This is a genomic window from Meishania litoralis (genome assembly GCF_042611095.1).
Classification (GTDB): domain Bacteria; phylum Bacteroidota; class Bacteroidia; order Flavobacteriales; family Flavobacteriaceae; genus Meishania; species Meishania litoralis.
In genome coordinates this window covers 802,105-859,775 of sequence record NZ_JBHFPV010000002.1, presented here as the reverse complement: position 1 = coordinate 859,775, position 57,671 = coordinate 802,105, and the positions used below count along the sequence as shown (strand labels likewise).

The following is a 57,671-nucleotide window of genomic DNA, read 5'->3' as shown; positions in this document are numbered from 1 at the left end:
GGCCTTCGAAGAACCTTTGGATACTTTCCTGAAATTGCGTAATGCGGGTATAAAAATCGGCAAGATCCAAGTGAGCGCCGCATTAAAAATTATAAATGACGAAACCGACGAAGAAGCCGTATGGGAGTCACTTTCTCGTTTTGACGAACCCACGTATTTACATCAGGTAACCGAAAAAATCAATGGAAAGGTCAAGACTTATAATGACCTGCCAATCGTTTTGAAAGAACGAAAGGCATTTTCAGAACTTCGTGCCCATTTTCATGTTCCTATTTTTTTGGAGCATTTTGGTAAGTTATATTCCACCCAGGACCATATTCTCAAAGTGGTCGATTATCTCAAAGAAAATCAAGTTTCGGAACATCTTGAAATAGAAACGTATACTTGGGATGTTCTTCCGCAAGAATTGAAGAAAAACCTGTCCGGATCCATTGTACGTGAAATCGAGTGGTTCAAAGAAAGGCTCTGACCTATGCAAAAAACCGTTGTAATAAATGTAGTGGGCCTGACCAAAAGACTTATTGGCGAGCACACCCCATTTATAAAATCATTTTTTGAGAAGGGCAAATCGACGACGATTACCCCTGTACTTCCTGCCGTAACCTGTACGGCCCAGTCTACCTACCTCACCGGAAAGTATCCATCGGAACACGGTATTGTGGGTAACGGTTGGTATTTTGAAGATGAGTGCGAGGTGAAATTCTGGCGACAATCCAACAAACTCGTGAAAAGCGAAAAAATTTGGGACAGGCTCAAAAGCCAAAATCCGGGATTCACCTGTGCAAATATGTTCTGGTGGTACAATATGTACGCCAATACCGATTACAATGTTACGCCCCGCCCGAATTACTTGGCCGATGGCAGAAAGATTCCCGATTGTTATTCGCATCCGGCAGATCTACGTGACAAGCTTCAGGATAAATTGGGTACTTTCCCCTTGTTCCATTTTTGGGGGCCGAAAACCTCGATCAAATCGAGCCAATGGATAGCGGATGCCACTCTGGAAACCGATCGTTTATATGATCCGACGCTGACACTGGTGTATCTTCCCCATCTGGATTATAACCTTCAAAGGCACGGACTCGATTTTAAGGTCATTTCGAAAGACTTGAATGAAATAGATCGTGTTGTACGGCAGTTGGTCGAATACTATCAAGAAAAAAATGCCAATATCATTCTGCTTTCCGAATATGGTATTACGAATGTTGACAATCCCATTCATCTGAATCGGGTCTTAAGGGAAGAAGGACTGCTCAACGTTCGGATCGAGCGAGGATTGGAACTTTTAGATGCCGGTGCGAGCAAGGCGTTTGCCGTGGCTGACCATCAAATCGCACATATCTATTTAAATGACAAATCGATAGCGTCGGAAGTCAAAAAACTACTTGAAAAAGTTGAGGGCGTTGAAAAGGTATATTTCGGTGAAGCGCGAAAAGCGATCAATCTGGATCATGAACGTTGTGGTGATCTGGTCGTTTTGGCGGACTCCCGATCATGGTTTACCTATTATTTTTGGATGGATGATAAAAAAGCGCCCGACTATGCCAGAATGGTGGATATTCATAAAAAACCGGGGTATGATCCCGTCGAAATGCTGACCGATCCAAAGGACAAATTCGTGATGCCCAAGGTAATCGGCAAACTGATCAAGAAGAAGTTGGGTTTTAGAACGGTAATGGATATCATTCCCCTGAATGCAAAACTGGTAAAGGGTTCACATGGCCGGATTCCCGATGATGTTGATGACCATCCCATTTTGATTACCAATAATCAAACTTGTAGTCTTGAGAAAAACATAGCACCGACCGAAGTCTTTGAAGTGATCAGAACCCACGTACAGTAACCCATTAGAAACCAAAAGGTTTTGAAAGGTTGAAATTGTGACCAATTGTGTTTATTCAAATAGAGAAGATTGCTTTTTCTGTACAGGTGCAACAAATTCTCTTAAATAGATTGTTGACTTCGATTTTTTACCCGATGTTTCCCTCCATTTGAGCATTTCAGGCGAAACTTGGCTCTTATGGCATTTCAACGATTCTAAGGCTCTTGCGGCATCTTTTTCAGCGTATTTGATACCAACGTTGAGATACGTCGAATCGATTCCGGCCAATTTTTTTCGTTCTGGTTCATCAATGAGATAAGAAGGGGTGCCGACGTAAAATAACTTTTTTGGTTTCTCCCAAATTTTACTGAGAAATACCTGTGTAACCGATGCGCCTACCAAACGGTGGTCCATATGGGTGCTCCCTCCGTCGGGTCCCCAAGTAATCAGAACGTCGGGTTTCTTGTCGGCAACGATACCTTCTAATTCTAAAATCAACTCCCTGGCGTGCGGTACATGGCCATCGTAACCCTCGGCGGCCCTAAGCTGGTCATGATAATCTAAATGTATCAGTTCTACACCAAGTTTTTCGGCGGCACACTGCATCTCTTCTTTACGCAGGGCGGCCAAACCATCCCCGGCCTCATGATCGGTAAAATCATTGGTGCCCAATCGGCCATCAGTGCAAATAACGAGATACACCTTGATACCCTCATCGACATATTTTGAAAGAATGGGTGATACGGTCATTTCGTCGTCGGGATGGGCAAAAATTGCCATAAGTACTTTACCTTCCCCATTATCTTGGGCAGTTAATGGGATAACATTTAAAAGCAATAGCATGGCGAATGTAACCATGTAAGGGATTCCGGTAAATTTTCGTTTCTCGTTCATTTTAAAAAGTTTTGATTGAACCCTTCAGGCACCAAGACCAAGCGAATCACTGCGCGAGGCTTTCGACCGAAAGCTTCTTGTTTATCCAGTATTCATCATCTTTAAATCCGTATGCAGAGGGATTGTACTTTCCGACCAAATCGACATTCGCATTTTCGGGAACGGTTTCATCCATTGTCCAAAAAATACCATTTATCAATAGCCGTCGCACCCCTTCGTTCAATAAATCCGAGGCCGCACCTATGGTCGAGGTAAATGCCTTTCCCCTTTTACCACCGGGCAATTGATAGCTTTTGGTCCACGCAATGGGCATCAGAACGTCATTCACTTTTTCTCCCGCATTGTTTTCGGTAGCCAGTTCATCATCGGTGGGCTTCATGCCGAAAAAGAGGTCGTTTTCGTCATAGTCACCTTTTCTATTGACGACCTGTCCTAGAATTATCGGTTGACCGTCTTCCGGTAACGGTAGCCGAATGCCGTAAACGTCGGTGGGTCCCCAAATTTCGCCATCCTCAATACCGTTTGCTATGGAATGTGATTTGGCATCTTCTGCAATGGTTCCCCGGGTACTTTGATGTTTGTGGTGCCCGTGATGATTCACCCAGTTTTCGCCAAGTACCGACCGCCCGAAGCCATCTTCCCATTCGGTTTTATCGCCTTTGTAATAATTACCGTAATGTTTGAAATTCGAGGTTGAATCTTTTGAAAAATTGAAAGCGTGGGTCGCCGTTCTGATACCGACCACGGGTTTCCCCGCCCTTAGGTAGTCGTCGATATGTTGCATCTGGTCATCGGGCAATGCACGGAACCGTGTAAATATGACCATCATATCAGCCGAATCCAAGGCTTCGAGGCCGGGAATATTATTGACGTAGTTGGCATTTACGATTCCAGGTTTTGAGGGGTCTTGCGCAAACAAGACCGTACAATTATATCCGTGATGTTCAGAAAGTATTTTTGCCAATTGAGGAAGTGCCTCTTCGGAACGGTATTCTTCATCGCCTGAAATCAAAACGATATGTTTTGCATTTTCATCGTCTCCCTCGAAACTCAACCATTGCTTTGGGGTCTCTTCGACTTTCTCAACTACGGTTTCTTTCTTTTTTTCTACACAGGAACCGATTAGAAGACCGAAAACCAATAAAAGGATTGTTTTTTTCACAAATTTTATTTTTAAATGTTTACACACTGCGTTGAACATCTTTCCTTATCCAACTTCCAACTTCCAACTTCCAACTTCCAACTTCCAATTTCAAACTTCAAACTTCCGACTTCAGATACCCATACCTTCTTTTATGAGCTTCAAACCTTTGGTATATATCTCTTCGGAAGGCGAATAATCTCGCCATACGTTGATCGCATTGGCAAATTCGGGAATGATCGTGCTAAAAGCTTCTATGGTCAGCCATCCATCGTAGCCTATTTCCTTTATGGCCGGAAAAACATCGTTCCAATCGACTTGTCCGCTTCCCGGCGTACCACGGTCGTTTTCACTGATATGTATATGTTTTAAAACGGGTGCAATGGTCTTTAAAGCGCTGGACTGACTTTTTTCCTCGATGTTACTATGGTGCGTATCGTACATCGCGCCCAAATTCGGATGATCCACCGCCTCTACCATGGTTTTCAGATCGGCCATGGTATTGTACAAGTAGCATTCGAAACGATTTACGGCCTCGGGGGCTAGCATGATATTCGATCGTTCTGCATATTCGGCCGCTTTTCGCAACATTTCGATGCTCCATTGTTTTTCTTCAAGGGTCGGAGGTTGACGGGTAAAATAAGCGAATGTTGAATGAAACGGTCCGCAAATGACCTCGACATGGGCCGCAGCACTCATATCGATCGACCATTTGAGTTTATCCAAGCCGGCGGCCCTATAATTTTTATTAGGACTCGCAATATTCTCATCAGGTGCCAAGGCGGCCACAGCGGTTACGCCCATTTCCGCATCTGAAAAATATCGGCCCAGTTTGGCATAATGAGCTTCATCGCCTTCCCCTAAAAATAGTTCCACACCATCAAAGCCGGTTTTCTTCAGAGTATCCACAAGGGGGAAATGTGCTTCCGTCACATGGTTGGTCCAGAGGAGCATGTTCATTCCTATCTTCATAACTAAATTGTTTTATTTGATTCCCACATACACAAAAGTAAATGCTGGATTCTCAATAAAAAAATGACCCCCTCCTTAAAAACAGGCAGGGGGTCATTTTAAGTTTCTTTCATTTTTAGTTAGTGTGCGGTTGCCACAGGAGTATCGTCTTGCTTACGGTTCTTCACCCAAAAATATAGTATGGTAAATAGTACGATCAATATAATTGGAAAAATGGTAATGGTCTGCATGGTATCTTGCCCGGCTACAAGTTCCAATTCATCACCTGTAAGTCCGGCTGCCGCAGCCTCAGCTTTGTCAGAATCGATCCATCGCCCGGTTAGGGGTTGAAAAATGGTCTGGGAAAACATTCCCACGGCACCCAGTATTGACATCCCCAAAGCACCACTTTTTGGAATTTTGTCCGCAATGAACCCGATCATGTTCGGCCAGAAATAGGCAACACCGAGCGCGAAAAATATTGCCGCTACATAGGCCATTGTGCCCGTTTGAGTACTGAACAGATAAATACCGACCGTAGCCAAGACCGCGGATCCGAGCAATACGCCGGTCTGGTCGAATTTTGCTACCATTTCGCCACCAAAATAGCGGGCCACTGCCATAATACCCGTTACCAAGGCTAGAATCAACATGGGCTGGGCACCACTTTTAGAAAGGATAACGCTCGTCCATTGTTGCGGTATGAATTCAGTAGCGGCGGTCAGTGCCATACAAACCACCATGAACAGGAACAACGGAGATGCCATGGCCTTTAAATTTCCCATAAGCGTGGCGCCTTCCTGAACTTTTGCCTTGGGCCAACTTTGCCCGAAGAATAAATAAGCGTAAATCAATGTAGGAATCATAATGACCCAAATTTGCGACTCCCAGCTCATACCGGCATCCGTCATGAATTTCGAGACCAAGCTTCCTATTACGATGCCCCCTGGAAACCACATGTGAAAACGGTTCATCATCTTGCTCATTCGGGTTCCTTGATAGGCATCGGCTATCATCGGGTTACAAGCGGCCTCGGTACACCCGTTACCTAGACCGATGAGCAAGGTCGATATCAAAAGGCCTGTATAGCTCCCGGCATAGATGGTCATTATGATACCGATGGCATGGGCAAAAAACGCGAATTGCATAATGGCCTTTCCGCCAACCTTATGATATATCAATCCTCCGATTACCATTGATATGGGAAAGCCCAAGAACCACATTGAATTGATATAACCCAATTGCTCGGCGTTCAAACTCAATTCCTCGCCCAGCTGTGGCAAAATTCCAGCTCTTATGCTGAATGAAAGAGCTGTGGTAATCAATGCAAAACAACTACCATAAAACAGCCTATTGGCATTGGTAGTCGAAGCAGATGCAGTATTTTCCATAATATATTGTTTAAGTAATTAGTTGGTTACACAAGTTTCGAACTTATAAAAAGCGGAATTAAATATCGTCAAAAGTTCGACTTTTTTTTGAACTTTTCATAATTAATTTGTTAAACCGATGTGCCATTGTCATTTATGTTAGGATATTAATCTTGCAAAAATTTTCGATAATCCTATTTTTAGTTAATTTTAGAACAGTGAAAAATAGCCTTTAAACTGTAAAATCCCTATAAAAATGCAAGAGAACAACTTTCCTAAGCTTCATAATGCGTCATGGCCCGGGGTGGTGGGCAAAGGCCCGGATTCTGAACCGCCTATCGATTTGGATACGATGCTGAAATTGACCGCCGATGCCGAGGTAGATGGACAAAAATTCGATGGTGTCGACCTATTCTTGGCCGATCCCCATGTGAGTATCGATTCCTCCGATGATGATTTGAAGCGATTGGCCGACAAGGTCGGTTCGTACAACTTGGAAATAGGAAGTTTTGTGGCTCCGGTCTGGGGGGTTACGGGCGGTGGTTCGGCAATGGGTTCGGCCGAAGAACGTAAAAATTTTGTTACCCAAGTTCAAAAGGCCTGTGCCATAGGGAAAAAATTACGTGATATGGGAATCAGGCCCCATGGCATTGTCAGGATCGACTCTTCGGTCGATCCAGAAAGTTGGGCCAAAGACGCGGCAGGTAATACGAAGCTCATCGCCCAAACCTTTCGCGAGGCATGTGATGTCGCGGCCGACTATGGTGAATCACTTGCCGCTGAAGGCGAAATTTGCTGGGGCGGTATGCATGGCTGGAAAACGATGATCAACACTTTGGAGGCCGTTGATAGGCCCAATATCGGTTTTCAGGCGGATATGGCGCATACCTTATTGTACCTTCTGGGTTATAATAAAGAGGATGAACGCATTCTTCCCAAAGATTTCGATTGGAATGATCGGGAAACTTTAACCGAGGGACTAAAAACTTTGACAGCAGCCCTGCGACCGTGGACGATCGATTTTCACGTAGCACAAAATGATGGTACCGTTTTCGGTTCGGGCTCCCATGATAAGACGGGAAGGCATTGCCAGGCCTCCGATCCCAACGGTAAATTGGATATTGCCGTGGATGCCGGCCACTGGCTACGCGATGAAAATGGAAACCTGACCAAGAAATTAAAGCACATTTGTTGGGACGGATGTATGTTCCCCAACGATGTGATGATGCAACCCAAAACATGGAACGATATTTTAGGGGCGATGTTGAAGGTTCGCGAACTACACGGCTGGAAAGAATAAATCCAAATATTCAAAAGTGGCAATGTGCGCCGTTGGAACGTTGAAATCTATCCCTTTCCTTTTGGGAATGGGAAATCTCAACAGTGGGTTTCCCAAAACGTAAATAGAACGACTACTAAGATTATCAAGATATGGACATGAGTGACAAAAAAGAATTTCGAGTAGGATTGATCGGCTACGGATTTATGGGGCGTACCCATTCCAATGCCTATAAAAGAGTCGGCGATTTTTTCCCCGATTTAAAATACAGACCGGTCTTGAAAGCGGTGTGTGCGCGTAACGAAGAGCGCGTAACCGCCTTTGCCGAACAGTGGGGCTACGAATCGGTAGAGACCGATTGGCGCAAAGTGGTCGCCCGCGACGATATCGATGCCATAGATATTTGTACGCCCAATAATATGCATGCCGAAATTGCCATTGCCGCTGCCGAAGCGGGTAAAATGGTACTTTGCGAAAAACCATTGGCACGAACGGTGGCCGAGGCACAACCTATGGTAGATGCCATCGAAAAGGCCGGGGTCGCTAATACCGTGTATTACAATTATAGAAGAATACCGGCCGTTACCTTGGCCAAACAACTCATAGATGCCGGAAAATTGGGTAAGATTTTCCACTATCGGGCCAACTTTTTACAAGATTGGACGATAAGCCCCGAACTGCCCCAAGGTGGCGAAGGCCTGTGGCGATTAGACAATGATGCCGCGGGTTCTGGGGTTACGGGCGATTTATTGGCACACTGTATCGATACGGCAATGTGGCTCAATGGGGGTATCAAGGACGTTTCGGCCATGACCGAGACTTTCATCAAAGAAAGGGTACACTCCTTGACAGGCGAAAAGCAAAAAGTAGGTATCGACGATGCCTGTATCTTTCATTGTCATTTCGATAATGGTTCGTTGGGATTGTTCGAATCCACACGCTATGCCAGGGGCCACAAGGCCCTGTATACTTTTGAGATCAATGGCGAGCACGCTTCCATAAAATGGAACCTGCACGACCTTACCCGTCTCGAATATTTTGACCATAGGGACGAGTCGATTGAAAGAGGATGGCGTTCCATTCATGTAACCGACGGCGACCAACCCTATATGGACAAATGGTGGGTACCCGGATTATCCATCGGTTATGAGCACAGTTTCGTTCACCAAGTGGCCGATTTTCTGCAATGTTTGGAGGAAGGCAAACCGTGTTCCCCGACATTCAAGGAAGCCCAAGAGACACAGAAAGTCTGCGAAGCCGTTCTTGAATCCGCAAAATCAAAAAGCTGGAAAGATACCGGGGTAAGTTGGTAGGCCGGCAAGACTCCAATAGAAAAATAAGGTAATTATTAAGGAAAGAGGATGTCTAAAAATTTGACTAAATGTCATATTGAGCCTGTCGAAATATTTTAACTTGCTTATTATCAAAAATCGGTTTCGACAAGCTCAACCTGACAATGTAACTAAACTTGCTTTTAAGACATCCTCGAAAAAATATACAATGACCAAAATAAAAGGCTTTTGTCTTCACGGCAAGGAAAAAATTTATCCGAATTCCGATAACGTAACCAAGAATACCTCGGTTGTGGATATGGAAATCCCTGAATTAAAAGAAGGGGAAATTCTGGCCAAAACGTTATATACCGGAATATGCGGCTCCGATAATAGTGCCTCCATCGGAAAGGCCAATTTTGACTGGGTACAACGACCGCGGATCATCGGCCACGAATTCAGCGCCGAGGTTTTGCAATTGGGACCGGGCGACCACGGTGACCTAAAAGTGGGGGATATCTTTACGCCATTGGCCATGTTGGGTTGCCGTGATGAGGACTGTCCGGCTTGCAGTGTTTCCAAATGGAATCTTTGCCCATCGAAGCAAATCATTGGTTTTCATAGAAATGGAGGTTTCGGCCAACAAGTCGTATTGGAGTCCGATAGGGTTGTGCATTTGATCGAGGGCATGACCCCCGAGCAAGGGGCTTTGGTCGAACCCTTATCGATTATCACCAATGCCCTCTATAATAAATGCAACATCAAACCGGGACAAGATGTAATCGTCACCGGCTGCGGAATCATAGGTTTGATGTCCGCCGAAGTGGCACGGGCCGCCGGCGCTAGGGTAGCCGTCACGGGCATCGCCCATGATCGTGATATCCGTTTGAAAAAGGCAAGGGAAAGAGGGTTCATCACTTTAGAGGTTTCTCCAGAAAACAGCTTGGCCGTTCAATTACAAAATGGGTTGACCGATGACCAAGGAATTCCTTTTGGCACGAACGGAAAGGTTGATTTGCTCATCGAATGTTCGGGCGTGCCGGCCGTATTGACCGAGGCTATAGAGGTAGTGCGCCCAGAAGGTGATATCTGTGTGATTGCCACTTATGGGCAAGAAGTGCCTATTAACGCAACGCATTTGACGCGTACATCTTTGAACATGAGAGGGTCTATGGGTTCGTGTAGGGATGACTATATGGCGGCGATGAAGTTGATGGTAACCGGAGTCTTTCCTGCCGAACATTATACCGATTTCTATGATTTTGATGATGTGACGCAGGCCTTTGAAGATTCCATTAAGGCAAAAAATATGAAAGCGGTGGTTAAAATGAATTAAAGGGAGCTATGGGATTTGAGAAGTTAGGCTTGAGATAATACGTTCAAAGTCCCAAATCTAAAATCTCAAACCTAAAGTCTAACATCTATAAAAACATGCAAAAAATCTTTATTACGGGAGGTACCGGATGCATCGGCTCCGTAACTATTTATAAATTATTGCAGTCGTCGTCGGTCGACAAAATTGTGGTCGCGACCCGATCCAATAACACCCAGCCGTTAAAACTATGGTTGGGCGAAAATTTAGATCCGCGACTGGAGTTTATAAAACTCGATGTTTCCGATTATAAGGCCATTGAAGAGACCCTTCACAAGATAGATCCGACACATATCATCCACTTGGGTGCGTATCAGAGTCCGGATTGTTCCAACGACCATATCGGTGGTATGCAGATCAATACGGGCGGTACGATGGCACTTTTCGATGCCGCAGAAAAGCTTCCGAATCTGAAGCGTTTCGTATTTGCCAGTTCTGCCGCGGTCTACGGTATGCGGTCTATGTATTCCGAGCCCGGTATTAAAGAAGATGCACAATTGGCTCCCCCTAACCATTACGGTATCTGGAAGTTGGCCGGGGAACATTTGGCCCGACTTTTTCACGACAATACCAAGGTACCGACAGTTTGTCTTCGTATAAACACGACCTATGGAAAAGGAAGGGACAAAGGTAAGACATCGGCCCCGACCAATGCATTGAAGGCCATAGCGATGGGAGCGGTAGCCAATGAGATATCACCTTTTGCCATGCCGTATCAAGGTCGTGAAAACTACCATTTTGTGGAAGATGTTGGCAGTCATTTTGCTCAGTGTACCTTACAACCGTATGAAGGGTTCGGGGCATTTAACATCAAAGGAAAGACCATTGCGATTGAAGATTTTTTGGAAATAGCCAAACAACAGGCCACGGAATTGGGAATGGGCGACTTTGCCGAACTTTCGATAACCGAAGGGGCTCCTCCGAATTTGTTCGTTTCCGATCTGAGCCATGACAAAATAGATAGTACTTTTGATAACCTTCCCTTGACGGCTATTTCAGAAGGTGTACGCAAATCGTTGGTCGCGTTCAAGACCATGGCGAAAAATGGAATTTTAGAATATTCAAAAGCTAGTTCATGAAGACCTATGGAATCGGATTTATAGGAGCGGGCGACATTGCCAATCTACATGCCGAGGCTATAAACCGATTGCCAGGGGCAGAACTTATCGGGTTATGGAATCGTACGCCGGAAAAGGCGCAAGCCAGGGCTTCTGTATTTGGCTGTAAGGTCTATGGTTCGGTCGAGGCACTTTTGTCAGATCCAAAGATTGATGCGGTTTTCGTGTTGACCAATATGGAAACCCATTGCGAATATACCGTTCGGGCAGCGGAAGCCGGAAAACATATTTTAGTGGAAAAACCGGCGGCTTCCAATATCGCCGAATTGAAAAAAATGCAAATGGCCGTTGAAAAAGCTGGTGTCAAATGCATGCCCGTACATAATTACATTTACGAACCGGGCATCATGCGTGCCAAGCAAATGATCGAAAGTGGTAAACTGGGCGATGTGGTGCAGTTCTACATGATGTACAACATCCACCATGCCGATGAGATCCGGGCGCGGTATCCCGGGGTCATTCGTCAGATACTGACCCATCACAGCTATACGATGCTCTATCTGGCAGGTGCACCGAGAAAGGTTTCTTGTTTTATGAATACGGTCGATGATACCATTGCCCCCCAAGAGAATGTGGCCATGGCCAATGTTCAAATGCAAAACGGCACCTTGAGCCACCTCTGCGCCAGTTTTGCCAACGATGACCATGCCGGAGACCCATGGACATGTATCATCAAGGTAATCGGTACGAAAGGTAGCACCCGATATAGTTATCGCGATTTCGTGATCAACGATCGCAACGGGGCACATTCGCAGACCTATCAATGCTATCCTGAATCGATCAAGAATACGGCGACCCATTTTGTCGACAAAATATTAAGGGAGTCTGAACCACCGTTATCAAGCTTGCAAGATGCGATTACCTGCCAGCGAATTATCGAGGCTTGTGAGCTTTCGGTCAATAAAGGAATACATGTTACATTATAATATCCAATCTAAGCAAAATATGGTACAGAGTTTTAAAAGGATTATCGGATCATCAGTTTTAATCGTACTGTTGGGCATTGCCTGTTCGCAAAAACAGAAAGGTGCGATTGAGGTCGGTAAGAACGACCACATCGTTCTTATCGGAAATAATTTAGCCTCCCGAATGATGGATTATGGATATTTTGAGACCGAAATGCACCTGCGCTATCCCGATAGCACCCTATTTATTAGAAACATGGCTGATGGGGGCAACACTCCCGGATTTCGACCACATTCCTCAAGAAATTTACCATGGGCATTTCCCGGGGCCGAAAAGTTTCATCAGGGTGCCCATGCCAATAAATCGGGGAGCATTGGTTTTTTTCCTTCGGAAGATGAATGGCTGACCAATTTGGGTGCCGACATTATTATCGGTTTTTTCGGTTATAGCGAATCGTTTTATGGAGAGGCCGGATTGCAAAACTTTAAAGACGAACTACATGCTTTCATCGAGCATACCAAAAAACAAAGATACAATGGTGAATCGGCCCCAAGATTGGTATTGGTTTCCCCGACCGCTTTTGAAGACCGCTCTGCAGAAATGGATTTGCCCAATGGAATCGAGGAAAACAAAAATCTTAAGCTGTATACCGATGCCATGCGGGAAGTGGCCGCTAAGGACAGCGTAGTTTTTGTGGATGCCTATGGCCCGAGCAAAAAATGGTACGACTCAGAAAATGCACCAATGACCGCTGACGGATTTCAACTGAATGATCTAGGCTATCAAAAACTTTCCCGACTATTGGCCGATAGCATTTTTGGTAAAAATGGAAAGATTGCAGATGAAAAACGTGAATCTGTGCATGCTGCCGTGATGGATAAAAATTGGTTTTGGCACAATGAGATAAAATTACCGAACGGGGTGCATGCCTGGGGAAGGCGCTATGATCCTTTTGGCCCAGACAACTATCCTGATGAGAAAGTGAAGGTCAACGAAATGACGGCCAATCGTGATACCCTGATCTGGAATACCGCCCAAGGAAAACCGACCGATTTGGCGGCAATGGATGCCATGACCAAAAAACTCCTCCCCGTGGAAACAAATTACAAAGATGTCAACGGTGCCGGAAATCCGGAATATTTGTATGGCGAAGACGCACTGAACAAATTGAAGGTGGCCGAGGGTTACAAATTGGAACTGTTCGCTTCTGAAAAAGAGTTTCCCGATTTGGCGAATCCCGTGCAGATGTCCTTTGACAATAAGGGAAGGTTATGGATCGCCACGATGCCAAGTTATCCCCATTACAAACCGGGGGACAGCAAGCCTGATGATAAGTTGTTGATCTTGGAGGATACCGATAATGACGGAAAGGCCGATAAGCAGACCATTTTTGCACGAGGGCTCCATTTGCCGTTGGGCTTTGAATTCGCCCCTGAAGGTGTTTACGTCACCCAGGGCACCAATTTGGTCTTGCTAAAGGATACCGATGGCGATGACCATGCCGATATAAAGGAAATCATTTTAAGCGGATTCGATGATCACGATACGCACCATGGCATTAGTGCCTATGCCGCCGATCCTTCTGGAGCGATGTATATGGGCGAAGGTGTTTTTCTACATACCAATGTCGAAACGGCTTATGGCCCGGTAAGGGCTACCAATGGCGGTTTTTACCGGTATAGCCCGCAACGGCATTATTTGGAACGCACGGCGCAATTATCGATTCCGAACCCTTGGGGAATCGCTTTTGACGAATGGGGGCAACCCTTCTTTGCACACACTTCGGGTCCTGATATGACCTGGATGATGCCGGGAACGATAAAATCGCGCTACGGGCAGGCCAATCCGCTACCGAAAAACCTGATCGAAGAAGCACATCGCGTGAGGCCGACCTCGGGATTGGAGTTTGTACATAGCCGACATTTTCCCGATAATGTTCAGGGCGATATTTTGATAAACAATACCATAGGCTTCTTGGGTACCAAACAGCATACGATGGTCGATGACCCGAATTCCTCGAGTTATACCAGTAAACATAGAACAGACCTCATTGTTTCCGACGATACCAATTTTAGGCCCGTCGACATGGAGTTTGCCCCTGATGGCTCGCTTTATTTCGTCGATTGGCACAATGTGTTGGTCGGCCACATGCAACACAATGCCCGTGACCCACTGCGCGATCATGTACATGGAAGGGTTTATCGATTGACGTACCCATCCCGACCATTGGTCGAACCGGCCAAAATCGTGGATGCCAGTATCGAGGAATTATTGGACAATTTAAAACTTCCCGAATATCGAACGCGTTATCGTACAAGAAGGGAACTACGGGCAAGGGATGCCGAACAGGTATTGGAAAAGACAAAGGCCTGGGCCGCAAATTTGGATAAAAGCGACCCAAGATTTGAGCACCATCTACTGGAAGCCCTTTGGGTAACTTGGGGATTGAACAAAGTCGATAGGGATCTTTTGGTCCAAAACCTTGATGCCAAGGACTTTCGGGCACGCTCGGCCGCCGTGAAAGTATTGCGATATGCCGGGCATCAAATCTCGGATCAGGCAGATTTGTTGATGGCCGCTGTACAAGACGAAAATCCCCGTGTGCGATTGGAAGCCTTTGTGGCCGCTTCTTGGTTGGATAAAGAAGTAGGGATTCCGATTGTGGAAGCGGCGGGAAAACTTCCCCTGGATGATTGGATGCAAAAGCCGTATGAGGCTGCCTTGGCCCATTTGAACGATCATAACGTTGGAGATGATCCCGAGGGTGGAACCAAGACTGATTTAGAGGGTGCGGCCAAAGAATTGTTCGTCAAGGGTGAGGAAATCTATAATCGCGAAGGTTTCTGTGTTACCTGCCACCAACCTGATGGACAAGGATTGAGCGCCTCTCAATTTCCGCCGTTGGCCGGACAGGAATGGGTGACAGGCAACGAAGAACGTTTGATAAAATTGACCTTGAAAGGTTTGATGGGACCATTGCAATTAGGGGGCAAAACTTATCCCGGTCAAGTGCCGATGACCCCTTTTGGGGGAATGCTGAACGATGAAGAAGTTGCCGCGGTACTGACTTTTGTACGCAATACCTTTGGCAATAAAGCGGATCCGATCACACCCGAAAAAGTGAAAGAGGTTCGTGAAGCCGTTAAGGACAAGGAAGGATTTTATTCGCCTACGGAATTGTTAGAGGAGCATCCGATGGAATAAAATAGGCTGAAATTTAATGTGGCTTTTTCAATAATCTATATTTCATGTCTATGTCTGGTCGAGCGCAGTCGAGACCTCATTTTACATCATGGATTTAATCTACCTCTCGACTGCGCTCGAGGAGACATACTTCAAATTTTAAGTCGAACTCACTTTGATTTATTAGGCTTTGTCATTTTTGCACAATAGGGCCACTTCGATTAGTGCTGAAAGGCCAAGGCCAAAAAACAGAAGTATTTCGATTTCGAAACTTCCTATTTTTGATGGAATACTTCCCATTTTGGCCAAAATAAACAATAGCAATGCCATCAAGGTCACCACAGGCATTAAAGACGAAAGTTTCTTCGCGCTCAAAATTCCGACCAAAATCATAGGAGCCATCATGGCGGTACCGGTAAAGCTTGTTCGGGCCAATAAAACCAAATGTTCGGTACTGATTATTGAAAATATCAAGGCGAGCAAGGCAAATACAAAAATGAAGACACGGGTAATCGATACGGCTTTAATATCATCCATAGAAAGCAAGGACCGCAATTCGGAACCCAGGGCGAATATTTGAGAATCGGAAGTGGAGATAGCTGCGGCAATCAACCCTACCAGTCCGAAAGCGGCAATACTTGAAGCCTGATCATATAGGAGTACGTGTCCGACAAAATCCTGGGTGGACTCTTCGGGATATAAAACGGCCCCGTACATACCCATAAACAATGTCGGAAGAATGATCAGAATGGCAACGATGCCCAAGCCGATCGCCATTTTTCGCAATGCCGAACTACTTTTCATGATGACCACCCGGGTCGAAATCTGAGGTTGGGTAAAGGGAAGGCAAATAATGGCAATGGCCGAAACGATCAAAAATTGAGGCGTGAAAAGTCCTTTAGGTCCGGGAACCGATAATAATTCATTGTTCACCATTTTTACTTTCTCGAACATCGATTCAATACTTCCAAAGTGGTCGATACAATTCCATCCGATAATCCATATCATGATGAAAAGTAGGATCCCCTGTAAGGTATCGTTGTACATAATGGCCCGTAATCCACCGGTCTCACTGTATAGAATCATGATGGCCACAATGATTGAACTCCACCCCCAAACGGGAATGGCTTCCGGAAAGGCTGCATTCAAGAAAATGGAAATGCCACTGATCTGTACCGCGATATACGGAATCAAGAAAACCACTGCTCCCCCGAAAGCCACATATCCTGCCAATTTACTGTTGTAGGTATTCGCCATCAAACCCGACATTCCCTTGAACTCAAGTTTACGGGCCTTTCTTCTTAACAATTCCCCGATCCGGATCAATCCATAGACCATTATGGCATCCGATACCGCAAGAAAAATCCATGCACCCACGCCGTGCGTTCTAAAAAAATCAGGCATGCCTACCACGGTAAACGCACTGAACAAGGTAGCCGCCGTTGTGAACAACCCGATTACAAAACCGATGTTGCCGCCACCCAATAAATAGTTCGAAGTCGTTTTTTCCTTTACGCGCGTGAGCCGGAGCAAGAAAACCAAAATAATCAGATAGGCTATGCCGGCGATAATGAATTTAGTCAGCATGTCGATCTTCTTTATTGACCATTGAAACCAAATAGGCGAGAACTACGAAGAGAACGCTGACCAAGAAACCCATCCACATGGTGTAGGGTATTCCCAAAACATAGGGGCCGGACTCATTTTGTGGTATCACCATCGGACTGAAGGTCGCAATTACTAAAAGCATCGCGAGCACATCCAAAATTCTCAATAATCGGGTTCGTTTTGTTTTCATAAGCATTTTATAATCGGGGAATCGACAATCCGCCATCCACATTGATTACTTGACCGGTCGCGTAGGGCATTTGACCTTGAACCAAGGCCGAGACGACCTTTCCGATATCTTCGGGCAAGCCCATTCTAGGTTCGACGGTGAGCCCTTTGGCAATCAGTTTTTGATATTTTTCAAGTACCGCGGAAGTCATATCGGTTTTTATTAACCCCGGCCGGATTTCGTAAACGGGAATATCATGTTCGCCCAAGCGCGTGGCGAACAATTTGGTCATCATTCCCATACCTGCTTTCGAAATACAGTATTCCCCTCTTTCTACTGAAGCGGTCACCGCGCTTACCGACGATATGTTAATAATATGTCCTTCGAAATCCGCATTTTCCATTTTGCTTGAAACCATGAGATTGGCCACCTGTTGGGTAAGGAAAAATGCACCTTTTAGATTAATGTCCATCACTCGATCATAGCTCTCTTCCTTGGTCTTCAAAAGATCCATGCGTTCTTTCGGGGCGACTCCGGCATTGTTGACAAGCACATTGATGGCCCCAAACCGCTCGGTAACGGTTTTCACGATTTTGTCACGATCTAATCTAGACGAAACGTTGCCCTGGCAATAGATTGTTTCCGCTCCCATTGTTTTGAGTTCTTCGAGAACTTCATTTATCTCCGATTTGTCGCGCATACCGTTGATTGCCAAATTACATCCGAGTTTGGCCAATTCTTTGGCGATGCCCAGACCGATTCCGCGGGAACCTCCGGTAATCAAAACGTTTTTTTTCATAGGTCGGCGTTCTTCTTGAATTGCTTTAACTCGGTCGCTTCCGGCATTTTTTTGTAATAGGAATCCAACGGAAAACAGCCCGAGATCATTCCGATTCTAGGTGCGGTCGTACAGTCTGAAAAAGTCCTGCAAATACTGCCCCGAACCAATGTTTTGCCATTTAAAATATCTTCCGGCATATTCGGATAACTCAATACCATTCTTCCCAAACCGACAAAATCGGCAGCATTTTCCTCGATTACCCCTTCGGCCACATGGGGGAGCCATTCCTGAAGGTACGAATAGGCCGACCCAACGATTGCCAAATTAGGAAACTTCTTTTTGATTTCATTGCTGATACGGATTTGCCGTGCAACGCCCACAAGCGGATCTTCGGGAGGTAAATAACCGTCGGAGGGTGGAAAGATGGCCGGCCGTTGAATATGGGGAACATAATACGGACTTCCAGCGGTAATGCAAACCAATTCAATGCCCAGTTGCTCGAATCGGCCCAGCATTTCGAAAACTTCGGTCAGATTGATACCGGTACCTGTAGGATCGCCTCCAAAAGCTTCTTTATAAGCTTGATCGGTCGCTTCTGGAATGCCAATGTTCGAATCGTCTTTTGTATATGGAATAAAATCAAAAGCACTCAATCGCACAGCAACAGGAATATTACTGGTCGCGCGAATACCTTCCACAATTGAAGTCAGGAAACGCATTCTATTCTCAAGGGAACCGCCATATTTTCCTGGTCTGTTCTTGGCACTTAGAAACTCATGGCCCAGATACCCGTGGCAGTGTTTAATGTCTACAAACTGAAAGCCGGCTTCTTTGGCAAGACCTGCGGCCGATACAAAATCCTTCACCAGTTCATCGATTTCGGCATCGGTCATCACTTCATGACTCTCCGTCAAATTGAATTTTTTGTCAAGTATGGAATGCTTATAAATCGTTTTTGGTTTTCTTACCCTGTCGGGGTCAGGTATGGCAAAACGACCTGAATGGGTCAATTGAAGGCCTATCAACAAATCTGAAGATGTGCCGAACTTTTCTTCATGATCCGAAACTAGGTTCGCATATAGATCCTTGAAGGCTCCTAGATTTTTTTCGTTGATCAACAATTGGTTCGGGTTTGCCCGCCCTTCGTGGCGTACGGCGACGGCCTCACAGCCCCACAACAGTTTGGCACCACTAATGGCAAAATTGTGCCATCTTCTTTTTGTTAGATCTGTCGGAAGTCCATCATGCGTGCCATCCCATCCTTCCATTGGGAGAATACAGAATCGATTGCCGATGGTTTGACCCGATTTCATGGTAAAGGGTCGGCCAAGGGCCAATGACCTTTCGAGGTCTAAATTCTGCCTAAAAGGCATCTTGGCCTTGATCTCTTCAAGATGGGCCAAAAAATCCTCGGCGGACTTCAATTGGGCGACTCTTGTAAATCTCGGTTTTGACTTGGCCATACTAAGAATTTATGCCTTTAAAAAAGGTGTAATACGATTCGCCTTTGATGAGAACGTTCAAATAATGGGCCAGTTCGCGGGCATGGTAATCGCCCCACATGCAAGCCTCCCCATATGGAATTTTGCTGTTTTCAGGAATATGGTCCCAACCATTGGGCCGATGATAGATGCTGTGCAGAATCAATCCTTGATGATCCAAATCGGAACTCAGATAGGGTTCATCGAACAAAGTGTCGGCCACTGTCAATCCTGCCGACCAATATTTTTCAGCTTCGGAAGATTTCTTGTTTCTTAGATAATTTCCCAAACGTAACAGGCCTTGTGCGCCAATAGCGGCCGCCGAACTGTCAATGGGTTCATGTTCATTGAACGGATCGGACTTTTTTTCTTTCCAATCGGGCAGGTCGCCCAATCCGGGAGCGCCCGTATCCCAATAGGGTATACCATCATTTGCCGTATTATCGATATAAAAATCGCATGTGGCCTTTGCAGCCTTGAGAAAGATTTCTTCCAGATATGTTTTTCCTCCAAGTTCGTCAAGTTCAGGTAAGTTCCCTTGACTTTGCAAGAATTCCAATTGCTCGGCAAAGCCCAACATGGCCCAGCTCAGTCCGCGGGTCCACGTCGAAAACCCGCTATAGCCCTGCTGTGTGGACGGTGACCGAAAGTTTCCGTCATTGGTGTTAAAAATGGCTTCATGCGCTGTACGCCCCCAAACATCGTAAATGTCGCGGCCCTCACCATAATAAATAGAATACTTGGCCGTTGCCAGGGCATGTTGATATGCCCTTTTCAGCAAATTGATCTTAATATCGTTTTCACCTGAAGAATGATGTTCGAGCAAATGCCCGGCAACCAAAATTCTAATGGTACGGATGGTGTCAACGAACAGCGAATGCGGCCCGTTAAAGGAATAGATAAAACCACCTTCGGGGATTGTTGTCCACCGTTGTGCCTGCACGGAAGCCGAAAGCTTCAATGCAAGAACGCAAAATTCTTTTAGTCCTATGTCCTGGGTAATCTTACCTTCGTTCATTAATCGCAACAAGTTTCCGTAAGTGCTCAGATTATTGAACCCATGATCATGAACCCCAAAATGGCTTACATGCGAGGTCATTTTGGTTTTTATATTCCCGATGGCAAGATTTAGAAAGTAAGTATCGTCAGTAGCCTCAAATTGAAAAAGTTCGGATCCGAATTGAAAACCCTGCGTCCAGTCGGTCCAACTTCTTGGTTCATATTTTCCGTTTACGGTCACCACAGGAGAACCGACGGATCCTTTTAGCGAAGTGGTCACATTCTTGATCTTGGCACTGGAATATGACCATAGATTGTTGATTTTTTCAGAGAGATGCCCAGGTTCGAGTTGCGTATTTATGATCATGCTTAATTGATTTTGCTTAGTTGCTTTGTCGGCCGACAATCAAATGTCATCTTAAGCTTTAAAATCAAAAACTTTTTTCAACGGCAACCATTTTTCTCCCGGTTGGGCAACGGGCAGGGCCTGTTGATAATTCCACATCAAGGTTTCCCATTCCTGCACTTTTTTATTATCGGCGTCCATTTTCGCTTTTTTATCGAAAGAAAACCAATCTTCAACCTCGATCAGCATTACCAAACGATTGGCAATGCGGTAGATTTCCATATGTACGATTCCAGAATCCCGCAGACTGTCCAGTACTTCAGGCCATACATTTCTATGGTATTCATCATATTTTTCTATCAATTCGGGGTCGTTTTTTAGATCTAGGGCAAGACAATGTTTTTTCACGTGTTTAAATTTTAATTGGTCAATTGATAATAATCCTAAATTATGAAATTGGAATCTCGATAGCCATTCGGATGACCACTTCGTTCTCTATTAAATCTGCCTGCCACCGGCAGGAATTTTAAAAATCCGCTTTGAACAAGAGAATTATAAATATTCAGTTGAGGTATGAATATAACAAAGTTTTACATCTATTTGATTATGAAGTAAAAATTTGGGGCTAAACTAACAATTTTGTATTCTAGTGTGCTTTAAGGGGCGGTGATATCGATTCTAAACAATATGACCTAGAATCCCTAATAAATATAAAATGATAGAAACATTTAGATGGTTTGGTGCGACAGATCCGGTCAGTTTAAGTTATGTCGGACAAACAGGGGCCAGTGGGGTGGTAACGGCTCTGCATCATGTGCCGAACGGCGAGGTTTGGCAGATCGATGAGATTCAAAAGGTCAAAAATGAAATAATGGGGGCCGGGCTCGACTGGGCCTTTATCGAAAGCATCCCTATTCACGAGAACATAAAGCTGCGAACGGGCGATTACCTGCAACGGATCGATAACTATAAAAAGAGTCTCGAGAATGTTGCCTCGTGCGGTGTAAAGAACGTGTGCTACAACTTCATGCCCGTTCTGGATTGGACGCGGACCCAACTTCATTGGCCGCTTAGAAACGGGGGTACCGCCTTGCGGTTCGATAAGGTCGATATGGCAATTTTTGAACGCTATATCTTAAAACGGAAGGGAGCGGAAAACGATTATACGGACGAGGTATTGCAAAGCGCCATGAACCGTTTTTCGAAGATGACCAATGGAGAAAAGCAAGAACTTCAAGACAATGTCTTAATGGGACTTCCTGGTACGGTCGACGACTTGACCATTCCCGTTTTTAAGAAAATGATCGCTGCCTATGCGGGTATTACCCATGACGATCTCAAGTCGAACCTTTCCTATTTTTTGAACGAGGTGATTCCCGTTGCCGAGGAAAATGGAATCAAGATGGCCATCCATCCTGATGATCCGCCATTCGATATTATGGGGTTGCCGAGAATTATTAAATCGGAGGCCGACCTTGATGACTTGGTAAATTTTGTCGATAGTCCTTCTAATGGAATCACTTTCTGTACAGGCTCTTTAGGGGCAAATCCTGAAAATAATTTACCTGCGATGATTCGAAAGTTCTCAGATCGCATTCACTTTCTACATCTCAGAAATGTAAGACGTGAGCATGATGGCAGTTTTTATGAAGACAACCATTTAGATGGTTCGTCCGACATGTATGCGATTGTAAAAGCCATTCTTGAAATTGAAGATGTTAGGGGTGTTGAAATACCAATGCGGCCGGACCATGGCCATCAAATATTGAACGACCTTGACACAAAAAACGCATATGCCGGTTACACCGCGATAGGACGATTGAAGGGATTGGCCGAGATTCGAGGACTGGCATTGGGGATTTCGAAAAGTAGATAATCTATTGTCCATGTACCGTTTATCATTTAACAACCAACTGTCATTATGAAAGGACTTGATACAATAGATTGGGTAGTAATCGTTGGGTATTTTTTGATTCTACTAGGTGTGGCATGGTGGGTCATCATGCAAAAACAAAAGAATACCGAGGACTATTTTCTGGCCGGAAGAAACATTGGCTGGTTCATGGTCGGGGCATCGATATTCGCTTCCAATATTGGATCGGAACATGTCGTTGGCCTGGCCGGAAATGGCGCAGGTGACAAGATGCCCTTGTTGATCTATGAACTCCACGCCTGGATCGTGCTTATGTTAGGTTGGGTTTTCCTTCCGTTTTATGCGAGAAGTGGGGTTTTTACGATGCCGGAATTTCTGGAAAAACGGTTCGATGCCCGATCCAGATGGGTACTTTCGGTAGTTTCTTTGATCGCCTATATCCTGACCAAGGTTTCGGTAACCATATATGCCGGCGGGGTAGTGGTCTCGGCCTTATTGGGTATTCCGTTTTGGATCGGCGCGGTAGCGACCGTCGTCCTTACCGGGCTTTACACCGTTCTGGGAGGTATGCGTGCCGTTGTCTATACGGAGACCATTCAGGCCATTATTTTGGTGCTGGGAGCCGGAGTATTGACATTTATCGGCTTGGATGCCGTTGGGGGATGGGGCGAATTGAAAGAGACCATTGGTTCCGACTATTTTAATATGTGGCGTCCTAATTCGGATCCCGACTATCCTTGGCTGCCTTTATTTATTACGAGTACTATTGTAGGTATTTGGTACTGGTGTACCGACCAGGTCATCGTACAGCGGGTATTGACCGCAAAAAATATCAAGGAAGGAAGACGTGGAAGTATTTTTGGGGCCTTGTTGAAATTGATGCCGGTATTTCTTTTTCTGGTTCCCGGAATTATTGCACTAGGACTCAAAATGCAAGGAAAATTGGATTGGAACAGTCCTGATGAGGCTTTTCCGGTTTTGATGAGCAATCTGTTGCCTTCAGGTTTGAGGGGATTGGTGGCCGCCGGACTTTTGGCCGCCTTGATGAGTTCGTTGGCCTCTGTTTTTAACTCATGTTCGACATTGTTCACATTGGATATATACAAGAAATTGAGGCCCGATAAACCCGAGGAACAATTGGTAAGAACGGGAAGGATCGCTACTTTTTTCGTTGTAGGGTTGGGGTTATTGTGGATTCCGATAATCTCCCGTTTATCCGATGGTCTTTATGAGTATCTGCAGAACGTTCAGGCTTATATTTCACCACCGATCGCCGCTGTATTTCTTTTGGGTATTTTTTACAGGAGGATAAATGCCAATGGTGCCATTGCCACATTGGTGGGAGGGTTCATTATAGGATTCTCAAAATTGACCCTTGAAATTCTAAAATCCAGTTTCTCTGAGGGAAGTTTCCTGTTCAATATCGCGAATATCAATTGGCTGGTCTTTGGAGCCTATTTTTTTGCTATTTGCGTTGCAATGGCCGTTTTGGTCAGTATGTTCTATCCCGCACCAACGCAGACACAACTTGCCGGGCTGACTTTCGGCACGGCCAGCGCCGAACAAAAAGCCACTAATAAATCAAGTTACAACATTTGGGATATTATTGCTTCTGCCTTCGTTATTTTGATCGTATTGTACATAATGGTCTCCTTTAGCACATTATCGCTATAAGAATAAAGATTTTATCGTATGCCGTTTGTATTAAAATCAAGTGAAACCTAGAACAAATATGATATTATCCTTATATTCACAGAACAGTTAATACCAGCTTAGATAACTTAAATTCAAATAAATACGAAATAATGAAAAATGAAAAACGAGCGGACCGTAATTCGGGTTCGGGCAAATCGAGAAGAACATTTGTAAAGCAGACGGCTCTACTTTCGGGAGCAGCAATGCTACCATCGTTCAAAATGAATGCGATGTACAATGTTTTCAATGAAAAGAAACTGAAGATCGCTTTGGTCGGATGTGGCGGAAGAGGCACCGGGGCCGCGGTACAGGCCCTTCGGGCAGATGGAAATGTTGAATTGGTCGCTATGGCCGATGCCTTCGAAGACCGCTTGAAAGGAAGCCTTGCCAATATTTCCAAAGAGATGGGTGATCTCGGCAAGGGAAAGATAAATGTAAAGACCGAGCATCAGTTCGTAGGTTTCGATGCTGCACAAAAAGCGATGGATTTGGCCGATGTCGTCATATTGGCTACCCCGCCTGGGTTCAGGCCGCAGCATTTTGAATACGCCATCAACAATGGCAAGCATGTCTTCATGGAAAAGCCGGTGGCCACAGATGTACCTGGCGTACGCAAAGTCTTGGCAGCGGCCGAAAAGGCCAAAGCCAATAAACTTAACGTAGTCGTTGGTCTGCAAAGACATTATCAAGACAATTATCTTGCCGCCATAGATCAGTTGAAGAAAGACGCCATCGGAAAGATAGTCTCGGGCCAGGTCTACTGGAACAGTGCCGGGGTATGGGTGCGCGAGCGTCAATCTGGGCAGACAGAGTTGGAATATCAAATGCGCAACTGGTATTATTTCAATTGGTTGTGCGGGGATCATATTTTAGAACAGCACATTCACAATATCGACGTGGCCAACTGGTTCATCGGGGAGTATCCGGTATCTGCACAGGGTATGGGAGGTCGTCAAGTACGTACCGGCAAGGATCATGGTGAAATATTCGATCATCATTTTGTGGAATTTACCTATCCGAGCGGTGCGGTGATCGCCAGCCAATGTCGTCATCAGCCGGAGACCATGAGTAGGGTTTCCGAATTTTTCCAAGGTACCAAGGGAACCGTATCGACCGAAGGTGACAATGCCACTTTAAAGGATTGGAGCGGAAATGTTGTTTTCGAACATCGTGGAAAAGATGATCCGAATCCGTATCAAGTCGAGCATATCAAATTGTTTGAATCGATTCGCAATGGCGGTGTGATTTCCAATGGAGAGTATGGCGCCAAAAGCACCATGACGGCGATATTGGGAAGAATGGCCACCTATTCGGGCAAGGTCATTACTTGGGATGAGGCGATGAAATCAAATCTGGCCTTGGTACCCGATAACCTTACGTGGGATTCACAAGCGCCCGTACAACCCAATGCGGATGGTTGGTACGAAATTCCGACTCCGGGCAAAACGGTTGTGCTATAGAATCGAAAGATAAACATATGAAGTTACCCTTATCAATAACATCCCTGCTTTTGGTGGGGATGTTCATTTTGTCTTGCAAAGATAAAACCGAAAACCAAAATGTTGCCGAAGAAACGCAAAAGCCCAATATTATTTATATCCTTGCGGACGATTTGGGCTATGCCGAGATCGGGGCTTACGGTCAAGAAAAAATCGAGACACCCAATATCGATGCTTTGGCCCAAGAAGGAATGTTGTTTACACAGCACTATACCAGTGCCCCCGTCTGTGCCCCAGCACGATATATGTTCTTGACGGGCAAACATGCCGGGCATGCCTATATCAGGGGCAATCACGAGTGGCGCGAACGTGGCAATGTCTGGGATTACGTCAGTATGGCAAAAGATTCTACGCTTGAAGGCCAAAAACCGATACCTGAAAATACCATCACCCTCGGCCATCGGTTGCAAGAAGTTGGCTATACGACCGCAATTGTGGGGAAATGGGGGCTTGGAGCTCCGCATACGAAAGCGGTACCCAACGATATGGGTTTTGATTTTTTCTATGGCTACAATTGTCAGCGTCAGGCACATACCTATTACCCCTTACATCTTTACAAGAACCGAAACCGGGTACATCTAGCGAACGATACGGTACCGCCGAATACCAAATTGCCCAAGGGTGCCGACCCCAATGATCCGAACAGCTACTCGGCATACAATTTAGCCGATTATTCGCCCGATTTGATGTTCAAAGAATTGACCTTATTTGTTGAGGCGAATAGTGACAAACCTTTCTTTTTATATTGGGCGACCCCGATACCACATGTCGCTATTCAAGCTCCGCAAAGATGGGTGGATCATTATGTTGAAAAGTTTGGGGAAGAAGAACCATATTTGGGTGAACGAGGCTATTTTCCGCATAAGAATCCAAGGGCGGGATATGCGGCGATGGTCTCATATCTCGATGAGAATATTGGTAAGTTGGTACAACAACTTAAGGACAAGGGTATCTATGAGAACACCTTGATAGTTTTTACTTCCGACAATGGCCCGAGCTATGCGGGTGGCGCGGATCCCGAATTCTTTGAAAGCGCAAAACCTTTCGATGGAAATTATGGTAGAGGAAAGGGATTTGTTTATGAGGGCGGTATTCGGGTACCAATGATCGCTTCATGGCCCGGTCATATCAAACCGGGTAGCAAGAGCGACCATGTTTCTGCCCACTACGATATGTTGGCCACTTTTGGTGAGGTGACCGGATATGCGAGGCCCGAAGATACCGATGGCATTAGTTTGCTTCCTACATTGCTTTCAAAAGAAAATCAACAAGGGCACGATTTCATGTATTGGGAGTTTCCCGAATACGGGGGGCAAGTTGCCATTAGAATGGGCGATTGGAAGGTAGTAAGACAGAACCTGAAGAACGACGACGAAAATCCTACTTTAGAACTGTACGATCTAAAGAACGACCCTACGGAGACAACGAATCTGGCCGTGTCCCATCCTGAAATTATCGAAAAAGCGGTTGCAATTTTCGCGGCCCAACATAGCGATGCCGAAGAAGAACGTTTTCGAATTCCTGCTATCGAAAATGGTTTACTAGGTTTTGACGAATAGTATTATTCCGCTATTGTAAATTTATATACCGTGGTCGATCTATACTCTTGGCCAGGTTCAAGAACGGTACTCGGAAATTCTTTTTGGTTCGGTGAATCGGGAAAATGTTGGGTTTCCAAACATAGGGCACCTCTGAATATAAAGGGTTCATTGTTTTTTCCTATGGTCGTTCCGTCCGAGAAATTGCTCGTATAGACCTGAACCCCGGGCTCACTTGTGAAAACTTCCATTAAACGGCCACTCTCGGGTTCTTTTACGCTGGCAGCGAAGATTAGGCCATCCTCATTTTTTGGCGTCTCGTTCAGAATAAAATTGTGATCGATACCATTGGCGATTTTAAGTTGTGGATGGTCTTTGTCAATATCTTGTCCGATAGGTTTGGGAGACCTGAAATCAAACGGAGTATTTTCGACCGCCATTGGCGCTCCCGTTGGGATCAATCCTTCGTCCACCGCATTGATATGATCTGCATTGACCTTGAGAATATGGCCATGTACATTTCCCTTGCCCACACCCTTAAGATTAAAGAAGGAATGGTTGGTCAGGTTTACATGTGTTTTTTTATCGGTCGCGGCGAAGTAATCGATTTTAAGCGCATCGTCATCGGTTAGCAAATAGGCGACCTTGACATCAAGATTACCAGGATACCCTTCTTCCATGTCAGGTGAGATTCGACTGAATGCAATATAATTTTGAGCGACCGAGTCCACCTCCCAAACGACGGAATCAAAACCCTTGTCACCGCCATGCAAATGATTCTCACCATTGTTGCGGGCCAAGGAATAGGTTTCTCCGTCAAGTTCGAACTGGCCCTTGGCAATTCGGTTACCGTATCTACCGATTACAGATCCATAAAACTTGCCACTTGGCTTTTGATAGCCCTCAAGGGTAGGAAAACCCAAGACAATATCAACGTAGTTGCCGTTCTTGTCAGGAACCATTAACGAAACCAAGTGTTGCCCGAAATTCGTCAATGAAGCTTCAATACCGTTCTTATTCTTTAAAAGATATAGAGAAACCGATTTTCCATCCAATGAAGTTTTAAAATCTTCAGCATAAATACCTGACATATAGCTTTTTGGTTCTATTTTATCGACAATTTCAGGAGCTTCGTTATTCTTTGGCGTTTGCTTGCAGCTACCGAATATGAGCACCGAAAATAGAAGCAATGGCACGTGGTTTCGTATGATTTTCATGATTTTTCTTTGGATTATGAAGATATAAAATAACTTTACATCTTAGACTTCACAAATGAAATATCACTTTTTTCAATCTAAATATTGGGTAATTGTCTGGAGCATTGCCCTGTTTTTCTTTGCATGTCGCGATCCTAAGCAAAATGCCAAAGAAAATGTAAAAGAAGGTGAACTTAAAGAACCACAGGAGGAAAATGCGCATACCACCGTAATAAAAACAATTCCCGGTGGAGTCGATACTCCGGCGGGTATGGTGTGGATTCCTGGTGCAATGTTCGATCAGGGGGCCGTTGCCCAAGATCAAATGGCCATGGGGCATGAAAAGCCATCTTTTCAGGTGGCCGTTGATGGGTTTTTTATGGATGAGACCGAAGTGACCAATGCGAAATTCGAAAAATTTGTCAAAGAAACAGGCTACTTGACCGTAGCCGAAAGGGAGATTGATTGGGAAGAGATGAAAAAACAACTTCCCGAAGGTACTCCAAAACCTCACGACAGTATTTTGCAACCCGGTTCTTTGACCTTTAAAAAATCAAAAAGCTCGGTACCAAATCTTTATGACTTTTCGCAGTGGTGGCAATGGACTATCGGTGCCAGTTGGAAACATCCGGCGGGCCCCAACAGCTCGATAAAAGGAAAGGAAAACCATCCTGTGGTACATATCGCCTATGAAGATGCATTGGCCTATTGTGAATGGGCAGGAAGGAGACTTCCTACCGAGGCCGAATGGGAATTGGCAGCACGGGGCAATCGGAAGGACAAGATTTTTTTCTGGGGCGATGACCAAGATTTATTGGGAAACCAGGCCAATACATGGGAAGGCGAATTCCCCGTTATGAATACCCAACAAGACGGTTTCGAAAGACGCGCCCCGGTAAAATCCTATCCCCCTAACGATTTTGGACTTTACGATATGGCCGGAAATGTTTGGGAATGGACAGGAGACTGGTACAATACCAATTATTACAATGAAGTTTCTTCAAAAAAACAGTTGCTCAAAAACCCCAAAGGAGCTGCGAAACCCTTTAATGAGCGGGATCGCTATGCGAAGGAAAAGGTGATGAAAGGTGGTTCTTTTCTGTGTAGCGAATCATATTGTGCAAGCTATAGGGTTTCGGCAAGAATGGCGACAAGCCTCGACTCTTCTTTGGAGCATTTGGGTTTTCGAACCGTAGCTTCCGTTGATATGGTCAAAGCGGAAAAGAACTAATTCTGATGGAAATGGATTTCTTAAAGGACTTTGTTCCAACGATCAACGTAGTTTCTCCGGGAAGAATCAACTTGATCGGGGAGCATACCGACTACAATTTGGGATATGTTTTGCCCACGGCTATTGAAAAAAGGATATTGCTAAAGTTTCAAAAAAACGGTACGGATACCAGATGTCGTGTCTATAGCAAAGATTTTGACCAAGGTTTTGAGTTTTTCCTGACAACGATCGCCCGGAGCGATAACGATTGGGAAAATTATGTTTTGGGCGTTCTGAATGAAATAACAAAGCTTACGGACAAGGTTCGGGGTTTTGATTGTGTTCTTGAAAGCGATCTTCCGTTGGGATCTGGACTTAGTTCTTCGGCCGCCCTTGAATGTGGGATGGCCTTCGGTTTAAATGAACTTTTCGATTTGGAGTTGTCGAAAATGGATATCGTAACTTTATCACAAGCCGCAGAGCACACCTATGTCGGCACACAATGTGGCATTATGGACCAGTTTGCCTCGGTAATGAGCGAAAAGGGCCATATGATTCTTTTAGACTGTAGGTCACTTGAATATGATCTGATTTCGGCCAATCTCGACCCTTACAAGATCATTATGCTCAACACGGGCGTTTCACATAGTCTCGCGAACAGTGAATACAATAAAAGAAAGGCCGAGTGCGAAAAGGGCGTTTCCATATTGAAAGCTGAAAATCCTGAAATAAAATCACTGAGGGATGTTTCCATGGAAATGTTGGAACGCTTTGAAGATAAGATAGACCCTGTTGTCTATAAAAGATGCCATTTCATAATCAAGGAAAACCAAAGGGTTTTAGAAATGGCGAAAGTATTGAAAGACAGAGATATTGAAAAAGCCGGTGCCATTTTGTACGAGGCCCATGATGGCATAAGCAAGGAATACGAAGTGAGTTGTAAGGAGTCGGACTTTCTCGTAGACTTTGCAAAGAACAATGCCTCGGTACTAGGTGCAAGGCAGACCGGTGGCGGTTTTGGCGGCTGCACGCTTAATATTGTACATAAAGATGAAGCGGAGAATTTCATAGACCTGGCCATCGATGCCTATAAGAAGGAGTTCGGCAGGGAACTAATGGCGTTTGAGGCGAGCCCCAGTGGTGGAACTTCCAAAATATGAATGTAGTGCTAAGAATGTCAAAAAGGGAATCAATAATTGACCAGTGCTTCCTCGAGGCGATCCTTTTTATGACGGCTCAAGGGTAATTGACGCCCTTTTATCTCAACGATGGTGGTATTGAATTTATCCACCTTTTCAAGGTTGACAATGTATGATTTATGGGTGCGTAGAAACTTGTCTTCCGGTAATTTGGTGACGAATTTCTTCATTGTAGAGAGTACTAGAATATTCTCGGTATCCGTCATTATTTTGACATAATCCCCAAAACCTTCGATCCAGTTGATGTCCTTTAAAAAGACCTTTATTTTTTTCAGGTTGCTGTTCACATAGATAAATTCACCCTCAGTGGCAATTTTCTGGTTGAACTTATGATTCGTGACAGCTCGCTTGATCGCTTCATTGAAGCGGTCTTTGTTGATGGGCTTCAAAAGATAGTCCGTCACATTATAATCAAATGCCTGAAGGGCATGTTTTGGATTACCCGTGATAATTATTATTTGAGGAAGATGGTCAAGTGATTCGAGAAGTTGAAATCCATCCAAAACAGGCATTTCGACATCGAGAAAAATGAGATCCGTATCGTTTTCCATGACAATCTTTCTTGCATTGATACCATTATGGAACTCTCCGATCAACTGAAGATTAGGATGGTCATTAACTTGTTTGACAACTGCCTCTCGCTGCACCGAGGAGTCATCGACGACTATTGTTTTTAGTGTTATGTTATTCATAACGTGCAATATATCAGTTAAGTAGCAATATAGTCAATAATTGTCAATAATGTATAATAGGCCTGGTTAGAAGCTTGCCCAACCTAAATATATTCGCAAATATATGAGGTTTGAAGACTTATGAGACATGATAAAAATCATTAATTTAAGAACTCGCGATATATTCAGGCGGAGCCTCTAAATTTTTTTTGCCTTTACCTATAATATGATATTTATCAATCGTTATTGACTGTAATTGAGGAGGGGGAATGTCTTCTTGAGAGCCATATAACTTTTGATAACTTTAAAGTAAGGTTTTTTGTAAAAAACCTACTTTTGTCCGTATAAACTATATAGAGCAACTTTAAGTCATGTCAGAGAACATAGAACGCATTAAAACATTGATCATCGGGTCAGGGCCTGCAGGGTACACGGCCGCAATTTATGCTGCACGGGCAGACCTAAAACCTGTGGTTTATACCGGAATGGAGCCTGGCGGGCAATTGACCACGACCACAGAAGTTGATAACTTCCCCGGATATCCCGAAGGTATCGATGGCCCCACCATGATGGTGCAGTTACAGCAGCAGGCAGAAAGGTTCGGTACCGATGTGCGAATAGGAATGGTCACGGCGGTCGAGTTAAGCGATGAAATTGGGGGTATTCATAAAGTGACCGTCGATGATTCGAAGGCAATCGAGGCGGAGACCATTATTATTTCTACGGGCGCAACGGCCAAATATCTGAATCTGCCAAGTGAGCAACGCTTGCGGGGCGGAGGGGTATCCGCCTGTGCGGTTTGTGACGGATTTTTCTACAAGGGTCAAGACGTCGCTATCGTGGGGGCAGGAGACACCGCTGCCGAAGAAGCATCGTACCTTGCGAATATCTGCAATAAGGTGACCATGTTGGTGCGAAAAGATTTTATGCGCGCTTCGAAAGCCATGCAACATCGTGTCAATAGCCTAAAGAATATTGAAGTGCGGTACAATACCGAAGTAGATGAGGTGTTGGGAGACCAAGTGGTCGAAGGCCTGCGTATGGTGAACAATCAGACCGGAGAAAAAGAGGATATTGCGATAACCGGACTTTTTATAGCAATCGGCCATAAACCGAATACCGATATTTTCAAAGGTCAGTTAGATATGGACGATGTAGGCTATATCATTACCAAAGGGAAATCGACGAAAACCAATAAACCGGGTGTATTTGCCAGTGGTGACGCACAGGACAAAGAATATCGGCAGGCAATTACCGCGGCGGGAACCGGTTGTATGGCGGCCTTGGATGCCGAACGTTATTTGGCCACCATCGAAACGGCCAAGGAGGAAATGGCCTAATTGAAAAAGGTTTATAACCTACAAAAAAGCCCCCGTTTATCACGGGGGCTTTTTTTAGTACTGTTCTTCATGAATCGGCTCAGTCGATACGCTTATAATTCTCGGCATTGATCCGATTTCCTTCTTCATCGACGAATATTTGGCTATACCTGTGGTTCTTTAAATCAAGTTCCATTTTCCACTCCATATTTGCATTTGCGATTTTTCGCATTGAGGCCGACATATATTCCAAACGTTCTGTCAGCATATTGTCTTCGACCTCATAAGAACCATAACCGAACCATTCTACAGAGTCGTCAGGCACGTATCGTGTCCACATAACCTTACCATTATAATACATCTTAATTTGGCGATAGCCATCGGTGGTCGGCAAGGTATCGGAAACATTTACGCCGTCGGTATAATTATAGAAGCTGACCAGTTCCCAAGTGCCTTCGATGGAAGGGTGCAAAACTGGATCTTTGTCCATGGGACCAGTAGCGGAAATCAATAATAACATTAGAACTATTAGTGCGGATATTTTTTTCATGGCGGTGTTCTTTAGGATTATTACTACGTTAGCATTCAAAAGTTACAAAAAAATATGACGATATGATAATTTTAATACCCAAGAATTAACATATTGTCAGCATAACTTCAAAAGTTTTGAAAAACCTCAGATTTTGTAATCGGCTATCTGCCTTAACAATACTTGAATGTCATCAATATCATGTTGTGCCCCTAAAACGATTCTACTCTTTGTTGAATCTCCATCCGAAGGATAGCTGAAGTTTGTGGTAATAATGCAACGTTGTTCCAAATAAGTCGCCAAATCTTCGTCCATAAAGGAAAAAACGGGATAGTCTTTCATAAAAAAGAAGCCTTCTTTCTGTTTTAAATGTTTCAGAAAGAAGGAGATATTGTGCTGCAGTTTAATCCTTTTTTCCTCAAGGATATTTTTTGAATCGAGTAAGGTAGCCAGACCGGCAGGGGTAGCCGGACTTGCCCCCCCGAAGAAATCGGTTTCCATCAGTGTTCGAATTCTCTCTTTTTTACCAAAAACGGCACCGGCCTGCACGCCAAAAGCCTTGCCTAGGGAAGCGCATACGATAAGTTCTTTTGCCTCAGCTTTGACCAGTTCATTAAATACACCGCCCCCATTGTCGCCGACAATTCCAATACCATGTGAATCGTCGATTATCAATATTACTTGACTTAGGGGAAGCTCTTTTAGTTGAGTGAAATCAGGATAATTGCATCCCGAAAAATCAATGGAATCAAGAAGCACGACAGGTGTGGCTTTTCGATTTGCCTCCAAATGGGCCTTCAGCGCAATGTTCAACGCGGTGTATGTTGCGTAAGGTCTCGACCCCACTAAATGTAAGGCCGAATGCGTATGGGGTGCATAAAAAAGCTTGTATTCCGGGGAACTGAAATTACGGACCAATAATTGTGCTGCCAAATAGCCGGAGGACATAGTAACGCAAGATTCGCTTCCGGCCAGGTTTGCCAAATGGTTTTCGACTTCCTCAAAAATGGTAAAGCGTACATTCGACTTACGGGAAGCGCCATAGCCCGTGCCATATTTTTTAATGTTCTTTATCAGGATTTCTTGAAATTGGGGATCGGTTTGCAACCCCAAATAGGAAGTTCCGCCAAAATACAGGTGTTTTTGGCCATCAACGATAATTTCGCGTCCGGGAAAACCATCGATTCTATAGATCATGACCGCATAGTTATACCGCTACCACCCATTTTTGGAAAGACCAAACCGCCCTCTTTTGTAATGATTATGCCATCTGCAATATCTTCTTTAAGCAATAAAGGACCGTCCATATCGACATAGTCCAGTTGCGGAAGCAGTTGAGCGATCGCGGAAATTCCAACAGTCGATTCTGTCATACAACCGACCATGGTCTTTAGACCCAAATCCCTACCTTTTTGGATCATGCGTAGGGCGGGGGTAAGGCCTCCACATTTGGTCAACTTTATATTGATACCATTAAAATGGAGGCTACATTTTTCCACATCGGCCTCGACGATACAACTTTCATCGGCAATCACCGGAAGTACGCTTCGGTGCATAACCTGTTCCATACCTTCCCAATCATCGGCTTTTAAGGGTTGCTCCAAGAATTCAACGCCCAAGGCCTTAAGTTGTGGGGCATTTTGAATGGTTTCTTTAGCCGTCCATGCACAGTTGGCATCGATACGGAATACGGCATCGGTATGCCTACGTAGTTCTTTGACGATGTTCACATCATCATCGGTGCCCAGTTTTATCTTGTAGATGGGCCATGGTGTTTCTTGCATCTTGGCCACCATTTTTTCTATGGAATCGATACCTATGGTGTAATTGGTAATCGGATAGTTTTCGTTCGAAGTATCCCATAATTCATAGAGGGGTTTACCCTTTAGCTTTCCATAAAGATCCCATGCCGCCAGGTCGAGTGCGCAGATGGCAAAATTGCTCAATCCCTTTTCGACCAAAAAGGAGTGAAAATCTTTAGGGGAACCCATGTCGAATGCTTCGATTTCATCGCGAACGGACTCGATTTCCGAAATCATGCTTTCAATCGTAATTCCGTAATACGGATTGGAAGTCGCCTCTCCATACCCCGTTTCATTTTTTCCACTTAATGAAACGATCAAAGTATCTTGAAAGTCATGCGATTCACGTGAAATGCTAAAGGTATGCTTTAAAACTAGGGTGAACTTTTTAAGGGCTAGGCGCATTGCAAAAATGGTTTGTACTAATATAGCCAAACCTTGGCTACTACAAAATGAAAACCCAGGTTCTTCAAAAGAATCTGGGCCTTATATGCTAGGTGGTTTTGTAACTTGGTCTAATTTCTATGAACGCTTCCGGAAACCGATTTTTTGGTGGTTACGTTCGGATCTCCCGAATACGAGATGTTTCCTCCGCTACTAGCGTTGGCCGTAAGCCTTTCCGATACTTCGATACTTATGTTCGAACCGCTACTGGCCTCAGCATTACAGTTTTCGGAGTGTAGGTTTTTCGCATGGATGTTCGCCCCGCTACTACCATCAACGTAAGTCATTTGTGCGCTGCCCCCTATGTCTAGATTGGCCCCGCTACTGGCATCGATATCCACCTCGTTGGCCTGTATCTCGATATCCAACAATGCACCGCTATTGCCATCTATTTCGAGTCTATCGGATTTAATCGTGTTCTGGGTTATCAAATGAGACCCACTGGTGCCCTTTAAAGCGGTTACATCGGGCAGGGAAACAAAAACCTTTTTGGTGGCCCTGCTGATATTCTCAATGGCGTGTATTCTTAGCGTTCCGTTTTTGATGTCGGTTCCAATAAGATCGATAATGTTTTCATCGGCCTCGACCGAAATTTCAAAATCATTGGCTTGGGTAACATATACTTCTATGCCTTCAGAGGCATGTACTTCGGTGAAGTCGTCGGTTACTTCGCGGTTTTCGGTAACTACGTCACCGTTGCCCCGTACGCCGGTCCCAAAGTCCCCAAAGTTGATATCGAATCCACACGAGGATAGGATCAAAGCCATTATAAGGCCTATTGCAATTCTTGCTAAAGTTGTCATGATAGTTGTTTTTATGATTGATATAAAAGTCGTATTAAAATTTCTCGCTATAAATTCGGTCGAACCGAACTGTCAAATTATCGGTATGAACCGTGATCAACGGTTGTCACCCGCATCGATTTTCACGCCCCTGCCATTTACATTGATGTTCACGCTATCTTGGCTGTCCTTGGCCCTCATCTCTACACCATCTTCGTCGATTTTCATTTTGAACGAATCACCATTGTCTTTGATGTCGATATCCACACCATCGGCATCGATTCGAATGTGATTGTTATCTTCATCATCGTCGCTTTCGAATTCTGGACAGTTTTGGCAGATCCACTCGCCTTGGGGGCTCAACTTCCAGAGATAGTCATCAAACCCGCATCCGTCCATATCTCTATCATTGTTGGCGTGAAGCGCTCTGCAGCGGCCATTTGAACGATCATAGTCGATGATGGTCCCGACGGGCAAATAAAGGTTTATTCTGACTTCTTGGTCTTTGAACTTATTTTCTCGCGGGGTGGTCAAGAAGTTATCGAATACGATGCTGTTTCCTTCTATTGTATAGGAATAATCTATGTTTTCGGCGGTCTCCTTTGCATTTTGAAAGGAACTTCCATCGGCATTTTTTCTGATCTCTAGCCTAGCGATCGTATCCTTCGATTTTTTTAGGGAAATCCTAACATCCTCCGATACTAATATTTCCTGTCCTTCTTCATTGAAGTTCAATACCATACCATTGATACCGATGCGATTGCCGTCATCTTGAATATCGGAAGCCCGCATTACAATGTTCAAGGTATCGATGGGCTGCTGAAAGACAAGTTCGTTTTCAGTAGTTGTGCTTCCCGAATAGGCATGGGCGGCCGCTTCTTTTACACCTAGAACGATCAAAGTGATCAAAGAGATCAACCAAAGGCCCAAAAGTGAGAACTTGGCAATGTTTCCAATCGACTTTAGGTTGTTTACCAATATCTTCAGCCCGAGGTACAGGAGGAAGAAAAAAGGGATCCCGATGGCGAAAAACCCAAGCAAGGATACCAACCACATAGGCGTATTGGTCGCATTGACGATATTATAGAAGTCAACCCCTGGAATATTGACCATACCAACAATACCTACCGTGAACAACCCGATGAACAACCCGATTATGGTCGCTGCACCGATGATGATCAATAAGATACCGATGAACTTTCCGATAATCTTGAAAAAGAACATGATGATATCACCCAGGGTATCGAAAAAAGTCTTTCCACTGCTTTTTACTTTTTTGCCCATGCCTTCGTAATCGACACTTTTAACACGATCGGCTACTTCTTCGAACCCTTCCTTTACTTTTCGCTCGATGTTGCTGATGTTTATGGCCTCGCCGCGCATATCCAATTTTTGTGAGGTCGTGGCCGCTTCGGGAATCAGTATCCAAAGAAGTCCGTAGATCAGAATAAAACCTCCGCCTGATCCAAGGGTCAAGAAGATCCAAAGCAATCGTATCCAAATGGCGTCGATGCCAAAATAGTGTCCGAGCCCCGAGGAAACGCCCGCGACGTATTTCGATTCGGTGTCGCGGTATAGTTTTTTAGTCCTCCTTGCACTGCCTTCATTGGTTCTTTTGGCTTTTGGTTCATCTTCGAAGATGTCTTCATCGACCATGTAATCTTCGGGTTGCCCCATGATAGAAATGACCACGTCGACTTCTTTTTCGGTGATTACCTGGCGCTCGTTTTCGAGTTTTTCGTAGAAAAGCTCTGCGATCCTTGCCTCAATATCGGCCATTATTTCATCGCTGCCGGGGGTGTTGGCAAATGAGCGTTTTATCGATTCAAGGTAGCGCCTCATCTTATTGTACGCTTGTTCATCGATATGAAAAAGTGTGTTCGCTAGATTTATATTTACTGTCTTGTTCATTTTTAGCTGTTTTTTGCATTGGTCACCACGTTGGTGGCATTTCGTAATTCGTCCCAAGTGGTATCCAGTTCCTTGAGGAAAAGTTTACCGGTTTCGGTCAACGTATAGTATTTTCTCGGTGGCCCCGAAGTCGATTCTTCCCAACGGTAGTTGAGAAGTCCCGCATTCTTCAATCGGGTCAATAGGGGGTAGATAGTGCCTTCGACGACAAGCATCTTGGCATCTTTCAAGGTATCCAGAATCTCGGAAGCATATTTGTCCTTTCCGTTAAGGATCGACAGTATGCAGTACTCCAACACCCCTTTGCGCATTTGTGCCTTTGTGTTTTCTACATTCATAATTTCTTTCTTCTTTTTACGCCCGACCTTCCCTTTTTCGAGGGAACTTTTTTCCAATACATCTGAAATAATGGTCCGCATAGTTTAACTGTTCGTTTTTTGATTCCGCCTTGCAGCGGGCAAGCTGATGAATAAACGTCCTAATTGATTGATGATTAAACTCCTATTTGGGCGTGATTAAGACCCTTTTGATTGATGATTCTTCTTTTTAAGTGGGCCAAGCCCTTTATTTGATAAAATTGATAGTGAACGGATATACATACTTTTCGCCCTGGCCGCTTTTCAAAGTCGCCAAAATAGTACAGACGATATCCAAGACCAAGAGCCCGACGCCGATGATTATTGCTGCTACCATGAAAGCGATATGAATGCCCATACCTGAATGATGGTGACTGAACTCGGATATATCATGCCGGTTCACATCAAAAATGTCGATGAAACCAACGAACTCAAAGGCAAAGACAAAAAACAAGATTGCTGTAATCGACGCCATGACCACGCCATATAATAAAATGCTGATCTGAAAATTCAAGGCCTGCTTGCCATTGTGATCGACAAAGTCATGATCGTTCTTATTGGCCGTCCAAAGTACCAACGGTAGCAAAAAGTTACCAAAGGGAATGAAGTACTTTGAAAGGGTCGACGCGTGTATGATCGCGGACAAATTTCTTTCGTGCTTGGTCAATGTATCTGTCATAGCTTAGTAATTTCTTATGCAAATATATATCCGAAAGAAGGTACTATGCAAAACAAAGTACTAAAAATTAACAAAATATTAACATTGTAATTTATGCCTGTTTTGCTAATAAATCTCTTGAAATACAAGTAAATTCAATACTTTTGGATAAAATCGAATGCAATTATGAGCATGACTCCCAAAACGATAAATTCGTTCAACTTTTTTAAACTTCCATCGGTTTGGTGGTGCGGAATTCGCGTAAAACGACTCGACGATACCACTTGCGTAGCTACCGTAAAGCACAAATGGATCAACCAGAATCCGTTTCGTTCTATGTTCTGGGCCGTTCAGGGTATGGCCGCTGAATTGACTACGGGAGCGCTGGTGATGCGACAGATCCAGCAAAGTGGAAAGAAAATTTCAATGCTCGTATTGAACAATAATGCCAGTTTTATGAAAAAGGCCACAGGTAGGATTACCTTTACCTGTAATCAGGGACACGAGGTCGATGCAGCGATAAAGAAAACCATAGAAACAGGGGAGGGGGAAACCATTTGGATGAAGTCCATAGGGGTCAATGAAGATGGTGTAGTGGTGAGTACCTTTAACTTTGAGTGGACGGTTAGGGTAAAAAACGGTTGATTGTTGATAGTTGTCGGTTGATAGTGTTCAACCTTATTGTCACTTATTAGAAATGATTCAGCTTTTCAATCAAGAATGTAAAAAAAGCTAGTTTCATTTGTAACATTTCAAACACAACTGACAACTAACAATTATCAACAAAAAACTATTAAAATGAACGCACACGAAATAGATTACGAGATTTACGGGGAAGAAATGCAGTACGTCGAGATCGAACTCGACCCACAAGAGGCCGTTGTGGCCGAAGCGGGAAGTTTTATGATGATGGATTCCGATATTAAGATGGATACGATTTTTGGGGACGGGTCGAATCAGGACAACAGTGTTCTCGGAAAGATTTTTTCCGCGGGCAAACGTGTGCTGACGGGGGAGAGTCTGTTCATGACCGCATTTTTAAATGTTGGTCAAGGCAAAAAGCAGGTCAGTTTCGCCTCACCATATCCGGGAAAGATAAAGGCCATCGATCTATCTGAAGAAAACGGAAAGTTCATTTGCCAGAAAGATGCCTTTTTATGTGCCGCCAAAGGGGTTTCGGTGGGCATCGAATTCTCCAAGAGGCTCGGCCGCGGACTTTTTGGAGGCGAAGGTTTTATCATGCAGAAATTGGAAGGTGACGGCATGGCCTTTGTACATGCGGGCGGAACCCTTGCCAAGAAAGTTTTGGCCCCCGGAGAAGTCTTAAAAGTAGATACAGGTTGTATAGTCGGCTTTTCACAAACCGTAGATTATGACATTGAATTTGTCGGCGGCATAAGAAATACAGTTTTTGGAGGCGAGGGACTATTCTTTGCGACACTCCGTGGTCCGGGTACGGTCTATATTCAGTCATTGCCTTTCAGCAGGTTGGCAGGTCGTGTTCTGGCTTCGGTTCCGAGAGGCGGCAAGGATAAAGGAGAAGGAAGCATTTTAGGTACCCTGGGCGATATTGTCGGTGGGGATAACCGGTTTTAAATGATTAAGAGTAAAGAGTTAAATGATAAGTTTAAGCAGTAGGCAGTAAACAGTAAGCCGTACGCAGTTTGAATAAGCACTTAAAATGAAGAATTGGCGATTAGCGTAAGGCGAAAATCCAAAAGCCAGAGGCCAGAAACTAGAGGCCAGAAGCTAACGGCAAAAGCCAACAACCAAATTAAATGGATTTCAAAAACCTTATCGACTTTCTAAGGGCACTTCAAAAAAATAATAGTAAAGAATGGATGGACCAAAACCGAAAGTGGTATAAGGATGTCCGGGATGACTACATTTCGTGGTTGGACAGAATGAACGCAAAATTGGCCACGATCGATGATGAATATTATGATACCCCGGGCAAAAAAGGAATCAATCGGATCAACAATAATTTGATGTTCCACCCGCATAAACCGATTTATAAGGATCACTTTGGCGCAGGATTCGACAAACGTCCTGGAACGGGGGATTTTTATATCGAAATAGGTATCGAAAGATCCATCATGGCCGGTGGTTTTTGGCGGCCGGGTCCCAAGACCTTGAAAAGCATTCGCGATGCGATCGATTACGATGGGGAAGAATTAAAAAAAATCCTTGATAAAAAGTCCTTTAAAGACCTTTTTGGAGGACTTTACGAAGATGTGAAATTGACCAATGTCCCTAAGGGTTTTACGAACGACCACCCACATATCGATTTATTGCGCAACAAGACATTTGCCGTCGCTACCGAATTCTCTTCAAAGGAAGTTCTTAAAGATGATTTCGAGGAAAAAGTGATCAAGATTTATAACGAAATGCTTCCTTTTCGACGCTATCTGAACAAAGCGGTTACGGTTTAGATTATCTATAATTCATCGGACGCCCGTATCAATCTGGCCGATAAATCGGGATCTAGCATATCGGCATCCAAGGGAAACATCGGTCTTTTGATGTTTTTGTATCCCAATCGTTCGAGATCTTGATCGACACCACCAGGGGTAAGGGCCATAATCCAACCTTTTCGCATATCGTACAATTCGGGTACGAGGTAACCGATTTTCACGATGACAATATCGGTTTCCCTTGGGTTTAGTCCCAAATCGGTAAAGTCTTTTTCATGGTGATAGGGTTTTCGTTTTTTGGTCACGATGACATTCGCACTTCCGATTTTGACCACGACTTCGACTTCGGCATCGCGATCACCTTCTTTGATTGCGGTAACGGTACCTTCGAGTTGTAGGGGCGGGGCAAAACGGTTATCGACGGCGGCTCCGGCCAAGGCCGAAACTTTTCCGCCAACACCCACTTTCAGGGCCTCTTGTATCAATTCGGGCCCGGGTATCGAAGCGTAGATCAGCGAGGGGCCGTTCTCTTTTTTGAACTCGGGTCTTTTTAATAGTTTTTGCAATGTCCACGTGACATCACCTGCACCTCCGGCCGTAGGATTGTCTCCCATATCACTTATTATAAATGGATTCTCGCTACTGGCGAGGGCCATTTTCAGGCTTTCATCCAAAGTGGCGACAGGTGCCACGAATTCGAATTCGTTGCGCACATCCCAAAAGGCCTTGGCCAATTTTTCCGCTCCCGTAACAACTTTTTCTTTGTCGTCACCGGTAACCATGACCACTGCATGGTTTCGTGGTTCGTCGGCCCAGGCATAGCCGATCCAAATGGCAGCATCGACGATGTCTTCTTGGTCTGCCACGGAAGGAATTTTACCGTAAAGGCTTTTACCCGGTTCGATACGGGTGCTGGTCTTTTCGCCCGGAAGTAAAATGGGAACGGGAATCCAGGCCTTGTATTTGGGCTTTCCTTTACCGCTTTCCAAGCGATCCAATAAGTTGACAATGGAGCGTTCCTTTGATTCGAGGGCATCCTCGTGTGGTGCCATGCGATAGCAGGTGATCAGGTCTGAGTGTTCCGCCAATTGTTCCGAAACATTGCCATGCAGGTCCATTGAGGTTGAGACCAATACATCCGTACCGATGACCTCGCGGATTCGCTTGATCAGATCGCCTTCCGCATCTTGAAGTCCGACAACGCTCATTGCCCCATGGATATCCAACCAAAGGCCGTCGTATGGTCCATTTTCCTTTAGCATTGCCAAAGTTTTGTTGACCATTGATTCGTAGGCCTCGCGGGTAACGATGCCTCCCGGTAACGATTTTCCCAACAAGGTGGGGATCCACTCGGCTCTTTTTCGAATATCGGAACCTTCTTCAAAAAAGGAGTAACGACCGAAAATCGAATCCCCAATCCGAGCATGAAAAGCCTCTTCATGGGTCTGGGCGGGGGAGAAGGTGCTCGATTCTATGCCGATTCCGGCAATAGCGATTCTTGGCAGTCCATTCCCATTTTCCTTGTTCTCGGGGTTTTGCTTACATCCGCTCAGCGCGATAAGAATAAGCAGTGTCTTGAATATTGTTTTTTTTGCTTTGATCATAGTTTGTACAAGTGTATTTTTTATTGAGTATGTACCGAAACGACCATTGCGTCACTTTCCTCAAGCGTAACCTTATAATAAGAAACTGTCCTTCCGTTTACATTTTTTTGATGACATTTGATTTTTTTGCCGTTCAGGTATAGGAATTCATGTTCGCCCGGTATTTCGGCGACCCAGTCGATAGACCTACCTTGTAGATTGGTGGTAACCGTTTTCGTAGTTCCGTGGTGTTTCACGGCAATTTTATTAGAGAGAACGGGAATGTACTTCATTTCGGCCCATTCTTCTTCACTTTCGATTCTAGGGCTCGTGGTAAAAGTATTTGTTTCGGCTTCCACATTTATTCCCATGAGTCCTCGGGTTAGATGTTCGATGATGGTAAAAGAGTTTTCAGGATAGTCCCTACGTTTGTTTTCTACACTGCATAAATCGATTATGGTTCGGTTGGCCAATGCCCACCGTCCATTTTCGTAGAAAAGTATGGGCAGATATGATTTAAGCTCGACAATCAACCTATCAAAATTTTGGGCGTAGGCATCTATGATGTCGGTGATATTATCCTGATTGATAAGCACATCAAAATAGAGTAGGTAGTGCAAAAAGGCCTGATTATCGCCGACCATAAAATAATCGAATTGCCCGCTATCGTATAAAATAGAACGAAATTCTTTTCGCTCCTTGTCCCACCAAAAGTCATGCAGAAATTGAAGTTCGTCTTCGACCTTCGATTTAAAGTGGTCGCCCTCGCCTAAATTTCCTTGCAGTCTTAACAACTCGGCATACGCTTTGTAGGCTGCTATTAGCGAAGCCGTCATGTCGATTCCCAATTGAGTGTCGCCCCTGCCTCCTTCATTATAGGTGGGTATCCCTCGCTTATTTCCGAATCGAGAACTATCCTTGACTTTTACATGCAGATTCCTATTTCTGTTCAAGACCTCTTCATGCCCGAGATCCCAATGATCTACATATTCATTCATGCTTAAGCTATAGAAATTTTGCAACTCTTTGTTTTCGAGGTAGGCCTTATTGCCCGTCCAATTGTAAAGGCGATGGGCATTGAAGATAATATCGAAGTTGGCGGGCAGGTTATACCAAAAGTCTGAATCGTTTTCATAATCGACCGGTGCGGGCCGATCGTATCGATTGATTTCCCAATACGAGCAGTAATCTTTTTCCGCATTGATATTTTGTGCAAATTTTAGAAACATGTTATAGTTATGGTCGCTAAGCCCTAAAATTTCGGCGCCGATGGCCTGATGCGAAATATCTCGCATGCAGAAGGCTTCACGGTTGGGTAGGGCGGCCTCGTACCATAATCCTACGGGATCCGCGCCATCGTGAACATACGATAGGGCCTTATCCTTTGCCCATATAAATGCATTTGTCAATTCTTCGTTTGACGAATCAAAGGTTAAATCGGTGGGTGAATTTTCGTAAGTTTCGTTTTTGATATTTTGGTCCGTGGATTTTTGTTTGCAACCCAGCACCGGCAATGCTAAAAGCATTAGGTACAATATTGATTTCTTCACCCGAATTCTGTTTGCAAGGTCTAAACTAGATACAGCATAAATATAGTGCTAATTTTCTTTTTTCAGAATTTGTCGCGATTGACGATGGATTCTAATTTCTTATCTTCAACCATTAAACAATTTAAGCAGGATGGCCAATTTCAATATTGACGCACAAAAAGATACGGTTTATGATGCCATTGTCATAGGTTCTGGAATTAGTGGTGGATGGGCGGCCAAAGAACTTTGCGAAAAAGGACTTAAAACCTTGGTGCTCGAACGCGGTAGGATCGTGGAGCATGTAACGGACTATCCGACGATGAACCTCGACCCTTGGGATATGGAACTCAGGGGAGGACTGACGCCCGAGCAAAAAAAGAAACATTACAAGAACATCCGTTCCGGATGGGTGGGTTCTGATACCGAACATTTTTGGGCGGATGACGAGGCCAATCCTTATACCGAGGTCAAACCGTTTCTTTGGTTGCGCGGGCATCAAATGGGGGGCAAGTCCTTATTATGGGGTAAACAGACCTATCGTTGGAGCGACCTTGATTTTGAAGCGAATGCCAAGGATGGCCATGGTGTCGATTGGCCCATTCGCTATAAGGATATCGAACCATGGTATACCTATGTCGAAAAGTTTGCGGGGATCAGCGGCGAAGCACTGAGGCTGCCCCAATTGCCCGACAGCCATTTTCTGCCGCCCATGGAGCTCAATTGTGTCGAGAAACATGTCAAAAACAAGATCGAGAACGATTTTCCGGGAAGACACATGATTATAGGCAGGGTGGCACATTTAACGGAACCCCTGAACGGAAGGGGCCAATGTCAGTATAGAAACCGATGCAGTAGGGGCTGTCCCTATGGAGCTTACTTTAGTAGTAATGCCGTTACCTTGCCTGCGGCAAATGCCACGGGAAACATGACGATTCGACCCTATTCGATTGTACAGTCGGTCATCTACGATGATGTCAAGGGTAAGGCCACCGGAGTGCGCATTATCGATGCCGAGACCAATGAGGACATTGAGTACAAAGCCAAGATAATTTTCGTGAATGCTTCTACGCTGAGTACAACACAAATATTGATGAATTCAAAATCGAAACGGTTCGAAAACGGCTTGGGCAATGATAGTGGTGAATTGGGCCACAATCTAATGGACCATACCTATCGGGTGGGTGCCATGGGCCGTATCGATGGTTTCGAGGACAAATATTACAAGGGTAGGCGACCTAATGGTATTTATATCCCCAGGTATTGGAATATCGACGAAAAAACAAGATCCGATAAGTTTCTACGCGGTTTTGGCTATCAAGGGGGAGGTTACCGCGGAGGAAATGCCGCCAATATCGAATCCTTCGGGGCGGATTACAAAAACAGCATTTTGAAACCAGGTCCCTGGGAATTCTTTATTACCGGCTTCGCCGAATGCTTGCCCTACCACGACAATAAAATAAGCCTGAACAACGATGTTTTGGATAAATGGGGGCAGCCGACCTTATCGATCGATGCCGAGTTCAAGGAAAATGAAAAGGCCTTGAACAAACAGATCCAAGAAGATGCCGTAGAAATGCTCGAAAAGGCAGGTTTAAAGGATATCTTGGGCTTCGACAACGAGCATCCACCGGGCTATGGGGTACATGAAATGGGTACGGCACGCATGGGACGGGATCCCAAAACCTCGGTATTGAACGGATTCAATCAGGTTCATGGTGCGCAGAACGTATTCGTGACCGATGGGGCCTGTATGACCTCTTCATCATGTGTGAACCCTTCGTTGACCTATATGGCGATTACCGCCCGGGCCGCGGATCATGCGGTTTCCGAACTTAAAAAAATGAACATATAAGCTATGGATAGGAGAAATGCCTTAAAAAAAACGGGACTATTGGCAGGGGCTACCTTGGCCGTGCCTTCAATGTTTTCATTATTGCAATCGTGTAAAAACGAGCCAAGATTAGGTTGGCAACCCCTGTTTTTTACTGAAGAGGAGGCCAAAACCGTTTCCACCTTGATAGATATGATCTTACCACGGACCGATACTCCCGGTGCTTTGGATGTAAAGGCCGATATGTTCATCGACAAGGTCATCGGCAAGACCTACGATGATGAGGGGCAAAAGCGGATGCGTGATGCAATTGCAGCGTTTAATGAAGACTGCAAGAAGGATTTTGGCGATGTATTCATCAACCTGGGTGAAGATGAACGCATCAAAGTGCTGCAAAAGAACGAGGCGAATTCAGGTAAGTTCAGTAGGGGAGTCTGGGGAACGGCTGTTGGTAAGCAAGAACCCATAGGTTTTTATCGCTCGATGAAATCGATGGCGATATGGGCCTATTTTACTTCTGAGGAAATTGGCGAAAATGTATTGAGTTATGACCCGATCCCCGGTGGGTACGAGGCCTGCAAGCCTATTTCAGAGGTTGGAAACCGTTGGAGCCTGTAATACGCGCGTAAAGGCCATGTTATTCTTTGAAAGGCTCAAATTTAAAGGTATAACTGGTCGGTGACCCGTTTTCGGCGCCACTTATCTTTCTATGAAAAGTCTTTTCATATAAAACGTATTCAACGCGATTAGGATTTTTGTATTCTTTGTTTTCAAAGACAATTCGCGAACCATTGGCTTCGACCGCTTTGAATATCTTGGGGTCACTATTCTCGATAACACTTATCAAGATCAATTCGCCGCCTATGTACTCAATTTTGTTCTGTGATCTGAACAGTACCTTTTTACCTTCTATGTACTTCGATGTCTGTACCAGGTTTTGATCCTTGTCGACAGACCACATTTCGATAAGCTGCCCATCCCAGGCCGGGGAAATCCAATTGCCGACCAAGGTTTCCTTTACTTTGAGATATAGTTTCGATTTTCGGTCTATGTTTTGACCGGTGAATTGACAGGTCAAGTATTTTTGGTTCCATGTGCCATTTTCATAGCTGCCGACGGTAAAATTATAGATGGAATCGTTGACGTATTCCCAGTAATCGGTTACTTTGGAACCTCCGTAATCATACTGATATAAAATGTCTTTCTCCTTTATGATGACCTTACCTTTGGTAACTCCCCCGAAAACATCAAATTCCCAAAAATCTATGCCGGTCGAGTCGGCATTGACTTTTCGAATACCATGGTTTCTATTGCCATACTTGCTTTGCTCTACATTGGTAAAACCCTTTGATCGACTAATTAATATTGCATTTTCCAAATCGTATTCAAAAATAATTTCTTGCTTGAATTTACTTCCATCTCCCCATGCTCCTTCTGCATGCCATTTTTTGTCCAGCAGGTTGTCAAAGGCGGCGAGATTCACTTTTTGACCCCAAGACATCACAGGAATAATTAGAAGGGCGAAGAACAGTTTCCTTTTCATCATAGTACCAGCGTTTTGATTTTGGACCGGCTGTTTCCGAACAGCACAAATACGAAAATAGGTTTTTATCCTTTTTATTGGTGCCAAATAACTACCGACTTTTATTACATCGATGCAAAATCTATCTTTAGGAAATATAAAATATACGTTTTGGGAAATAGAAAAATCCGGAATATCAAAAGACAATTACTATCTGATAATTGGTACACCTTGAACAAGTTCACTTTCGAATACCAAAAAGAGGACGGTACTTGGGAGACCCAACACCGCGAGGCGTACGACCGGGGCAATGGCGCCGCGATTTTACTTTATAATAAACGAAAAAGTACCGTAGTCCTGACCCGGCAGTTCAGAATGCCGACCTATGTCAATGGCAATGAAGACGGAATGATGATCGAAGTCTGTGCCGGATTGTTGGATGGCGACAACCCCGAGGATTGCATTCGCAAGGAAACCGAAGAGGAGACCGGTTATAGAATAGACAATGTAAAACGGGTTTTTGAGACCTATACGTCGCCTGGATCCGTGACAGAAATCCTTTATTTGTTCGTTGGCGAATACGAAGACAATATGAAAGTGGGCGAAGGGGGTGGTGCCGAACATGAGACCGAGAACATCGAGGTACTGGAAATAACTTTCGCAAAAGCACTTGAAATGGTGAAATCAGGTGAAATAAAGGATGCAAAAACCATAATGTTATTGCAATATGCGGAAATCAATAAGTTAGGGCTTAGGAGTTAGGAGTTAGGAGTTAAAAGTTAAAAGTTAAAAGTTGAAAGTTGAAAGTTGAAAGTTGAAAGTTGAAAGTTTGTTTCTTTAACCAACAGCCAACAGCCAACAGCCAACAGCCAACAGCCAACAGCCAACAGCCAACCGCCAACCGCCAACCGCTAATAACTATCCCGAATTGTCTCAAGAATCGCTTGCATGCGCTTTTTGACTTCCGAGGATGGATTTCGAAAATGATTGTTCATGAAACTGAAAATCAAAGTCTTGCCCGATTTTGTGATGAGGTATCCACTAAGACAATGATTGTTGCCCAGACTTCCGGTCTTGGCAAAGATGTAAGGTTCATGATTTCCGGGGTACCAATCTTCCAAAGTACCTGAAACTCCTCCGGCAGGAAAAAAATGGAACAAGCGTTCCCGAGGAATTTCCCCATATAATTTCTGCAGCACATGAACCATCGATTGCGGTGTAAAAAGATTGTAACGCGAAAGTCCGGATCCATCGACCCAGCGAGGGGGGTGCCTTAGATCGACCAACTGATTTTCAAGAATATGGTCGCGCGCCTTGGCGAAATTCAAGGTGTCGGTCAAGGTGCTGGTGGACAAAAGCATCAACTGTTCCGCCAAAAAATTATCGCTTTGGTGCATCATCCGTTTTAAAACGGAATCGGTAGACATACCATAGACGATACTTTTTTCTCCTTTAGGGATTTTGTTTACCACAGTGACCTTTTTGTTCAATGCTTTTTCGAGCAATATGCGTGTCAAAGTGCTATCGATCCGATAGGGAATTTCAGTAGTGTCACGTCGTGAGGCGGCATAGTAGAAGATGTTTTTTTCAGCCTCCCTGTTTTTGGGTAGGTCGAGATCGACAACGTTCTTTTTAAAATGCTCTGGTAATACTTGTGTCGAATCGCCACCGAAAATAGTGGCCACGTTTCCGTATAGGGGGAAAGCCGCTCGCTCAGGTTGATAATAGTATGGATAATCGTCCCAAGACCACCCTGGACCATATTTTTGCTCATGAAAATTGTTGAGATAGAGTGCGATGTTTTTATATCCTTTCAAAAATTCGATTGTCGTGCTGTCATTGAAGTGGGGGTGGAGTAGGGTGGGATCGCCCGTTCCTTCGATAAAAAGTGTGTCGTTTTTGAGAATGGACTTCAAAGCGGGAATCTGGTCGGGCAGCAATTGCAAGGCGGCATAAAGTGTGAAAATCTTGGTATTGCTGGCCGGGGTAAAGTAGCGGGCACCATTGCGGTCGATGAGGGTATCTTTCGTGATGGGGTCGATTACTAAAAGCCCCGTAAACTGATTCTTGAAAAAAGGAGAATCAATGGTTGTGGCGACATGTTTTTGAATTCGATTTTTTGTTGTCCCGCATCCTATTAAAAATAACAATACCAGTACTTTAGATGCACGGTTTGCCCATGTCGATTTGCCAAAAAAATGATCGGTCTTATGCATGTTGTCCAATTTAACATGAATTTATCTAATTTTTAACGCCCGAGGCGCAATATAATATACCTTTTGCTTGTTAACTTTACATTGTAGGTAACAACTAATCTAAAAACAATTTGTAATATGGCTAGAGCTATGCTTGAGTACACGAAAACGGTGCTCAAAAAAGTTAGTTTTGACACAAAACTGTTTTGCAAAGAAGTTAAAAAGGCGGTAGCAAGATTATTACCGGAAGAAATAGAAGAATTAAAACAATGGCTGCTTGGCTTTATAACCGATAAGCCCGAACTACAACAAAGCCTTGTTTATTTAAAGGCATAAAAAAACAAATCCCGCCATCGGCGGGATTTTTTATTTTCCGCTTACCGGACTTATGATCTTTACATCCTGAAAGGCGATGGCGCCCCTGACAATCCCCGATATTACATCGCGCAAGGCCTCTGTGATTTGAATCTTCAGTTCACTTTTATGGTAGATAAGACTTACTTCGCGCGCGGGCGAAGGGTTGTTGAAATGTTTCAGGTTCTTCTTTTTGCCCGTATCAAGTTCCAGTGTATTCAGATAGGGCAAAAGGGTCATTCCCATACCTTCATTGGAGAGATTCACCAAAGTCTCGAAACTACCGCTTTGCAGTTGAAAGTGCTCGTCAGACCTTTTTTTGGAGCTATTGCAAAGATTTATGACACCGTCACGAAAACAATGTCCGTCTTTTAACAAAAGCACATCGGAGATATCAAGGTCACTGGGGTCCAGTTTTTGGGATTTTCCGAGTCGGTGGCCTTCAGGCACATAACCAACGAAGGGCTCATAGTATAATGGGCGTTCTTTGATAAATTCGATTTCAAGGGGTGTCGCGGCAATGCCTGCATCGATATGGCCCTCCAAGATATCACTGATCAAGTCTTCGGTACTCTGCTCCCTGATAATGAGATTGACCTTCGGGTATTTGGTTATAAATGTTTTCAGGAACATTGGCAATAGCGTTGGCATGATCGTTGGTATGATACCTAGGGTAAAATCGCCGCCGATAAAACCTTTGTCCTGATCTACGATATCTTTAATGCGTTCGGCCTCGTTGACAATATTTTTTGCCTGGGTAACTATTTTTTTGCCGACCTCGGTTATGCCTATGGGCTTTTTGCTCCGATCGAAGATCAAGACATCGAGTTCATCTTCCAATTTTTGCACCTGCATGCTCAATGTCGGTTGGGTTACAAAGCTTTTTTGTGCGGCCAAAGTAAAATTCTGGTACTCGGCGACTGCTAATACGTATTGCAATTGGGTAATTGTCATAGGTGATAATATTGAACAATAAAAGTATAAAAACTATCGATAAAATTTATATAAATAAGCGTTTAATATTTAATAAATTTATACAAAACTAAAAGGAAATAGACATGAAACTAAATAGCATAGGCTTAGATGCCCAGAAATCGCAAGAGCTGAGCAATGATTTGAACGCATTGCTCGCCAATTTTCAGACCTATTATCAGAATCTCAGAGGCATACATTGGAACATTAAGGGAAAACGTTTTTTTGACCTTCACATTAAGTTTGAGGAACTCTATACCGATGCCAACATGAAGGTCGATGGGATCGCGGAGCGCATCCTAACCTTGGGTGGCGTGCCCCAGCATACTTTTAAGGACTATATCGATAATTCAAAGGTGCCCGTGGGCAAGAACGTGACCCGGGATGAAGATGCCATTCGCCTGGTCATTGATTCGCTAACGGAATTGTTGGTCATTGAAAGAAGAATACTGGAAGCTTCCGATGTCTCCAATGACGAAGGTACCAACAGTATGATGAGCGATTTCATTAGCGAACAAGAAAAAACAGTCTGGATGATGAAGGCTTGGTTGGCCGAAGAGATATGAGGCCTTGACCTATTAGGGTCGCGCCAAAAATCGATTTCAAATGAAAGACGGGGCAATTTGACTGAAAGGTCCGGTATTTGAGTTGATTAGCTTCCGTCATAGGGTCATGAAATTGATTTTAGCTCAATGTTAAGATAAGTGGCCCAAGGGTAATAAAATCGGTGTTCGGCCTTGAACGCGTTGTTGCCTCGTGGCGTTAAATCCTTCAACTTACCTTCGATCCGTGAGCCAACGTATCGAAAAACGGGCAAAAACATTTTCTTGATACTCGTTCCTTTCAAAGAATATACCGATATCACCATTGGAAAGAACGGTCATTGATGAATAGGCCGCACTTTCTTTATATAGGGTCTTGCCTTTCGACCAGCTTTTACCTTCATCGGTGCTTATTTTAACGGTCATATTTTTACGCTGCCCCTTATCATTTGCATTGGAAAAAAGTAAGATGTACGTACCCGGTTCTTCATTTCTGGATCTGTACCGGATTATGCTGGCATTGCATCCCGGGTCTATAAGCGATGGATCCGGCATGGACTTCCATGTTTTTCCCTCATCCGAAGATATATGCACAAAACGATTGCCCAAATTGTTCACACGACTGTTCACCATCCACGAACCGTCGCTCAATTCGACCACTTTAGATTCGTCCGCGGGTTCGATAGGCGTGTCTATCAAGCTCCAATTCTTCCCATGGTCATTACTTTCAAAGAGGAACAAGCCTTTTTGCAGATTGACCAAAGTGTGTACCAATTTGCCCTCGCGGGTCTGCATACCCCGCCCCGATGTTATGAACTTGAAATCACGGTGCCAATCTTGTTTGGTAATTTGAGAAGTAATGTCCTCGGGGGCGCTCCAGGTTTTTCCGTTATCACTGCTTTTGGTCATTTTTAAATAGTAGACGTCTTTCTCATTTTCCAGATCCATATAGTTGAAGAACAAAATAATTTCACCTGTTATTTTGTCAACTATCATTGAGGGATCTGACGCCGATTTTCCCAATGGGTAATCGACCACAGTTTCAATGGCCGACCAAGAATCTCCATTATCGATGCTACGTCTGACCACAATATTTATATTGTTATTCCATTTTAGATCACCACATGAAGCAACCCTTTCATCTATAGCGGCGATGAGGTCGCCATTAGGTGCCGTCGCCAGGGCGGGTATCCTGAAACACGCGACATCATTTTTCATTGATGAACTGAACAGATTTTTAAAATCAAGTACGGCATTATCCGGTTTTTTTGCTTTTTGTGGATACAGTACCGTACAAATGATGGATAACGGAATAAGAAATAACACTTTCATGACAGCGGTTTTAAAACATGGGTAATACCCCTCGATGCGGCATTTTTTTGTACAATCTGCGAGAAGTTTTAACCTTTTCTGGAAATATAGTGAAATAGGACGACGGGCGTAAAGGAATCTGTATTTATGTGCCTTGCTAGACAATTCTGCCTTGTGCGACCGCGGCCAACAAAACCTGTTTTGGAAAATACTTTTTGCCGCCCGATTCATGCACCTTTGTGCCTTATTGTGCTATTCGTAAATGGCCGCCCCGCCTTTTTAATCTACCCTTATTTGCTTGCCATTTGCCCATGCGAACACGAAAATCGATATCAGATTAATGATGCTGCTTATAATCATAACACTAAAATAATCGGTTTTGTAGTGTTCGTAAATCATGAATATCATAATGGCATAGAAGACGACCAACCCTGCCAATGATTTGAATAGATGATGCTTCTTGCTTGAAACCTTTGTTGGCAGGTAAATTATCACACCTGGTATCAGAATGAACCAAAACAGAAATAGAGTCACCACGTTCCATCCTATCAAGATGGAAAATGGTACTAAAATAATCGCAAGCCCAATGGGAATTATCACCATCCCCTTTAAGATGTCTGCAACTTCACTGTTCATAGTACACCTACTAAGATATGATTAATCTTTATAGGTGAGACCAGGGAATAAAATCGTTCGACCGATCTTTCATTCTTGTTATGAATCGTGTTTGACCACACGTTTTTATGGTATGTCATGGACGCGTTGTCGGGTCGGTGATATTTTAATTTTCTATTGGGAAATAATCTATATTTGCCCACTTTTTTTTAGATAAATTGGAAAACTACCATAGGTTGGAGGATTGGCTTTTCTGGATGGATGAGCTTTCTTCAAACGATTACGTTGTCGTCGATAACTTTTTAGAAGGACATCTATTAAAGACCATACGAGAATTTTTTCAATCACATTTTGATGGGTTTACCAAGGCCGGTATCGGAGCGTTGGGCGACAACATTGTACGTGGCGACATACGCGGGGACTATACTTTTTGGCTAGACAGACAAAGAGATTCGGCCTTGGACGGATTCTGGCGCTTGATCGACGAGACGATGTTCATATTCAATCGCTATTGTTTTCTAGGATTGGCGGGGTATGAATTCCATTTGGCCCATTACCCTCAAGGTGGCCACTACGACAAACATCTGGATCAGTTCAATACGAGAAACAACCGTACGATCAGTATGGTCATGTATTTGAACGAAGATTGGCAAAAAGGCGATGGGGGCGAGCTGGGTATTTTCTTGAAAGACGACACATCGTTCTTGGTCGAACCCATAGCCGCTAGATGTGTGATGTTCAAGAGTGCGGAAGTACCGCATTGCGTCATGGCATCGAACAAACCACGGAACAGTCTAACGGGTTGGTTGTTGCAGCAACCATCGGCACTGGGCCAATTTTTCGGTTGATTTTCATTGATATTTGGCATGCCCCATTAAAAGCCAAATGTAGTTTGGTTGTATATGCTATTTGATTAATGCCGTGAGGCAGGTTAGTGGAGTGGCCCAAAGCCCAAAAATTGACTGCCAATTGCAAGATACATTGAACTCAAGTCTTACTAAGGAGTAATTTTTTGACGGAAAGAACAAATAAACCGGTTGACAGAACAAGGGCGATAATGGACCATATGAAGTGAGCGTCTACACCTGTAAGGCTTATTGGCTTACGTTCAAAGGTGCCGAGAACATCTGACCACCAATACGAAAAATTGACAATGTCCAACGCGACATGACCTATGATACTGGGTAGAAGTGATTTCGAAGCAAAAGCCAAATAGCCCCCCATAAACGAAATTACAAAGAGCAAGACCAAAATTGGGCCACTTGCCCAGGCTTGATGCAGGTGTATAAGCACAAAAACTACCGAAGTTATTGAAATGGCCACAACGGGACCGTATCTTCGCTCCAGGGGTACCTGCATATATCCCCTGTAACCGATTTCTTCGCATATTCCGGCAACAATTGACGCCATGATTATCAATGACCAATTCTCAAAAGACGAATCGTTGAGATGCCCAAATATTTTAAATGTCGCTGGCCGAAACTCAACAATGCGAAAAGTTGATACAAGAAAGGAGTGCCAGAATATAAAAAATGACAAAGCACCGATTAGCCCCCAAGACCATGTTCGACTGTTTAGCTGGGTACGCCTCGTACATGCGCGACGGAATGCTTTTGTGTTCGAAGGGTTCCATCGGCCCCTGAAATACATCCAATAAAAAACAAGAAACGCGCCCATGGGCACAAAGGACAAGCCCTGTGGAACTTTTTCAACAAAAAGTCCCCAAATTGAAACACCAAAAGTAGTGATGCCAAAACCTATTAGGGCCGATCGGATGACCAAGGGAACCGACATCCAAAATCGTCCAAACGCATTTGATGGGTAATGTGATCTTGTTTCTTGTTGCATACCATTGGTTTTTTAAATGCTACAACAAGTATCTCGATAATTTTGATTCAAATCGACCGACTTCAGGATGTCGGTCGCATTTACAGCATGGATCTCCGATATTCTGTCGGGGTCTGTCCCGTTTCTTTTTTGAAGGCGGTATTAAAAGAAGATTTAGAATTAAATCCCGCTTGGTACATGGCCTCGAGAACCGTTAGCTTGTCATTTTTGGCTTCTTTAAGGATTTTTTGAACCTCTTGAACTCTATAAGTATTGATAAAGTCGAAAAAGCTTTTGTTGAACGATTGATTGATTACCTGAGAAAGTTGCTTGGTGGGAACAGATAGTTGTTCGGCCAGCTCCCCGATGTTTAATTCAGGATTTAAAAAAGGCTTTTCGGTCTCCATGAAACCCAATAGTCGCTGCTTATATTTTTCGATTGCTTTCGATGTTAAATTGGATCCTAAATATTTGACCGATTCGGTTCGGCTTATGCCCGCAAAAATTTCCGGTTGTTCCAAGGCCTTGAGAATGACCCTGATAACAAAGTAAAAGATGAATATGAGTAGGAAGATAAGGGCCAAAATATATACATATCTGTTTTCGGCCAACCCAATGAAATTTTGAATCAAAGACGCAAGGCCCATAAATATAAAAGTCTTGAGCGCAAAACTCAACCAACCAAGATTGATTTGATCTATTTGGGAGTATTTGTTCTTGATTACCTTGGCATATTTTGACAAAATTTTATGGGTCATTGCCAGATAGGCAAAAAAATGAATATACATCAAGGCACTGATCAAATAGTACTGCCAGGGCAAATCGTTTGTCATGATTTCTTGTGCAGTACTAGGTTTTTGATTTCTGAACATAAGAAGTAAAATCGTTAGCAATATATAGGGCCCCAGATGCAATAGGTGTCTTCGGGTCAATTTATGGTCTTGGTAGATGATTCCTAGGGCATATAGATAAAATAGAGGACCATAGAGCAGAAAAAAACCGTCATCGATATGTGGTAAAAATTTCCAATTGAATACGACCCCGTTTATTTGTAAGGTAAGAACACCCATATTCCATGCGATCAATATAAATATTGAGGCAAACAAGATGTTGTTACGTCGATTTCCTTTTTTATGTGTAATCAAAAAGATGCCTACAAATAAAAGTTGAAAGGCGGCTAAGAATGAAAGGTAGGAAATGATGCTAAGATCCATTCTTTAAATTTAAGACAGTATTGCCAAAATGGAATAACGAAAAAAATAAGCGACTTAGCCCATGTTAAAACTGTTCGCTGCTAAAACAGAGGATTGCCCCAAACGTAAAAACAAAAAAATCACAAGGACACCTACCACCGTGGGTTGCGGCTTTTTTTTGAAAAGATATTGTTGAAATATTCAGCGAATATCCTTTTTGTCACCGATCATACAGCTTTTCCATTTGCCGTCTTTTAAACCGATTATCAGAAAACCAAAGTCATCTGACATACACGAGCCGCTGGATTTGCCTCCTGAACCTGAAAGCGATTTGATATTTCCTGATTCGTCCCGTGAAAAATCAATCCTTATGTCGCCGTCAAAACCGTGCAGAACATTGATTCGGGACT

53 protein-coding genes (2 of these 53 only partly in view) are annotated in these 57,671 nt (G+C 44.2%); 24 read left to right on the top strand and 29 right to left on the bottom strand.

What is annotated here, in order from left to right; all coding sequences use genetic code 11:
- Window positions 1-469 carry the 3' portion of a metabolite traffic protein EboE gene (gene eboE, locus ACEZ3G_RS13030; protein ID WP_432425930.1) on the top strand. The gene continues 725 nt to the left of window position 1, outside the view, so the window shows 469 of its 1,194 coding nt (coding positions 726-1,194); its start codon lies off the left edge, out of view; its stop codon occupies window positions 467-469.
- A gap of 3 nt (window positions 470-472) precedes the next feature.
- On the top strand, window positions 473-1,843 hold the full coding sequence (locus ACEZ3G_RS13025) for an alkaline phosphatase family protein (protein ID WP_432425929.1): 1,371 nt from the start codon (window positions 473-475) through the stop codon (window positions 1,841-1,843).
- 51 nt (window positions 1,844-1,894) lie between these two features.
- On the opposite strand, the gene ACEZ3G_RS13020 is transcribed toward ACEZ3G_RS13025, so the two are convergent.
- From ACEZ3G_RS13020 to ACEZ3G_RS13005, 4 genes are all read right to left on the bottom strand, one after another.
- Window positions 1,895-2,716, bottom strand: coding sequence for a PIG-L deacetylase family protein (locus ACEZ3G_RS13020; RefSeq protein ID WP_432425928.1), 822 nt, complete (start codon window positions 2,714-2,716; stop codon window positions 1,895-1,897).
- A 46-nt stretch (window positions 2,717-2,762) separates the two neighbouring features.
- Entirely contained in the window at window positions 2,763-3,878 is a 1,116-nt protein-coding gene (locus tag ACEZ3G_RS13015; protein ID WP_432425927.1) for a ThuA domain-containing protein, read from the bottom strand.
- Window positions 3,879-3,989: 111 nt separating this feature from the next.
- Window positions 3,990-4,829: a sugar phosphate isomerase/epimerase family protein gene (locus ACEZ3G_RS13010; protein WP_432425926.1), complete on the bottom strand. Its 840-nt coding sequence runs from the start codon at window positions 4,827-4,829 to the stop codon at window positions 3,990-3,992.
- Window positions 4,830-4,948: 119 nt separating this feature from the next.
- Window positions 4,949-6,199, bottom strand: a complete 1,251-nt coding sequence (locus tag ACEZ3G_RS13005) for an MFS transporter (protein WP_432425925.1) — start codon at window positions 6,197-6,199, stop codon at window positions 4,949-4,951.
- A gap of 235 nt (window positions 6,200-6,434) precedes the next feature.
- On the opposite strand from ACEZ3G_RS13005, the gene ACEZ3G_RS13000 reads away from it, so the two are divergent.
- From ACEZ3G_RS13000 to ACEZ3G_RS12975, 6 genes are all read left to right on the top strand, one after another.
- A complete protein-coding gene (locus tag ACEZ3G_RS13000; RefSeq protein ID WP_432425924.1) occupies window positions 6,435-7,478 on the top strand; it encodes a sugar phosphate isomerase/epimerase family protein in 1,044 nt (347 codons plus the stop codon).
- Window positions 7,479-7,615: 137 nt separating this feature from the next.
- Window positions 7,616-8,770: a Gfo/Idh/MocA family protein gene (locus ACEZ3G_RS12995; protein ID WP_432425923.1), complete on the top strand. Its 1,155-nt coding sequence runs from the start codon at window positions 7,616-7,618 to the stop codon at window positions 8,768-8,770.
- 187 nt (window positions 8,771-8,957) lie between these two features.
- Window positions 8,958-10,064 carry a zinc-dependent alcohol dehydrogenase gene (locus ACEZ3G_RS12990; RefSeq protein ID WP_432425922.1) on the top strand — a complete coding sequence of 369 codons (1,107 nt, stop codon included), beginning with the start codon at window positions 8,958-8,960 and terminating at the stop codon, window positions 10,062-10,064.
- 95 nt (window positions 10,065-10,159) lie between these two features.
- Complete coding sequence (locus ACEZ3G_RS12985; RefSeq protein ID WP_432425921.1) at window positions 10,160-11,179, top strand: NAD-dependent epimerase/dehydratase family protein; 1,020 nt, start codon at window positions 10,160-10,162, stop codon at window positions 11,177-11,179.
- Window positions 11,176-12,144, top strand: coding sequence for a Gfo/Idh/MocA family protein (locus ACEZ3G_RS12980; RefSeq protein WP_432425920.1), 969 nt, complete (start codon window positions 11,176-11,178; stop codon window positions 12,142-12,144). Before ACEZ3G_RS12985 ends, ACEZ3G_RS12980 begins: the two co-directional genes overlap by 4 nt.
- A 163-nt stretch (window positions 12,145-12,307) precedes the next feature.
- Window positions 12,308-15,328: a PVC-type heme-binding CxxCH protein gene (locus tag ACEZ3G_RS12975; RefSeq protein ID WP_432426074.1), complete on the top strand. Its 3,021-nt coding sequence runs from the start codon at window positions 12,308-12,310 to the stop codon at window positions 15,326-15,328.
- Between the two features lie 162 nt (window positions 15,329-15,490).
- Here ACEZ3G_RS12975 and ACEZ3G_RS12970 read toward each other — a convergent pair whose 3' ends face one another.
- The 6 genes from ACEZ3G_RS12970 to ACEZ3G_RS12945 are packed head-to-tail and all read right to left on the bottom strand — an operon-like array spanning window position 15,491 to window position 21,099.
- Complete coding sequence (locus ACEZ3G_RS12970; protein WP_432425919.1) at window positions 15,491-16,894, bottom strand: sodium:solute symporter family protein; 1,404 nt, start codon at window positions 16,892-16,894, stop codon at window positions 15,491-15,493.
- Entirely contained in the window at window positions 16,884-17,105 is a 222-nt protein-coding gene (locus ACEZ3G_RS12965; RefSeq protein WP_432425918.1) for a hypothetical protein, read from the bottom strand. The genes ACEZ3G_RS12970 and ACEZ3G_RS12965 overlap by 11 nt, the downstream gene beginning before the upstream one ends.
- A gap of 7 nt (window positions 17,106-17,112) precedes the next feature.
- On the bottom strand, window positions 17,113-17,883 hold the full coding sequence (locus ACEZ3G_RS12960) for a 3-ketoacyl-ACP reductase (RefSeq protein ID WP_432425917.1): 771 nt from the start codon (window positions 17,881-17,883) through the stop codon (window positions 17,113-17,115).
- The gene (locus tag ACEZ3G_RS12955; protein ID WP_432425916.1) at window positions 17,880-19,328 is read right to left on the bottom strand and encodes an oxidoreductase; all 1,449 of its coding nucleotides are present in this window, start codon (window positions 19,326-19,328) and stop codon (window positions 17,880-17,882) included. The genes ACEZ3G_RS12960 and ACEZ3G_RS12955 overlap by 4 nt, the downstream gene beginning before the upstream one ends.
- Before the next feature lies 1 nt (window position 19,329).
- Window positions 19,330-20,712 carry a hypothetical protein gene (locus tag ACEZ3G_RS12950; RefSeq protein WP_432425915.1) on the bottom strand — a complete coding sequence of 461 codons (1,383 nt, stop codon included), beginning with the start codon at window positions 20,710-20,712 and terminating at the stop codon, window positions 19,330-19,332.
- A gap of 51 nt (window positions 20,713-20,763) precedes the next feature.
- Entirely contained in the window at window positions 20,764-21,099 is a 336-nt protein-coding gene (locus tag ACEZ3G_RS12945) for an L-rhamnose mutarotase (protein ID WP_432425914.1), read from the bottom strand.
- Window positions 21,100-21,406: 307 nt separating this feature from the next.
- On the opposite strand from ACEZ3G_RS12945, the gene uxuA reads away from it, so the two are divergent.
- From uxuA to ACEZ3G_RS12925, 4 genes are all read left to right on the top strand, one after another.
- Window positions 21,407-22,567, top strand: a complete 1,161-nt coding sequence (uxuA, locus tag ACEZ3G_RS12940; protein WP_432425913.1) for a mannonate dehydratase — start codon at window positions 21,407-21,409, stop codon at window positions 22,565-22,567.
- A 45-nt stretch (window positions 22,568-22,612) separates the two neighbouring features.
- A complete protein-coding gene (locus tag ACEZ3G_RS12935; RefSeq protein WP_432425912.1) occupies window positions 22,613-24,238 on the top strand; it encodes a sodium:solute symporter in 1,626 nt (541 codons plus the stop codon).
- A 131-nt stretch (window positions 24,239-24,369) separates the two neighbouring features.
- Complete coding sequence (locus ACEZ3G_RS12930; protein WP_432425911.1) at window positions 24,370-25,719, top strand: Gfo/Idh/MocA family protein; 1,350 nt, start codon at window positions 24,370-24,372, stop codon at window positions 25,717-25,719.
- Between the two features lie 17 nt (window positions 25,720-25,736).
- Window positions 25,737-27,317 (top strand): arylsulfatase, encoded by a 1,581-nt coding sequence (locus ACEZ3G_RS12925; protein ID WP_432425910.1) that lies wholly within the window; start codon window positions 25,737-25,739, stop codon window positions 27,315-27,317.
- 2 nt (window positions 27,318-27,319) lie between these two features.
- Here ACEZ3G_RS12925 and ACEZ3G_RS12920 read toward each other — a convergent pair whose 3' ends face one another.
- A complete protein-coding gene (locus tag ACEZ3G_RS12920; RefSeq protein ID WP_432425909.1) occupies window positions 27,320-28,513 on the bottom strand; it encodes an aldose epimerase family protein in 1,194 nt (397 codons plus the stop codon).
- 55 nt (window positions 28,514-28,568) lie between these two features.
- On the opposite strand from ACEZ3G_RS12920, the gene ACEZ3G_RS12915 reads away from it, so the two are divergent.
- Both ACEZ3G_RS12915 and galK read left to right on the top strand, forming a co-directional pair.
- Window positions 28,569-29,723 (top strand): formylglycine-generating enzyme family protein, encoded by a 1,155-nt coding sequence (locus ACEZ3G_RS12915; RefSeq protein WP_432425908.1) that lies wholly within the window; start codon window positions 28,569-28,571, stop codon window positions 29,721-29,723.
- A gap of 11 nt (window positions 29,724-29,734) precedes the next feature.
- Window positions 29,735-30,862: a galactokinase gene (galK, locus tag ACEZ3G_RS12910; protein WP_432425907.1), complete on the top strand. Its 1,128-nt coding sequence runs from the start codon at window positions 29,735-29,737 to the stop codon at window positions 30,860-30,862.
- Window positions 30,863-30,891: 29 nt separating this feature from the next.
- Here galK and ACEZ3G_RS12905 read toward each other — a convergent pair whose 3' ends face one another.
- The gene (locus ACEZ3G_RS12905) at window positions 30,892-31,584 is read right to left on the bottom strand and encodes a LytR/AlgR family response regulator transcription factor (protein WP_432426073.1); all 693 of its coding nucleotides are present in this window, start codon (window positions 31,582-31,584) and stop codon (window positions 30,892-30,894) included.
- Between the two features lie 359 nt (window positions 31,585-31,943).
- On the opposite strand from ACEZ3G_RS12905, the gene trxB reads away from it, so the two are divergent.
- On the top strand, window positions 31,944-32,912 hold the full coding sequence (gene trxB, locus ACEZ3G_RS12900; RefSeq protein ID WP_432425906.1) for a thioredoxin-disulfide reductase: 969 nt from the start codon (window positions 31,944-31,946) through the stop codon (window positions 32,910-32,912).
- Window positions 32,913-32,991: 79 nt separating this feature from the next.
- Here the strand turns inward: trxB and ACEZ3G_RS12895 are convergent, their stop codons facing one another.
- The 7 genes from ACEZ3G_RS12895 to ACEZ3G_RS12865 form a co-directional block, all read right to left on the bottom strand.
- Complete coding sequence (locus ACEZ3G_RS12895) at window positions 32,992-33,441, bottom strand: hypothetical protein (protein ID WP_432425905.1); 450 nt, start codon at window positions 33,439-33,441, stop codon at window positions 32,992-32,994.
- Window positions 33,442-33,567: 126 nt separating this feature from the next.
- Window positions 33,568-34,617 (bottom strand): aminotransferase class I/II-fold pyridoxal phosphate-dependent enzyme, encoded by a 1,050-nt coding sequence (locus ACEZ3G_RS12890; RefSeq protein ID WP_432425904.1) that lies wholly within the window; start codon window positions 34,615-34,617, stop codon window positions 33,568-33,570.
- A complete protein-coding gene (locus ACEZ3G_RS12885) occupies window positions 34,614-35,627 on the bottom strand; it encodes a dipeptide epimerase (protein WP_432425903.1) in 1,014 nt (337 codons plus the stop codon). Before ACEZ3G_RS12885 ends, ACEZ3G_RS12890 begins: the two co-directional genes overlap by 4 nt.
- Window positions 35,628-35,737: 110 nt before the next feature.
- Window positions 35,738-36,469, bottom strand: coding sequence for a head GIN domain-containing protein (locus ACEZ3G_RS12880; protein ID WP_432425902.1), 732 nt, complete (start codon window positions 36,467-36,469; stop codon window positions 35,738-35,740).
- 96 nt (window positions 36,470-36,565) lie between these two features.
- Window positions 36,566-38,359, bottom strand: coding sequence for a PspC domain-containing protein (locus tag ACEZ3G_RS12875; RefSeq protein ID WP_432425901.1), 1,794 nt, complete (start codon window positions 38,357-38,359; stop codon window positions 36,566-36,568).
- A 2-nt stretch (window positions 38,360-38,361) separates the two neighbouring features.
- Window positions 38,362-38,697, bottom strand: coding sequence for a PadR family transcriptional regulator (locus tag ACEZ3G_RS12870; protein WP_432426072.1), 336 nt, complete (start codon window positions 38,695-38,697; stop codon window positions 38,362-38,364).
- Window positions 38,698-38,923: 226 nt separating this feature from the next.
- Entirely contained in the window at window positions 38,924-39,394 is a 471-nt protein-coding gene (locus ACEZ3G_RS12865; protein WP_432425900.1) for a DUF4870 domain-containing protein, read from the bottom strand.
- A gap of 165 nt (window positions 39,395-39,559) precedes the next feature.
- Between ACEZ3G_RS12865 and ACEZ3G_RS12860 the strand changes: the two genes are divergently transcribed.
- The 3 genes from ACEZ3G_RS12860 to ACEZ3G_RS12850 all read left to right on the top strand — a co-directional run bounded on the left by ACEZ3G_RS12860 (window position 39,560) and on the right by ACEZ3G_RS12850 (window position 41,805).
- Complete coding sequence (locus ACEZ3G_RS12860; protein ID WP_432425899.1) at window positions 39,560-40,018, top strand: PaaI family thioesterase; 459 nt, start codon at window positions 39,560-39,562, stop codon at window positions 40,016-40,018.
- A gap of 153 nt (window positions 40,019-40,171) precedes the next feature.
- Complete coding sequence (locus ACEZ3G_RS12855; RefSeq protein WP_432425898.1) at window positions 40,172-40,969, top strand: TIGR00266 family protein; 798 nt, start codon at window positions 40,172-40,174, stop codon at window positions 40,967-40,969.
- Window positions 40,970-41,151: 182 nt separating this feature from the next.
- Window positions 41,152-41,805, top strand: coding sequence for a DUF2461 domain-containing protein (locus ACEZ3G_RS12850; protein ID WP_432425897.1), 654 nt, complete (start codon window positions 41,152-41,154; stop codon window positions 41,803-41,805).
- A gap of 5 nt (window positions 41,806-41,810) precedes the next feature.
- Here ACEZ3G_RS12850 and ACEZ3G_RS12845 read toward each other — a convergent pair whose 3' ends face one another.
- Window positions 41,811-43,391, bottom strand: coding sequence for a M81 family metallopeptidase (locus ACEZ3G_RS12845; RefSeq protein WP_432425896.1), 1,581 nt, complete (start codon window positions 43,389-43,391; stop codon window positions 41,811-41,813).
- Window positions 43,392-43,411: 20 nt separating this feature from the next.
- Window positions 43,412-44,896: a hypothetical protein gene (locus ACEZ3G_RS12840; protein WP_432425895.1), complete on the bottom strand. Its 1,485-nt coding sequence runs from the start codon at window positions 44,894-44,896 to the stop codon at window positions 43,412-43,414.
- Between the two features lie 154 nt (window positions 44,897-45,050).
- On the opposite strand from ACEZ3G_RS12840, the gene ACEZ3G_RS12835 reads away from it, so the two are divergent.
- Complete coding sequence (locus tag ACEZ3G_RS12835) at window positions 45,051-46,751, top strand: GMC oxidoreductase (RefSeq protein ID WP_432425894.1); 1,701 nt, start codon at window positions 45,051-45,053, stop codon at window positions 46,749-46,751.
- Between the two features lie 3 nt (window positions 46,752-46,754).
- Window positions 46,755-47,348, top strand: coding sequence for a gluconate 2-dehydrogenase subunit 3 family protein (locus ACEZ3G_RS12830; RefSeq protein WP_432425893.1), 594 nt, complete (start codon window positions 46,755-46,757; stop codon window positions 47,346-47,348).
- A 19-nt stretch (window positions 47,349-47,367) separates the two neighbouring features.
- Here ACEZ3G_RS12830 and ACEZ3G_RS12825 read toward each other — a convergent pair whose 3' ends face one another.
- A complete protein-coding gene (locus ACEZ3G_RS12825; RefSeq protein ID WP_432425892.1) occupies window positions 47,368-48,276 on the bottom strand; it encodes a hypothetical protein in 909 nt (302 codons plus the stop codon).
- A gap of 147 nt (window positions 48,277-48,423) precedes the next feature.
- Between ACEZ3G_RS12825 and nudK the strand changes: the two genes are divergently transcribed.
- Window positions 48,424-49,014 (top strand): GDP-mannose pyrophosphatase NudK, encoded by a 591-nt coding sequence (nudK, locus tag ACEZ3G_RS12820; protein WP_432425891.1) that lies wholly within the window; start codon window positions 48,424-48,426, stop codon window positions 49,012-49,014.
- Between the two features lie 149 nt (window positions 49,015-49,163).
- On the opposite strand, the gene ACEZ3G_RS12815 is transcribed toward nudK, so the two are convergent.
- Window positions 49,164-50,468: a D-alanyl-D-alanine carboxypeptidase/D-alanyl-D-alanine-endopeptidase gene (locus tag ACEZ3G_RS12815; protein WP_432425890.1), complete on the bottom strand. Its 1,305-nt coding sequence runs from the start codon at window positions 50,466-50,468 to the stop codon at window positions 49,164-49,166.
- Window positions 50,469-50,585: 117 nt separating this feature from the next.
- On the opposite strand from ACEZ3G_RS12815, the gene ACEZ3G_RS12810 reads away from it, so the two are divergent.
- Window positions 50,586-50,783, top strand: a complete 198-nt coding sequence (locus ACEZ3G_RS12810; RefSeq protein WP_432425889.1) for a hypothetical protein — start codon at window positions 50,586-50,588, stop codon at window positions 50,781-50,783.
- A gap of 30 nt (window positions 50,784-50,813) precedes the next feature.
- Here the strand turns inward: ACEZ3G_RS12810 and ACEZ3G_RS12805 are convergent, their stop codons facing one another.
- Complete coding sequence (locus ACEZ3G_RS12805) at window positions 50,814-51,755, bottom strand: hydrogen peroxide-inducible genes activator (protein ID WP_432425888.1); 942 nt, start codon at window positions 51,753-51,755, stop codon at window positions 50,814-50,816.
- Window positions 51,756-51,859: 104 nt separating this feature from the next.
- Here ACEZ3G_RS12805 and ACEZ3G_RS12800 point away from each other — a divergent pair, with 104 nt between their 5' ends.
- Window positions 51,860-52,339, top strand: a complete 480-nt coding sequence (locus tag ACEZ3G_RS12800; RefSeq protein WP_432425887.1) for a Dps family protein — start codon at window positions 51,860-51,862, stop codon at window positions 52,337-52,339.
- Window positions 52,340-52,549: 210 nt separating this feature from the next.
- Here ACEZ3G_RS12800 and ACEZ3G_RS12795 read toward each other — a convergent pair whose 3' ends face one another.
- Together ACEZ3G_RS12795 and ACEZ3G_RS12790 are read right to left on the bottom strand one after the other, a co-directional pair.
- Window positions 52,550-53,647 (bottom strand): sialidase family protein, encoded by a 1,098-nt coding sequence (locus ACEZ3G_RS12795; RefSeq protein WP_432425886.1) that lies wholly within the window; start codon window positions 53,645-53,647, stop codon window positions 52,550-52,552.
- A 258-nt stretch (window positions 53,648-53,905) separates the two neighbouring features.
- A complete protein-coding gene (locus ACEZ3G_RS12790; protein WP_432425885.1) occupies window positions 53,906-54,262 on the bottom strand; it encodes a hypothetical protein in 357 nt (118 codons plus the stop codon).
- A 197-nt stretch (window positions 54,263-54,459) separates the two neighbouring features.
- Between ACEZ3G_RS12790 and ACEZ3G_RS12785 the strand changes: the two genes are divergently transcribed.
- A complete protein-coding gene (locus tag ACEZ3G_RS12785; protein ID WP_432425884.1) occupies window positions 54,460-55,089 on the top strand; it encodes a 2OG-Fe(II) oxygenase in 630 nt (209 codons plus the stop codon).
- A gap of 139 nt (window positions 55,090-55,228) precedes the next feature.
- Here ACEZ3G_RS12785 and ACEZ3G_RS12780 read toward each other — a convergent pair whose 3' ends face one another.
- The 3 genes from ACEZ3G_RS12780 to ACEZ3G_RS12770 form a co-directional block, all read right to left on the bottom strand.
- Complete coding sequence (locus tag ACEZ3G_RS12780) at window positions 55,229-56,089, bottom strand: CPBP family intramembrane glutamic endopeptidase (RefSeq protein WP_432425883.1); 861 nt, start codon at window positions 56,087-56,089, stop codon at window positions 55,229-55,231.
- Window positions 56,090-56,169: 80 nt separating this feature from the next.
- Window positions 56,170-57,282 carry a helix-turn-helix domain-containing protein gene (locus ACEZ3G_RS12775; protein WP_432425882.1) on the bottom strand — a complete coding sequence of 371 codons (1,113 nt, stop codon included), beginning with the start codon at window positions 57,280-57,282 and terminating at the stop codon, window positions 56,170-56,172.
- A gap of 180 nt (window positions 57,283-57,462) precedes the next feature.
- A protein-coding gene (locus ACEZ3G_RS12770) for a hypothetical protein (protein ID WP_432425881.1) crosses the window boundary here: on the bottom strand, window positions 57,463-57,671 show its 3' portion. It continues 178 nt past the right edge of the window; only the last 209 of its 387 coding nucleotides appear in the window; its start codon lies off the right edge, out of view; it ends in the stop codon at window positions 57,463-57,465.

Bases quoted from the DNA above. Each gene is read 5' to 3' on its own strand.
- ACEZ3G_RS12960 (WP_432425917.1), bottom strand. From the start codon at position 17,883: ATGAAAAAAAACGTTTTGATTACCGGAGGTTCCCGCGGAATCGGTCTG.
- ACEZ3G_RS12970 (WP_432425919.1), bottom strand. From the start codon at position 16,894: ATGCTGACTAAATTCATTATCGCCGGCATAGCCTATCTGATTATTTTG.
- ACEZ3G_RS12835 (WP_432425894.1), top strand. From the start codon at position 45,051: ATGGCCAATTTCAATATTGACGCACAAAAAGATACGGTTTATGATGCC.
- ACEZ3G_RS13005 (WP_432425925.1), bottom strand. From the start codon at position 6,199: ATGGAAAATACTGCATCTGCTTCGACTACCAATGCCAATAGGCTGTTT.
- ACEZ3G_RS13025 (WP_432425929.1), top strand. From the start codon at position 473: ATGCAAAAAACCGTTGTAATAAATGTAGTGGGCCTGACCAAAAGACTT.
- ACEZ3G_RS12805 (WP_432425888.1), bottom strand. From the start codon at position 51,755: ATGACAATTACCCAATTGCAATACGTATTAGCAGTCGCCGAGTACCAG.
- ACEZ3G_RS12850 (WP_432425897.1), top strand. From the start codon at position 41,152: ATGGATTTCAAAAACCTTATCGACTTTCTAAGGGCACTTCAAAAAAAT.
- ACEZ3G_RS12980 (WP_432425920.1), top strand. From the start codon at position 11,176: ATGAAGACCTATGGAATCGGATTTATAGGAGCGGGCGACATTGCCAAT.
- ACEZ3G_RS13000 (WP_432425924.1), top strand. From the start codon at position 6,435: ATGCAAGAGAACAACTTTCCTAAGCTTCATAATGCGTCATGGCCCGGG.
- ACEZ3G_RS12790 (WP_432425885.1), bottom strand. From the start codon at position 54,262: ATGAACAGTGAAGTTGCAGACATCTTAAAGGGGATGGTGATAATTCCC.
- uxuA (WP_432425913.1), top strand. From the start codon at position 21,407: ATGATAGAAACATTTAGATGGTTTGGTGCGACAGATCCGGTCAGTTTA.
- ACEZ3G_RS12930 (WP_432425911.1), top strand. From the start codon at position 24,370: ATGAAAAATGAAAAACGAGCGGACCGTAATTCGGGTTCGGGCAAATCG.
- ACEZ3G_RS12875 (WP_432425901.1), bottom strand. From the start codon at position 38,359: ATGAACAAGACAGTAAATATAAATCTAGCGAACACACTTTTTCATATC.
- ACEZ3G_RS12880 (WP_432425902.1), bottom strand. From the start codon at position 36,469: ATGACAACTTTAGCAAGAATTGCAATAGGCCTTATAATGGCTTTGATC.
- ACEZ3G_RS12890 (WP_432425904.1), bottom strand. From the start codon at position 34,617: ATGATCTATAGAATCGATGGTTTTCCCGGACGCGAAATTATCGTTGAT.
- ACEZ3G_RS12780 (WP_432425883.1), bottom strand. From the start codon at position 56,089: ATGCAACAAGAAACAAGATCACATTACCCATCAAATGCGTTTGGACGA.
- ACEZ3G_RS12935 (WP_432425912.1), top strand. From the start codon at position 22,613: ATGAAAGGACTTGATACAATAGATTGGGTAGTAATCGTTGGGTATTTT.
- ACEZ3G_RS12830 (WP_432425893.1), top strand. From the start codon at position 46,755: ATGGATAGGAGAAATGCCTTAAAAAAAACGGGACTATTGGCAGGGGCT.
- ACEZ3G_RS12955 (WP_432425916.1), bottom strand. From the start codon at position 19,328: ATGGCCAAGTCAAAACCGAGATTTACAAGAGTCGCCCAATTGAAGTCC.
- ACEZ3G_RS12810 (WP_432425889.1), top strand. From the start codon at position 50,586: ATGGCTAGAGCTATGCTTGAGTACACGAAAACGGTGCTCAAAAAAGTT.
- trxB (WP_432425906.1), top strand. From the start codon at position 31,944: ATGTCAGAGAACATAGAACGCATTAAAACATTGATCATCGGGTCAGGG.
- ACEZ3G_RS12885 (WP_432425903.1), bottom strand. From the start codon at position 35,627: ATGCGCCTAGCCCTTAAAAAGTTCACCCTAGTTTTAAAGCATACCTTT.
- ACEZ3G_RS12845 (WP_432425896.1), bottom strand. From the start codon at position 43,391: ATGATCAAAGCAAAAAAAACAATATTCAAGACACTGCTTATTCTTATC.
- ACEZ3G_RS12870 (WP_432426072.1), bottom strand. From the start codon at position 38,697: ATGAATGTAGAAAACACAAAGGCACAAATGCGCAAAGGGGTGTTGGAG.
- ACEZ3G_RS12915 (WP_432425908.1), top strand. From the start codon at position 28,569: ATGAAATATCACTTTTTTCAATCTAAATATTGGGTAATTGTCTGGAGC.
- ACEZ3G_RS12990 (WP_432425922.1), top strand. From the start codon at position 8,958: ATGACCAAAATAAAAGGCTTTTGTCTTCACGGCAAGGAAAAAATTTAT.
- ACEZ3G_RS12800 (WP_432425887.1), top strand. From the start codon at position 51,860: ATGAAACTAAATAGCATAGGCTTAGATGCCCAGAAATCGCAAGAGCTG.
- ACEZ3G_RS12855 (WP_432425898.1), top strand. From the start codon at position 40,172: ATGAACGCACACGAAATAGATTACGAGATTTACGGGGAAGAAATGCAG.
- ACEZ3G_RS12860 (WP_432425899.1), top strand. From the start codon at position 39,560: ATGAGCATGACTCCCAAAACGATAAATTCGTTCAACTTTTTTAAACTT.
- ACEZ3G_RS12975 (WP_432426074.1), top strand. From the start codon at position 12,308: ATGATGGATTATGGATATTTTGAGACCGAAATGCACCTGCGCTATCCC.
- ACEZ3G_RS12795 (WP_432425886.1), bottom strand. From the start codon at position 53,647: ATGAAAGTGTTATTTCTTATTCCGTTATCCATCATTTGTACGGTACTG.
- galK (WP_432425907.1), top strand. From the start codon at position 29,735: ATGGATTTCTTAAAGGACTTTGTTCCAACGATCAACGTAGTTTCTCCG.
- ACEZ3G_RS12965 (WP_432425918.1), bottom strand. From the start codon at position 17,105: ATGAAAACAAAACGAACCCGATTATTGAGAATTTTGGATGTGCTCGCG.
- ACEZ3G_RS12865 (WP_432425900.1), bottom strand. From the start codon at position 39,394: ATGACAGATACATTGACCAAGCACGAAAGAAATTTGTCCGCGATCATA.
- ACEZ3G_RS12775 (WP_432425882.1), bottom strand. From the start codon at position 57,282: ATGGATCTTAGCATCATTTCCTACCTTTCATTCTTAGCCGCCTTTCAA.
- ACEZ3G_RS12840 (WP_432425895.1), bottom strand. From the start codon at position 44,896: ATGCTTTTAGCATTGCCGGTGCTGGGTTGCAAACAAAAATCCACGGAC.
- ACEZ3G_RS12920 (WP_432425909.1), bottom strand. From the start codon at position 28,513: ATGAAAATCATACGAAACCACGTGCCATTGCTTCTATTTTCGGTGCTC.
- ACEZ3G_RS12815 (WP_432425890.1), bottom strand. From the start codon at position 50,468: ATGCATAAGACCGATCATTTTTTTGGCAAATCGACATGGGCAAACCGT.
- ACEZ3G_RS12825 (WP_432425892.1), bottom strand. From the start codon at position 48,276: ATGATGAAAAGGAAACTGTTCTTCGCCCTTCTAATTATTCCTGTGATG.
- ACEZ3G_RS13020 (WP_432425928.1), bottom strand. From the start codon at position 2,716: ATGAACGAGAAACGAAAATTTACCGGAATCCCTTACATGGTTACATTC.
- ACEZ3G_RS12895 (WP_432425905.1), bottom strand. From the start codon at position 33,441: ATGAAAAAAATATCCGCACTAATAGTTCTAATGTTATTATTGATTTCC.
- ACEZ3G_RS12925 (WP_432425910.1), top strand. From the start codon at position 25,737: ATGAAGTTACCCTTATCAATAACATCCCTGCTTTTGGTGGGGATGTTC.
- ACEZ3G_RS12995 (WP_432425923.1), top strand. From the start codon at position 7,616: ATGAGTGACAAAAAAGAATTTCGAGTAGGATTGATCGGCTACGGATTT.
- ACEZ3G_RS12985 (WP_432425921.1), top strand. From the start codon at position 10,160: ATGCAAAAAATCTTTATTACGGGAGGTACCGGATGCATCGGCTCCGTA.
- ACEZ3G_RS13010 (WP_432425926.1), bottom strand. From the start codon at position 4,829: ATGAAGATAGGAATGAACATGCTCCTCTGGACCAACCATGTGACGGAA.
- ACEZ3G_RS12950 (WP_432425915.1), bottom strand. From the start codon at position 20,712: ATGATCATAAATACGCAACTCGAACCTGGGCATCTCTCTGAAAAAATC.